This is a genomic window from Pedobacter sp. UBA5917 (genome assembly GCF_002432345.1).
In the GTDB taxonomy this organism is placed as follows: domain Bacteria; phylum Bacteroidota; class Bacteroidia; order Sphingobacteriales; family Sphingobacteriaceae; genus Pedobacter.
This window is the reverse complement of sequence record NZ_DJDT01000149.1, coordinates 1-51,597: the sequence shown is the minus strand read 5'-3', so window position 1 is coordinate 51,597 and position 51,597 is coordinate 1. Positions and strand designations below refer to the sequence as shown.

At 38.6% G+C, this 51,597-nt stretch carries 44 protein-coding genes; 24 read left to right on the top strand and 20 right to left on the bottom strand.

Annotation, left to right across the window (positions count from 1 at the left end):
• Nucleotides 1-52: 52 nt before the first annotated feature.
• Entirely contained in the window at nt 53-1,477 is a 1,425-nt protein-coding gene (locus tag B2V92_RS09250; RefSeq protein WP_293307155.1) for an MATE family efflux transporter, read from the bottom strand.
• Nucleotides 1,478-1,802: 325 nt separating this feature from the next.
• The gene (locus tag B2V92_RS09245) at nt 1,803-2,222 is read right to left on the bottom strand and encodes an acyl-CoA thioesterase (RefSeq protein WP_293307153.1); all 420 of its coding nucleotides are present in this window, start codon (nt 2,220-2,222) and stop codon (nt 1,803-1,805) included.
• 62 nt (nt 2,223-2,284) lie between these two features.
• Here B2V92_RS09245 and B2V92_RS09240 point away from each other — a divergent pair, with 62 nt between their 5' ends.
• The 8 genes from B2V92_RS09240 to B2V92_RS09205 all read left to right on the top strand — a co-directional run bounded on the left by B2V92_RS09240 (nt 2,285) and on the right by B2V92_RS09205 (nt 11,454).
• The gene (locus tag B2V92_RS09240) at nt 2,285-2,488 is read left to right on the top strand and encodes a hypothetical protein (RefSeq protein ID WP_293307151.1); all 204 of its coding nucleotides are present in this window, start codon (nt 2,285-2,287) and stop codon (nt 2,486-2,488) included.
• Between the two features lie 9 nt (nt 2,489-2,497).
• Complete coding sequence (locus B2V92_RS09235; RefSeq protein WP_293307149.1) at nt 2,498-2,980, top strand: hypothetical protein; 483 nt, start codon at nt 2,498-2,500, stop codon at nt 2,978-2,980.
• Nucleotides 2,981-3,077: 97 nt separating this feature from the next.
• The gene (gene rpsO / locus B2V92_RS09230) at nt 3,078-3,362 is read left to right on the top strand and encodes a 30S ribosomal protein S15 (RefSeq protein ID WP_025146265.1); all 285 of its coding nucleotides are present in this window, start codon (nt 3,078-3,080) and stop codon (nt 3,360-3,362) included.
• 174 nt (nt 3,363-3,536) lie between these two features.
• The gene (gene pnp, locus B2V92_RS09225; protein ID WP_293307141.1) at nt 3,537-5,672 is read left to right on the top strand and encodes a polyribonucleotide nucleotidyltransferase; all 2,136 of its coding nucleotides are present in this window, start codon (nt 3,537-3,539) and stop codon (nt 5,670-5,672) included.
• Nucleotides 5,673-5,925: 253 nt separating this feature from the next.
• Nucleotides 5,926-6,597, top strand: coding sequence for a ribulose-phosphate 3-epimerase (gene rpe / locus B2V92_RS09220; RefSeq protein ID WP_293307139.1), 672 nt, complete (start codon nt 5,926-5,928; stop codon nt 6,595-6,597).
• Nucleotides 6,598-6,719: 122 nt separating this feature from the next.
• Nucleotides 6,720-9,146: a TonB-dependent receptor gene (locus B2V92_RS09215; RefSeq protein ID WP_293307137.1), complete on the top strand. Its 2,427-nt coding sequence runs from the start codon at nt 6,720-6,722 to the stop codon at nt 9,144-9,146.
• Nucleotides 9,147-9,356: 210 nt separating this feature from the next.
• Complete coding sequence (gene serC, locus B2V92_RS09210; RefSeq protein ID WP_293307135.1) at nt 9,357-10,430, top strand: 3-phosphoserine/phosphohydroxythreonine transaminase; 1,074 nt, start codon at nt 9,357-9,359, stop codon at nt 10,428-10,430.
• A 73-nt stretch (nt 10,431-10,503) separates the two neighbouring features.
• Complete coding sequence (locus B2V92_RS09205) at nt 10,504-11,454, top strand: D-2-hydroxyacid dehydrogenase (protein WP_293307133.1); 951 nt, start codon at nt 10,504-10,506, stop codon at nt 11,452-11,454.
• Nucleotides 11,455-11,507: 53 nt separating this feature from the next.
• Here B2V92_RS09205 and B2V92_RS09200 read toward each other — a convergent pair whose 3' ends face one another.
• From B2V92_RS09200 to B2V92_RS09190, 3 genes are all read right to left on the bottom strand, one after another.
• Nucleotides 11,508-11,654, bottom strand: a complete 147-nt coding sequence (locus B2V92_RS09200; RefSeq protein ID WP_293307131.1) for a hypothetical protein — start codon at nt 11,652-11,654, stop codon at nt 11,508-11,510.
• A 54-nt stretch (nt 11,655-11,708) separates the two neighbouring features.
• The gene (locus tag B2V92_RS09195; RefSeq protein ID WP_293307129.1) at nt 11,709-12,233 is read right to left on the bottom strand and encodes a hypothetical protein; all 525 of its coding nucleotides are present in this window, start codon (nt 12,231-12,233) and stop codon (nt 11,709-11,711) included.
• Nucleotides 12,234-12,441: 208 nt separating this feature from the next.
• The gene (locus B2V92_RS09190; RefSeq protein WP_113951211.1) at nt 12,442-13,221 is read right to left on the bottom strand and encodes an SAM hydrolase/SAM-dependent halogenase family protein; all 780 of its coding nucleotides are present in this window, start codon (nt 13,219-13,221) and stop codon (nt 12,442-12,444) included.
• A gap of 103 nt (nt 13,222-13,324) precedes the next feature.
• Between B2V92_RS09190 and B2V92_RS09185 the strand changes: the two genes are divergently transcribed.
• The 4 genes from B2V92_RS09185 (at nt 13,325) to B2V92_RS09170 (ending at nt 16,812) form a co-directional block, all read left to right on the top strand.
• On the top strand, nt 13,325-14,284 hold the full coding sequence (locus tag B2V92_RS09185) for a PhoH family protein (protein ID WP_113951210.1): 960 nt from the start codon (nt 13,325-13,327) through the stop codon (nt 14,282-14,284).
• A 183-nt stretch (nt 14,285-14,467) separates the two neighbouring features.
• The gene (locus tag B2V92_RS09180) at nt 14,468-15,412 is read left to right on the top strand and encodes a phosphoribosylaminoimidazolesuccinocarboxamide synthase (RefSeq protein ID WP_293307126.1); all 945 of its coding nucleotides are present in this window, start codon (nt 14,468-14,470) and stop codon (nt 15,410-15,412) included.
• Nucleotides 15,413-15,457: 45 nt separating this feature from the next.
• On the top strand, nt 15,458-15,835 hold the full coding sequence (locus B2V92_RS09175; protein WP_293307124.1) for an STAS domain-containing protein: 378 nt from the start codon (nt 15,458-15,460) through the stop codon (nt 15,833-15,835).
• 71 nt (nt 15,836-15,906) lie between these two features.
• Nucleotides 15,907-16,812: a ribonuclease Z gene (locus B2V92_RS09170; protein WP_293307159.1), complete on the top strand. Its 906-nt coding sequence runs from the start codon at nt 15,907-15,909 to the stop codon at nt 16,810-16,812.
• Nucleotides 16,813-17,260: 448 nt separating this feature from the next.
• Here the strand turns inward: B2V92_RS09170 and B2V92_RS09165 are convergent, their stop codons facing one another.
• From B2V92_RS09165 to B2V92_RS09155, 3 genes are all read right to left on the bottom strand, one after another.
• A complete protein-coding gene (locus B2V92_RS09165) occupies nt 17,261-18,214 on the bottom strand; it encodes an MlaD family protein (protein ID WP_113951206.1) in 954 nt (317 codons plus the stop codon).
• 175 nt (nt 18,215-18,389) lie between these two features.
• A complete protein-coding gene (locus tag B2V92_RS09160) occupies nt 18,390-19,166 on the bottom strand; it encodes an N-acetylmuramoyl-L-alanine amidase family protein (RefSeq protein ID WP_293307121.1) in 777 nt (258 codons plus the stop codon).
• Between the two features lie 10 nt (nt 19,167-19,176).
• Nucleotides 19,177-20,040, bottom strand: coding sequence for an N-acetylmuramoyl-L-alanine amidase family protein (locus tag B2V92_RS09155; RefSeq protein WP_293307157.1), 864 nt, complete (start codon nt 20,038-20,040; stop codon nt 19,177-19,179).
• A gap of 164 nt (nt 20,041-20,204) precedes the next feature.
• Here B2V92_RS09155 and B2V92_RS09150 point away from each other — a divergent pair, with 164 nt between their 5' ends.
• From B2V92_RS09150 to trxA, 5 genes are all read left to right on the top strand, one after another.
• Nucleotides 20,205-22,775 carry a putative LPS assembly protein LptD gene (locus tag B2V92_RS09150; protein ID WP_293307119.1) on the top strand — a complete coding sequence of 857 codons (2,571 nt, stop codon included), beginning with the start codon at nt 20,205-20,207 and terminating at the stop codon, nt 22,773-22,775.
• Nucleotides 22,776-22,779: 4 nt separating this feature from the next.
• Nucleotides 22,780-24,024 (top strand): competence/damage-inducible protein A, encoded by a 1,245-nt coding sequence (locus tag B2V92_RS09145; RefSeq protein WP_293307117.1) that lies wholly within the window; start codon nt 22,780-22,782, stop codon nt 24,022-24,024.
• 56 nt (nt 24,025-24,080) lie between these two features.
• Nucleotides 24,081-25,442: a dihydrolipoamide acetyltransferase family protein gene (locus B2V92_RS09140; RefSeq protein ID WP_293307115.1), complete on the top strand. Its 1,362-nt coding sequence runs from the start codon at nt 24,081-24,083 to the stop codon at nt 25,440-25,442.
• Nucleotides 25,443-25,515: 73 nt separating this feature from the next.
• The gene (locus B2V92_RS09135) at nt 25,516-26,130 is read left to right on the top strand and encodes a hypothetical protein (protein WP_293307113.1); all 615 of its coding nucleotides are present in this window, start codon (nt 25,516-25,518) and stop codon (nt 26,128-26,130) included.
• A gap of 172 nt (nt 26,131-26,302) precedes the next feature.
• On the top strand, nt 26,303-26,599 hold the full coding sequence (gene trxA / locus B2V92_RS09130) for a thioredoxin (RefSeq protein ID WP_293307111.1): 297 nt from the start codon (nt 26,303-26,305) through the stop codon (nt 26,597-26,599).
• Nucleotides 26,600-26,601: 2 nt separating this feature from the next.
• On the opposite strand, the gene pdeM is transcribed toward trxA, so the two are convergent.
• The 4 genes from pdeM to B2V92_RS09110 form a co-directional block, all read right to left on the bottom strand.
• A complete protein-coding gene (gene pdeM / locus B2V92_RS09125) occupies nt 26,602-27,240 on the bottom strand; it encodes a ligase-associated DNA damage response endonuclease PdeM (RefSeq protein ID WP_293307109.1) in 639 nt (212 codons plus the stop codon).
• Nucleotides 27,241-27,311: 71 nt separating this feature from the next.
• On the bottom strand, nt 27,312-29,789 hold the full coding sequence (locus B2V92_RS09120) for a ligase-associated DNA damage response DEXH box helicase (RefSeq protein WP_293307107.1): 2,478 nt from the start codon (nt 29,787-29,789) through the stop codon (nt 27,312-27,314).
• A gap of 90 nt (nt 29,790-29,879) precedes the next feature.
• Nucleotides 29,880-31,469, bottom strand: coding sequence for an ATP-dependent DNA ligase (locus B2V92_RS09115; RefSeq protein ID WP_293307105.1), 1,590 nt, complete (start codon nt 31,467-31,469; stop codon nt 29,880-29,882).
• A gap of 2 nt (nt 31,470-31,471) precedes the next feature.
• Nucleotides 31,472-32,500 carry a ligase-associated DNA damage response exonuclease gene (locus tag B2V92_RS09110; protein WP_293307103.1) on the bottom strand — a complete coding sequence of 343 codons (1,029 nt, stop codon included), beginning with the start codon at nt 32,498-32,500 and terminating at the stop codon, nt 31,472-31,474.
• 155 nt (nt 32,501-32,655) lie between these two features.
• On the opposite strand from B2V92_RS09110, the gene B2V92_RS09105 reads away from it, so the two are divergent.
• Entirely contained in the window at nt 32,656-33,267 is a 612-nt protein-coding gene (locus B2V92_RS09105) for a SatD family protein (protein ID WP_293307101.1), read from the top strand.
• Nucleotides 33,267-33,977, top strand: a complete 711-nt coding sequence (locus tag B2V92_RS09100) for a DUF3307 domain-containing protein (protein WP_293307099.1) — start codon at nt 33,267-33,269, stop codon at nt 33,975-33,977. The genes B2V92_RS09105 and B2V92_RS09100 overlap by 1 nt, the downstream gene beginning before the upstream one ends.
• A gap of 33 nt (nt 33,978-34,010) precedes the next feature.
• On the opposite strand, the gene B2V92_RS09095 is transcribed toward B2V92_RS09100, so the two are convergent.
• From B2V92_RS09095 to B2V92_RS09070, 6 genes are all read right to left on the bottom strand, one after another.
• The gene (locus B2V92_RS09095; protein WP_293307097.1) at nt 34,011-36,179 is read right to left on the bottom strand and encodes a S9 family peptidase; all 2,169 of its coding nucleotides are present in this window, start codon (nt 36,177-36,179) and stop codon (nt 34,011-34,013) included.
• 98 nt (nt 36,180-36,277) lie between these two features.
• Nucleotides 36,278-36,961, bottom strand: a complete 684-nt coding sequence (locus tag B2V92_RS09090) for a hypothetical protein (protein WP_293307095.1) — start codon at nt 36,959-36,961, stop codon at nt 36,278-36,280.
• 22 nt (nt 36,962-36,983) lie between these two features.
• The gene (locus B2V92_RS09085; protein WP_293307093.1) at nt 36,984-37,760 is read right to left on the bottom strand and encodes an enoyl-CoA hydratase/isomerase family protein; all 777 of its coding nucleotides are present in this window, start codon (nt 37,758-37,760) and stop codon (nt 36,984-36,986) included.
• A gap of 1 nt (nt 37,761) precedes the next feature.
• Nucleotides 37,762-39,750, bottom strand: a complete 1,989-nt coding sequence (locus tag B2V92_RS09080) for a ComEC/Rec2 family competence protein (RefSeq protein ID WP_293307091.1) — start codon at nt 39,748-39,750, stop codon at nt 37,762-37,764.
• Between the two features lie 102 nt (nt 39,751-39,852).
• Nucleotides 39,853-41,841 (bottom strand): helix-hairpin-helix domain-containing protein, encoded by a 1,989-nt coding sequence (locus B2V92_RS09075; protein ID WP_293307089.1) that lies wholly within the window; start codon nt 41,839-41,841, stop codon nt 39,853-39,855.
• Between the two features lie 325 nt (nt 41,842-42,166).
• Nucleotides 42,167-42,502, bottom strand: a complete 336-nt coding sequence (locus B2V92_RS09070; protein WP_113951188.1) for a MerR family transcriptional regulator — start codon at nt 42,500-42,502, stop codon at nt 42,167-42,169.
• Nucleotides 42,503-42,618: 116 nt separating this feature from the next.
• Here B2V92_RS09070 and alaS point away from each other — a divergent pair, with 116 nt between their 5' ends.
• Nucleotides 42,619-45,237 carry an alanine--tRNA ligase gene (alaS, locus tag B2V92_RS09065; RefSeq protein WP_293307086.1) on the top strand — a complete coding sequence of 873 codons (2,619 nt, stop codon included), beginning with the start codon at nt 42,619-42,621 and terminating at the stop codon, nt 45,235-45,237.
• Between the two features lie 73 nt (nt 45,238-45,310).
• On the opposite strand, the gene B2V92_RS09060 is transcribed toward alaS, so the two are convergent.
• Nucleotides 45,311-45,808, bottom strand: a complete 498-nt coding sequence (locus B2V92_RS09060) for a hypothetical protein (RefSeq protein WP_293307084.1) — start codon at nt 45,806-45,808, stop codon at nt 45,311-45,313.
• A gap of 125 nt (nt 45,809-45,933) precedes the next feature.
• Nucleotides 45,934-46,521, bottom strand: coding sequence for a hypothetical protein (locus tag B2V92_RS09055; RefSeq protein WP_293307082.1), 588 nt, complete (start codon nt 46,519-46,521; stop codon nt 45,934-45,936).
• Between the two features lie 358 nt (nt 46,522-46,879).
• Here B2V92_RS09055 and B2V92_RS09050 point away from each other — a divergent pair, with 358 nt between their 5' ends.
• The 4 genes from B2V92_RS09050 (at nt 46,880) to B2V92_RS09035 (ending at nt 51,496) form a co-directional block, all read left to right on the top strand.
• Nucleotides 46,880-48,028 (top strand): ATP-binding protein, encoded by a 1,149-nt coding sequence (locus tag B2V92_RS09050; protein ID WP_293307080.1) that lies wholly within the window; start codon nt 46,880-46,882, stop codon nt 48,026-48,028.
• Between the two features lie 99 nt (nt 48,029-48,127).
• Nucleotides 48,128-49,591 carry an Asp-tRNA(Asn)/Glu-tRNA(Gln) amidotransferase subunit GatB gene (gene gatB, locus B2V92_RS09045; protein WP_293307078.1) on the top strand — a complete coding sequence of 488 codons (1,464 nt, stop codon included), beginning with the start codon at nt 48,128-48,130 and terminating at the stop codon, nt 49,589-49,591.
• Nucleotides 49,591-50,703 (top strand): TlpA disulfide reductase family protein, encoded by a 1,113-nt coding sequence (locus tag B2V92_RS09040; RefSeq protein WP_293307076.1) that lies wholly within the window; start codon nt 49,591-49,593, stop codon nt 50,701-50,703. The genes gatB and B2V92_RS09040 overlap by 1 nt, the downstream gene beginning before the upstream one ends.
• A 103-nt stretch (nt 50,704-50,806) precedes the next feature.
• Nucleotides 50,807-51,496 (top strand): response regulator transcription factor, encoded by a 690-nt coding sequence (locus tag B2V92_RS09035; protein WP_113951181.1) that lies wholly within the window; start codon nt 50,807-50,809, stop codon nt 51,494-51,496.
• Nucleotides 51,497-51,597: the final 101 nt, after the last annotated feature.

Genomic DNA, 51,597 nt, shown 5'->3' with positions numbered 1-51,597 from the left:
TTTAATTCAATGTGCTTCCGACTTCACGTCGGAAGCACATTGAATTAAAAAACTAAACCTTAATTTTCTTCCATTTACCTTTTTTAAACAGAATAAATGCGGCTATTGCAATGCCGGCCTCTGCGGTTGGAATAGCAATAAAAACACCTGTTGGTCCCATCTCTAAATATTTGGCCAAAAAATAAGCCAATGGAATCTGGAACAGCCAGAATGCAAAGACATTGATTTTGGTTGGTGTCCAGGTATCTCCTGCACCGTTAAATGCACTGGTAAATACCATGCCAGCACCATAAATAATGAAGCCACCGCTCATAATTTTCAGTGCCCGACTGGCCACTTTGATCACTTCCTGATCTTTGGTGAAAAACGCCGCAAAAAATTGTCCACAGGTTAAAAATAGTACACTTACCACTGCCATAAAAATAACTGTATATTTCATGGTCTGAAATACCGATTTCTCGGCACGTTCGGCACTTCCTGCACCGAGATTCTGCCCAACCAATGTGGCTGCCGCATTACTCAGGCCCCAGGCAGGTAACATGAAAAACATCATCAATCTTAACGAAGTTTGGTAACCCGCCGAACCATGATCTCCGCCTGTTGTAGCGACCAATTGAGCTAAAAATACCCAGCTACAACTTGCAATAACAAATTGTAAAACACCAGGTGCAGCGATTTTAACAATTGCTTTTATCTGCTCCCATTCGGGGATAAGAAAGCTTAACCTGATTTTTAATGTGTTTTTAGCATTAAATAGATGGTAAATCTGATAGCTTACACCAAGTCCGCGGCCAATGGTAGTAGCAATAGCGGCACCGGTTAAACCAAATGCAGGTACAGGGCCAAAACCATTAATAAAAATAGGGCAGAGGATGATGTTTGCAATATTTGCAATCCATAAACTACGCATGGCAATAGCTGCATTACCAGCACCCCTAAAAATCCCGTTAATGAGAAACAGCAATACAATAATAATGCTACCGCCCATCATAATGCGGACGAATGTAACCCCATGATCGGCAGTTTCGTTCGATGCACCCATGATCAACAGAATGTCGCGCGCATAAATTAAACCCGCAATACTGATCATCAGGTTAATAATCACTGCAATAATTACGGTCTGCATACCAGCCTTACCTGCTGCTTCAGGATTTTTTTCACCTACCCTGCGCGCAACAACTGCTGTTGCGGCCATGCTTAAACCAATGGCCAACGAATAAATGATGGTTAAAACCGATTCTGTTAAACCAACGGTCTGTATAGCATGACTGCTATTTTCCAGATGACCAACAAAGTATAAATCGACCAGGGCAAAAACCGATTCCATGGCCATTTCTAACATCATTGGGATAGCCAATAAAACAATTGCACGTTTAATACTGATAGAAGTTAGGTCAACTTCGTGACCTTTTAAAGACTGGGCCAGGATACCGAAAAATGACGATAATTTGCCCTTTGTCTTTGTAGACTGTGACATATATAATAAATAAAATGTAATGTATAAACCAAATGATACGCGATTAAGCGTACATACCTAAAATTAAAGCGGAGGGGAATCCTCGGTTGTTTAGAACCTCAAACGGATTGCAGATACTATCATGGCTCTGGTCTTATTGATGAGGCAAATATAGAGAAAATTTTTAATTGTCAAGTTTTGATGACCGATTTTTATGAAAGTGATTAACTTTTGACAATTGATTTATGGCTACTACTCACATATCAATAGCCTTAATTTTTTAACCAGGGAGACACGGAATACACAAGTTTATGATAATTGTTACCTTATATCTGCGTAATCACAATTATATGTTGTAGGCTTCAATCATTTCTTCAGTAACTTTTGTGCCTCTGCCTGTATTTAAATCAATTAATACATAATCAAAAATACCATCTGAAGCTACTTTCCCTGTTTTTTGGTTGATAATTTCGAACTGAACAGAGCAGCCTTTATCGTTCATGGTCAGGATTCCGGTGCGGATGAGCATTAAATCGTTCATTAACAGCGGACGTTTAAAATTAATATCCACATGGCTTACCACCCAGCCTAAACCCTGCCTGGTGAAATGCTCCCAGGGCATGCCGTAGAATTTTTCCATCTGCTCGTAACGTGCTGCCAGTACATAATCCAAATATTTACTGTTATGCACGTGATTAAACATATCGATATCATCAGGACGTACACGTAGTTCGCTTTCGAAAATGCTGTATTGGTTCTTTTCCAAGGGTAAAATGTTTTGTGCAAAAGTATATTTTTATTGCTCTTTTTTCGTATTTTTGATGTGAAATGGGAAAACTCAAATTATATGATATTAATATTCCACGCGAAACAATTGTTGAGGAGCGTGAAAGTTTTTATCTGAGCCGAACCCCAGGGCAACGCTTCTTTGGTGTGTTACAGCTCAATCAAATATCTGTTATGATGAATGGCGGTCAGCCTTTAAAAACTCCACAGGGCAAAGGCCTTGTAATCCGTAAGCTAGCCCTATAATTTTCTTTTATGTCTTTTGATAAAGAAAATCCTGAAATGCTTTTGTTATTGGAAACATTTGAGCAGTTTAATGTTAATTATCTGATTGTGGGCGGTTTTGCTGTTAACCGGTATGGCTATAACCGTACTACCGGTGATTTGGATATTTATCTCAAGGATACTAAGGATAACAGACAGAATTTAATATACGCACTTGATAAAATGGGCTATGGCAGATATGATATGTTATTGGATGTTCCGATTATTGCTGGTTATTGCGAAGTTTTAATGGATGATGGTATGTATGCCGATTTAATGACAGATATCCCAGGGCTTGATAAACAAAAGTTCGATGAGTATTTCGAAATGGCTACAGTTGATCAAATCAATGGCATTAAGGCAAGATTTCTGCATTATAATCACCTTTTGGACAATAAACGGGCTACCAACAGACCAAAAGATCAGCTTGATGTTTTAGAATTAGAGCGGATTAACAAAAGGAGACAGGTTTGATTTATAAATGTATAAAACACCCCTTGCTTTTAACCAAAAATAACTTTATCTTTGCGCCACAATTAATTAATTTATTTGCTTTAATATTATTCAAGAAATGTATTTAAGTCCAGAAAAAAAAGCCGAAATCTTTAAACAACACGGCGAAGTAGAAACCAACACTGGTTCTGCAGAAGGTCAAGTAGCGTTATTTACATACCGTATTGCGCACTTAACAGAACACTTAAAGAAAAACCGTAAGGATTTTTCTACCCAGTTGTCACTTCAAAAATTGGTAGGTAAACGCCGCGGTATTTTGGCTTACCTATACAAAAAAGATATTGAGCGCTACCGTGCTATCATCAAAGCTTTATCGCTTCGTGATATCATTAAACAAAAATAAGCGAATTTTATCAGCGAAAGCCATTCTTCAGGGAGTGGCTTTTTACTTTCCTGTTATTTTTTTAACGGGATTTGTTATAGATAGGCTTTTTTAATCTATCTTCGTTTGCAAAAACAAAAACATATATAAACAACGGTGTGTAGAAAGAGGAAAACACACCATAATTCTAATTAAATGAATGTAATAAAAAAATCGTTCGATTTGGGCGATGGCAGAATTGTAGAAATTGAAACAGGTAAACTGGCTAAACAGGCCGATGGTTCGGTAGTAGTGAAAATGGGCGATACCATGTTGCTTGCAACTGTAGTGTCAACTGTTGGCGCAAAACCAGGAACCGATTTTTTACCTTTATCGGTTGATTATCAGGAGAAATATGCGGCAACCGGCCGTATCCCAGGTGGCTTTTTACGCCGTGAAGCAAGATTGTCTGATTATGAGGTATTAATCTCACGTTTGGTAGATAGGGCTTTACGTCCACAGTTCCCTTCTGATTATCACTCTGATACCCAGGTGATGATTTCATTAATCTCTGCTGATAAAAATATCATGCCTGATTGTTTGGCAGGTTTAGCGGCATCAGCTGCATTATCTGTTTCTGATATTCCTTTCAACGGTCCTATTTCTGAAGTACGTGTGGCTAAAATCGACGGTAAATTGGTAATCAATCCCTTCGCCAGCGATTTAGAGCGTGCTACACTTGAGTTTATGGTTGCCGGTTCGGCTAACGATATCTGTATGGTAGAAGGTGAGTGCGACGAGATCCAGGAAGATGAAATGGTTGAGGCTTTAAAATTTGCACACGATGCTATTAAAGTTCAATGTGCTGTTCAGGTTGAATTGACCGAAGCTACAGGCAAAACCGTAAAACGCGAATACAGTCACGAAGACCATGATGCTGATTTAAAAGCTAAAGTTTATGCTGATACTTATGATAAAGTTTACGCTGTAGCAAAAGCTGGTGGCAATAAAGATGTTCGTAAAGAAGGTTTTACCGCTATCATCAACGAATTCTTCGAGGCAATGCCAGAAGATACCGCTGATTTAACAAAAGCAATGGCTAAACATTATTACCATGATGTTCAGTACGATGCAATCAGAAATTTATTATTGGATGAAGGCATCCGTTTAGATGGCCGTCAAACTACCCAAATCCGTCCAATCTGGAGTGAAGTTGGTTATTTGCCTGCTGCACACGGTTCGGCTGTATTTACTCGTGGCGAAACCCAATCTTTAACATCGGTTACTTTAGGTAGCAAAGATGATGAGCAGATGATTGATGGTGCTTTCTTTAATGGCTACCAGAAATTCTTATTGCACTATAACTTCCCGGGTTTCTCTACAGGAGAGGTTCGTCCGAACAGGGGTGCTGGCCGTCGCGAAATTGGTCACGGTAACCTGGCTCAACGTTCGTTGAAAAAAGTATTGCCACAGGGTGAGGCAAATCCTTACACCATCCGTGTGGTTTCTGATATCTTAGAATCTAACGGTTCATCATCAATGGCAACTGTTTGTGCTGGTACATTGGCACTTATGGATGCAGGTATTAAAATCAAAGCTCCTGTATCAGGTATTGCGATGGGTTTAATCACCGACGAGAAAACCGGTAAATATGCAATCCTTTCTGATATTTTAGGTGATGAAGATCATTTAGGTGATATGGACTTTAAAGTAACCGGTACCGAAAATGGTATTGTTGCTTGCCAAATGGACTTAAAAATCAATGGTTTATCATACGAAGTATTAACCAAAGCGTTATTGCAGGCTAAAGATGGTCGTTTACACATCTTAAACGAGATGAAGAAAACCATCAGCAGTCCTAACGAAGATTACAAACCACATGCACCACGTATTGTTTCTTTAACTATCGATAAAGAATTTATCGGTGCAATTATCGGCCCTGGAGGTAAAATTATCCAGGAAATGCAACGCGAAACCGGCGCATCAATCTCTATCGAAGAAGTTGATGGCAAAGGAATTGTTGAAGTATTTGCTGATAACAAAGCATCTATTGATGCAGCGGTTACCCGTATCCGTAATATCGTTGCCAAACCAGAAATTGGTGAGGTTTACCAGGGTAAAGTAAAATCAATTATGCCATTTGGTGCATTTGTTGAGATTATGCCAGGTAAAGATGGTTTATTGCACATTTCTGAAATTTCATGGCAACGTTTAGAAACCATGGACGGTGTACTGAAAGAAGGTGATAAAATCGAAGTTAAATTATTAGACATCGATAAACAGGGTAAAATGAAACTTTCGCGCAAAGTTTTATTGCCAAAACCTGAAAAACCGGCAGCGCCACAGGCATAAAAAAAGTCCGGAGTCGGAAGTCCGAAGTCGGCGAATATATATAACCCTTTCAGTTTTACTGGAAGGGTTTTTTGTTGATATAAATATTAACTTCAATATTTCTAACTAAAAACTTTCGCAGTTGTTTTGTAACTTGCATCATACCGTCACCCTGTCCCGAAAAATCGGGACAGGGTGACGATCGCTTTTAGATTTTGCTGCTATAATCATGATAGCCATTTATTTGCCTAATTATAAGGATTAAGAATAAAATATGAAATACATTATTGCCCCATCTATACTTTCTGCCGATTTTGGCAATTTACAACGCGATATTGAAATGATTAACCAAAGTGAGGCCGATTGGTTCCACGTTGATGTAATGGATGGCGTTTTTGTGCCCAATATCTCTTTTGGTTTCCCAATAATGGCTGCTGTAAAAAAACATGCGGTTAAACCATTGGATGTACATTTAATGATCGTTGATCCCGATAAATATATAGAGGATTTTGCTAAAGCAGGAGCAGATAGGATCACCGTACACTACGAGGCCTGCACACATTTACACAGAACCATTCAGTTAATTAAGGCATCAGGCTGTAAGGCTGGGGTGGCTTTAAATCCACATACACCGGTAAGTTTATTGCAGGATGTGATCGAAGATCTTGATCTGGTGCTGATTATGTCAGTAAATCCGGGCTTTGGCGGACAGGCTTTTATCCACAATACCTACAAAAAAATAAAAGATTTAAAAGCATTGATTCAAGGTGTTAATGAAGAACTGGTAATTGAGGTAGATGGCGGTGTTGGTTTACAGAATATTGCTGCATTGGTATCAGCAGGTGCAAACGCTTTCGTGGCTGGAAGTGCAATTTTTGCAACAGAAAATCCGACAGAAACGATTGCTGAAATGAAAAGCTTGACAGCTGGCACTATAAATATTTAATTGTTAAATGTTTTATTGCTAAATTGTTTTTAAGATAAGGCGGATACAGTCTTGATACCTGATGCCTTTGTCTTGACGCTTAATACGCTATCTTATTACCCAATTTGTCTCGATACTAAAAAATGCTCAAATTTCGGCTAATCCTATTTTTGTTAATTGCCGGTTGCAGTTTTGCTGTAGCACAGCCATTGGTTAGGGTTTCCGGAATAGTTTACAGCGATGAGAAATTACCACTATCTCAGGTTACTGTTATTGTTTTGGGTCAGGCGCAAACGGCAGTTACGGATGAATTCGGGGTTTATACCATTTATTCCAAAACAAAAACTTTCAGCATTAAATATTCCCTTTTAGGTTATCTGCCCCAAACCATTAAGTTTAACGAACGGTCGGGTGCAAGGATTGTTAAACAGGTAAATTTAATCGCTAATATCAATGAGTTGGAACAGGTTAACATTACCAATAAACAGAATCAGCTGAGTAATGCCACCACCATAAATATCGCCGATGTTCCATCAATGCCCCTCGTTTCGGGGAATTTTGAAACTATGCTCAAAACCTTGCCGGGGGTATCAACCAATAATGAATTGAGTGCTCAATATAGTGTTAGGGGCGGTAATTTTGATGAAAACCTGATTTATATCAACGATGTAGAAATAAACCGCCCGGTATTGATCCGTAACGGGCAGCAGGAAGGGTTGAGTTTCATCAATTCCGATCTGGTAAGCAAGGCCAAATTCTCTGCAGGCGGTTTCGAAGCTAAATATGGCGATAAACTTTCCTCTATGCTTGATATTAAATATGATAAGCCGGATAGCAACCAGACCATATTTAGCACCAGCCTTTTAAATACTTCGTTAACCACGAAAAAACTGTTTAAAAATAGTTTTTTATTGGCAGGTATAAGGTATAAGAACAATTCGAGTGTATTGATCAAACAGGACGAGAAGGGGAGTTATAATCCTAATTTTGCTGATGCACAGTTATTGTACCAGTACGATTTTTCGGAAAAATTCAATATCAGTTATCTGGGAAGTTTTAATCTTGGTCAGTTTAAGCTCGTTCCAACCAATAGGGAAACACAGTTTGGCACGTTAAGCACTACTTTAAGGTTAAATGTAGACTATACCGGACAGGAAATAGACGATTACCAAAGCTTAGGTAATGCCATCACAGCAACTTATTCGCCAAGGCCAAACCTGGTAATCAAATTTATCAATAGCTATTTTAATACCATAGAAAGAGAACGTTTCGATATTAACGGAAGTTATATTTTTGATGAGGTTGATAATACTTTCCCTGGAGAAAACTTTGGGCCAGTGACTAAAAACAGGGGTATAGGCAGTTATTATAACTATGGTAGAAACAGTCTCAATACACAGATTTTTGCATCTGAAATAAAAGTAGACCAGAACTTTAACAGCCATGTTTTCTCGTGGGGATTAAAATTCGATAAATCAAAATACAACGATCAGCTAAACGAATATAACTATACCGATTCTGCCGGATATATTTTACCCAATAACTCAAAAAATATTGTTTTACAGAATGTAATCAATGTAAAAAATAATATTGATATCAAAAATTACAGTGCTTATATCCAGGACAGTTATTCGCTTTCCAGTTATGCCGAATTACAGTTGGGCGCAAGGGCTACTTATAGTTCGTTAAGCAGACAGTTATTGATCAGTCCAAGGTTATTACTTGCATACCGGCCAAATTCGAACAACAAGATTTTAAGGTTTACTGCCGGTGTTTACAAACAGCCACCATCATATCGTACCATACGCGATTTTTCTGGTACGTTAAATATTAATCAAAAGGCACAAAGTTCTTATAATACTTCGCTTGGTTACGAATACGCCTTTGATGCTTTTGGAACAAGGTTGAAGTTTACTTCCGAAGCTTATTTTAAATATTCTGATCGGTTGATTCCATATAAAATTGATAACCTGCGCATTAAATACCTTGCCGATGAAGTATCGCGTGGGTATGCCTATGGTGCCGATTTTAGTATTGGGGGCGAGTTTGTAAAAGATCTTGTTTCTTATTTCCGCATGTCGGTGATGCATGCCAATGAAGATATTATCGGCGATAGTTATGTGCAGAATGGCACTACCATTTATCCGGGTTATTTAAAAAGACCGACAGATCAACGTTTAAATTTCTCTATATTTTTTCAGGATAGGCTGTTGAACAGTCCAACTTATAAAGTACACTTAAATGCACTTTATGGTTCAAGGTTGCCTATTGGTCCGTCGCAAACACCGAGGTATCTGGATAAGTTTTTTATTCCATCCTACAAACGTGTAGACATTGGTTTCTCGAAAGATTTCCTGGATGATGCTGCCCTCCATAAACCTAAATTTCTGGATAAAAATTTCAGTTCTGTAATCTTATTCGTAGAGGTATTTAATATGCTGAATATCGATAATACAGTTTCTTACCTCTGGCTAAAAGATATAGACAATGTACAATACGCCATTCCAAATTATTTAACCGGCCGGCAGTTTAACTTAAAATTAATTGTGAAGCTGAAGAATAAGCCTTGATAGAAAACAACATTTAAACCTATCAGGTTTTTAAAACCGGATAGGTTTTTTCTGTCTGTTTTTAGTAAAACGTTTTAATTGCAAAAACTGCAATAAATCAATCATTTTCTTGCTTTTTTTTAACAAAATTTAATTTTTTAGGGTACGATTTTATGGGCATAACTGCTTTAAAAATTTTACATTTACGCCCATAAAACATTATATAATAAGATGAAGCATAATTTTGGCGCAGGCCCTTGTATTTTACCTCAAGAAGTGTTTAAACAAGCAGCTCAGGCTGTTTTAGATTTTAACGATGGATTATCGATTTTAGAGATTTCGCACAGAACAACCGAATTTGAGGCAGTTGTTGCTGAAGCTGATAAGTTGGTAAAAGAATTATTAAATGTGCCTTCCGGTTATTCCGTTTTATTTTTACAGGGAGGTGCAAGTTTACAGTTTGCAATGGTGCCAATGAACTTATTGGGCGATGGACAAACTGCAAGTTATTTAGATTCGGGCGTTTGGGCATCAAAAGCATTAAAAGAAGCTAAATTTATCGGTAATGTAAATGTGGTTGCTTCTTCAAAAGATGCAAACTATACCTTTATTCCAAAGGATTTCGAAATCCCTGCCGATAGCGCTTATTTCCACTATACCTCTAACAATACGATTTATGGTACCGAGCTTTTCGAAGTTCCTAAAACTAGCGTTCCTGTAGTTTGCGATATGTCGTCTGATATTATGAGCCGTGTAATCGATGTTTCCCAGTTCGATCTGATTTACGCCGGTGCACAGAAAAATATCGGTCCTGCAGGTTTAACCATCGCCATTGTTAAAGATGAAATTTTAGGTAAAATCGACCGTAAAATTCCATCGATGTTAAACTATCAGTCGCACATCGATAACGGTTCGATGTACAATACACCTCCGGTATTCTCTATTTATGTTGCTTTATTAAACCTTCGTTGGTTAAAATCAAAAGGTGGCGTTGCCGAAATCGAAAAAGAAAACAAACAAAAAGCAGAAGCGCTTTACAGAGAGATAGACCGTAACCCATTATTTAAAGGTACATGTGCTGTTGAAGACCGTTCGAGAATGAATATCTGCTTCGTAATGGAAAATTCAGAATTGGAAAAACCATTCCTGAAATATGCAGAGGAGCAAGGTATTGTGGGTATTAAAGGACATAGAAGTGTTGGTGGTTTCCGCGCCTCGATGTACAATGCCCTTCCAATTACAAGCGTTCATGCCTTGATCGACGCGATGCAGTCATTTGAAGAACAACAGGCAAAAGCAAATTAATTAAAATTATAACCACAAATGATTAATAGATTACTCAATCGGTGTAATCTATTAATCCGTGAAATCATACATTATGATTAAAATATTAGCAAACGACGGAATCGATCCGATCGGAAAAGAATTATTAGAAAAAGCAGGTTTTCAGGTTGATACAGAAACCATTGCACAAGATAAATTAGCCGAAGCGTTAAAAAACTATGATGCCATTACTGTTCGTAGTGCAACAAAAGTTAGAAAAGAACTGATTGATGTTGTTCCAAATATCAAGTTAATTGGCAGAGGTGGTGTAGGTATGGATAATATCGACGTAGAGTATGCACGCAGTCAGGGTGTTGCAGTAGTAAATACGCCGGCAGCATCTTCATTATCAGTAGCCGAACTGGTATTTTCGCACTTATTTACCGGTATCAGGTTTTTACAGGATGCTAACCGTAAAATGCCTGTAGAAGGTGCTACGCAGTTTAACAACCTTAAAAAAGCTTATGCAAAAGGAACTGAATTAAGTGGTAAAACCATTGGTATTATCGGTTTTGGCCGTATTGGTCGTGCAACGGCTAAAGTAGCTTTAGGTTTGGGCATGAATGTTTTAGCTTACGATTTATATCCATCTGAATCAGAAATTACTTTAGAATTCCAGGGTGGAAAGTCAGTAAGTATTCCTATTAAAACCGTTTCATTGGATGAAGTAATTGCAGGAAGTGATTTCTTTAGCTTGCATACCCCATTTGCTGATAAACCGATTTTGGGTGCAGATGAATTTGCAAAAATGAAAAACGGTGTGGGTATTGTAAACTGCTCACGCGGTGGAACAATTGATGAGCCGGCTTTAATTGCAGCGCTAGATTCTGGTAAAGTTGCTTTTGCAGGTTTAGATGTTTTCGATAATGAACCTACACCTTTGGCAGCAATTTTAACCCACCCGAAAATCTCTTTAACACCGCATATCGGTGCATCAACAAATGAAGCCCAGGAACGTATTGGTACTGAATTGGCTACTTTAATTATTGAGCATTTTAAGAAATAATTTTATAAATCCAGACCTTATAGGTTTTTAAAACCTATAAGGTCTTTTATACTCTAATCCAACGCATTCGTTGTAACCCAATAACGATAGCCCAATATCGCTTTCTGGAAGTTGGTGAGCTTATTCGGGTCTTTTTTATACAAACTAGGCAAAACCACTTTGTTGATCTTCGCCAGGATTTTAAACATTCCTTTTTTCATAATTTGTTTATTGATTTTAAAGGTTATGAAGCTGCTAAAATCTTATTATAAAATTTAGGACTTGATTTTAGCGGTTTCATATCGTTGTAGTTTTTTGTTGAAGAAATAAAATCCGCCTGCCATTATTAAAATCAAAAATGCGATGATGTAGGTTGATAAACTGCCTTTATTCTTTTTATTTAGGTCTTCTTTTAATTGTGCATTCTGATCCTGAAGTTTTTTAATGGTACCCATGTATGCTTCGATCCGGCTTTGTGAGTTGTCCGCTACTGCAACTTTTTGCTGGTTCTGCAGATCTTTATAATCCATCAATATTTTTAGCTCTTTAAAAATATTATTATCCGTTAAAACCACCTGACGTAAAATTTCATTCGAATTTTTAATGTCTTTTTTGGTCTGCCAGCCAAAAATACCCGATCGCTGTGTTAAACTTTCATCATATTGACCAAACTTGGTGCTACGTTCCTGAAGCAAAGTGTTTACTTTAACACGTTGGGCAGCATAGGCTGTAGTATCCTGTTGTGCATAGGCTTGAAAAGCCAGCAAAATAAATGGAAGCAGGTAAAAGTATTTCTTCATGGCATATAAACGTGAAAAGGGTAGAAGTTGTTTTACTGGTTCAATGGTTCATTTGTCATTCGTTTATTGGTAATGCAAAATGATCGTCATCTCGACTGAAACGCAGTGGAATGGAGAGATCTGCCTCGATAGATTTCTCGACTTCGTTGCACTCCGCTCGAAATGACGGTTTTTCCTCTTTAGTCTTTTCGCTTTAGTTTTTCACCTTTTACGAATGAAACTCAACCCTTACAATATCGCCAAGATGCAAGCCCAGTAATCCGCTCGCTTTCCCTTTGTTAATCGCAATTTCAAGATGGTTACTGATCCCGAAGAGGCAAAGTTTTTCACCTTCCTGTACTTCGTTATAGTGCCAGCTTAATTGGGTAATGGTTTCGCTTTTCCTAAAGTGTAAGGTAAAGTCGCGGTTCTTTTGGATTCTCGTAAAAAGATCTTTCGTAATGTTTGTAATTACGTTGCAAAAAGTGTCAATATATACTACACTTCCGCGGATTACATTTGGCTCAATTACAGGGTGCAAAAGCATCTTCTGCTCAATCTCTGCTACAGGTAAACCAATGTCTTTTAATTTGCCACCTTTGGCGAGGTGTGTTGCTGCTTTAACAAAAATATCAACCAATGGAAAGTGCAGGTATTTTAAATCCTGCATAATATTCAGTTCTACCACATCCTCCGGGATATCATCGAATAAAAGGGAGAAAATACCATTATCGGCGCCCACAAAATAATGGTCGCGGTGTTTTACAGCAATGTATTTGGTGTTTTCGCTATAAACCGAATCAATACCGATAAGGTGTACCGTATTTTTCGGGAAATAGGGGTAGGCGTTTTTTAAAACGAAGGCCGCATACGAAATATTGAACGATGGAACCTCGTGGGTAATATCAACTAAATTAACATTAGGCATAAGACTCAACAGACTACCTTTAAGAGCACTCTGATAAAAATCTTTTGAACCTAAATCTGTTGTTAAAGTAATTATACCCATTAAAAATTCATTATTATTGCTTATTCTTGTGTACAGGCCTAAGCGTCTGCAAATATTCAAATTTTAATTAATATACCCCGATAACTTTTTAAAATACTACAGTTTGAACGAATTAAAATTAACCCTGGATACCGTAAATCCTGCTCACTTTTGGGGGCCGAACAACGAGAATTACGAAATGATTAAAGGTGCTTTCGCGAAGTTAAAACTGGTAGCGAGAGGAAGTGATGTTAAGGTTCTCGGTGATGAACAGGAACTTAAGGCTTTCGAGGAGAAGTTTAACCAACTGATTGCACACCTCGAAAAATATAGCTCACTTACCAATAATGATGTAGAAACAATACTGGGTGCGAAGGCTGCCGGTGTTGCAAAAAAAGATGCAGAACAGCCTACCGGCGGTGGCGGAGAAGTAATTGTTTTCGGTACAAATGGATTATTGGTGAAGGCAAGAACTGCAAACCAGCGTAAAATGGTAAGCAGTATTGCTAAAAATGATATCCTTTTTGCCATTGGCCCTGCCGGAACAGGTAAAACCTATACTGCTGTGGCTTTAGCCGTAAGGGCATTGAAAAATAAAGAAATTAAACGGATTATTTTAACACGTCCGGCTGTTGAGGCGGGGGAGAACCTTGGCTTCCTTCCGGGAGATTTAAAAGAAAAAATCGATCCGTATTTACGTCCGCTTTATGATGCACTGGATGATATGATTCCTGCCGAGAAATTGAAATTCTATATCGAAAACCGTACGATCGAAATTGCGCCATTGGCATTTATGCGTGGCCGTACTTTAGATAACTGCTTTGTGATCCTCGATGAGGCCCAAAACGCAACCGATATGCAGTTAAAAATGTTTTTGACACGTATGGGTCCAACGGCAAAATTTATCGTTACAGGCGATGTTACACAGGTAGATTTACCTAAAAAACAGATGTCGGGTTTGTTTAACGGTCTAAGGATTTTAGAAGACATTAAAGGCATCGATATTATTTACCTGAGCGGCGAAGATGTGGTGCGACATAAACTGGTAAAAGATATCCTGAAAGCTTACGGCGATATTCAATAAATGGAAAATGTAAGATGGATGATGTAAAATGCAGGACTGAAGATGTAAAACCTTTCAAAAACCATTATCCATCTTACATCATCCATCTGACATTATTATTCTGGGTTCTTTAATAAATTATATCTTCGGACTTCCGACCCCGGTCTTCGGACTTTCCGACTTTTTTCCTATTTTTACTGCCTCATGAAAGCACTAAAAGAAACCCATTTCAATTTCCCGAATCAAAGTAATTTTTATAAAGGTAAAGTACGTGATGTATATACAATTGCCGATCAATCGATGGTAATGGTGGTATCCGACCGTATTTCTGCATTCGATGTGGTATTACCGGAGGCGATCCCATTTAAAGGACAGGTATTAAACCAGATTGCGGCTAAATTTTTAGCAGCTACTAAGGATATCGTTCCTAACTGGGTGTTGGCTGTACCGGATCCAATGGTTACCATTGGCCGCATATGCGAACCATTTAAAGTAGAAATGGTAATCAGGGGTTATCTGGCTGGTCATGCATGGCGCGAGTATAGCGCAGGCAAACGTTCAGTTTGTGGCGTTGCTTTGCCTGAAGGTTTAAAGGAAAATGATAAATTGCCCCAACCCATTATTACCCCAACCACTAAAGCTTCGGTAGGACATGATGAAGATATTTCGAGAGAAGATATTTTGGCAAAAGGCATTGTTTCTTTAACCGATTACGAAAAGTTGGAAGAATACACTTATGCATTATACCAACGCGGAACTGAAATTGCAGCGAAAAGCGGATTGATCTTAGTAGATACAAAATACGAATTCGGCAAAGCCGATGGTATGATTTACCTGATCGATGAGATCCACACACCAGATTCTTCACGTTATTTTTATGCTGAAGGTTATCAGGAACGCCAGGATAATAATGAGCCACAGAAACAGCTTTCGAAAGAGTTTGTGAGAAAATGGCTGATCGAAAATGGTTTCCAGGGGAAAGATGGTCAGGTGGTACCCGAAATGACCCCTGAAATTGTAAACTCAATTTCTGACCGTTATATCGAGCTTTACGAACATATTGTAGGAGAGACTTTTATCAAAGCTGATGCCGACGCGCTATCAAGCCGTATCGAGAGCAATGTTTTAAAGGCTTTAGAAACTTTATAAAATCCGAAAGAAATTTCTACATTAGTGGAATTAAAGATTAGAGAGATGAAATTTTCAGTAGATAAACACGATAAATATGTAAGCTTAAAGTTAGAAGAACCTAAGTTTACAAATGACAATGCCCCCGGCTTAAAATCAGAATTCTATTTACTTAATGCAGAAGGCTTCCAGAATATTATTGTTGATTTAAGCCATGTTACCGAGTGTAATGATGCACAGGATTTAAGCTGTTTATTGGTGGGCGATAGATTATGTAAATCGGCAGGTGGATTGTTTATTGTAACGGGAATTAACGACGAGCTGGCATCAATTATCGAATTATCAAACATATTTCAGTCTGTAACGTTTGTTAATACATTAGACGAAGCAACAGATTTCATCTTTATGGATGAGTTGGAAAAAGAGTTTAGAGGCGCTAAATAACATAATATTTAAATAACATTACGGGCCTCGTAGTTTCTAAAAATCTACGGGGCTTTTTATATCTGATCATGATGAAGTTTGAGGTTACTATTTTGGGAAGCAGTTCTGCAACACCTGTTTTTAACAGGAATCCATCGGCACAGCTTTTAAATTGTAACGAAAAATACTATTTGATCGACTGCGGTGAGGGTACACAACAGCAATTGGCCAAATTTAACCTAAAAGCAGCGCGGATCGATTATATTTTCATCAGCCATTTACACGGCGATCATTATTTTGGTTTAATCGGATTGTTATCAAGCCTGCACTTAAATGGCCGGATTAAACCTATACAGATTTTTGGTCCGAAACCTCTACTTGAAATCCTCGAAATCCAGTTTAAATATTCTGACACGGTTTTAAGGTATCCGATTGAATTTTTTCCGATCGAAGCCGATCAGTCTACCCAGATTTTCGAAAACAGCGATCTGATCGTAAAAACAATTGTTTTAAACCACCGCATTCCAACCACAGGTTTTATTTTCCAGCAAAAGAAACGGCAGCGCAAGCTGATCAAAGAGAAAGCTGATGAAGTACCTATGGCTTATTATACAGCATTGAAAAAAGGTGTTGATGTAGAACTTCCTACCGGTGAAATTTTAAGGAGTGCGGATTATACAATAGAAGCAGACGCGCCTCGGAGTTATGCTTATTGTTCGGATACTTTATTCGATGAAAGATATTTTTCTACTATTCAAGGTTGCGATACGCTTTATCACGAAGCTACTTTTATGCACGATCTTTTGGATAGGGCAAAGGAAACGCATCATACAACAGCATTACAGGCCGGTGAGGTTGCTAAAATTGTGGGAGCAAAGAAATTACTCATCGGACACTTTTCTTCACGTTATAAAACCCTGCAGATGCTTTTGGAAGAAGCACAATCCGTTTTCGAAAATACCGATTTAGCGGTTGAGGGGAGAACTTTTTCGCTTTAAACTATAGGTGTTTTTGTAAATATTGACCATTAAGAAATTAAGGACATTAAGATTTAGCAACATTCATAGAATTTCCTAGTCGTAGCGTCGCGCTACGACATTCTGTATTTAAAACGATAGTATTTGTTTTTTGTTAAGGGTCTTAGCGAGACGCTAAGACCAGAGTAAGATCCTTCGACTACGCTCAGGATGACAATGAGAGGAGAGTATTCCGTGATAATCCATGCATCTGTGGCTAAAAAGATTCTTCGACGTTTTGTATTTAAGCTATAGTATTTGTTTTTTGTTAAGGGGTTTAGCGAGACGCTAAGACCAGAATAAGACGCTAAGACCAGAGTAAGAAATCTATCTCGAGCTAGATCTCTTCGCTAAGGTCGAGATGACGATCGTAAGATACAAAAAAGCCCCGCAATTAAAACTGCAGGGCTTTCGAATTTATAAAAATTGATTACTTATCTTTTTTGTTCCCACCTCCGAATACCGAGAAGTGTACGTAACGTTTAGGATTTGCTTTTAAATCGATCATTAATTCATCGAGGTTTTTAGAAGCATTGTTCAGATTCTGATACATTTTATCGTCATTCAACAATAAACCTAAACTGCCCTTTCCATTTTTAATCCCTGAGATTACACTCTGAAGATCGGCGATGGCATTGTTTGCATTATCCAAAGTTTCTTTAAAGTTGGCCGCTGCAAACTTATCGGTTACCGTATTGATATTCGCTAAAATATCGGTGATTTTTTGGTTGTTGTTGTTCAGGTTTGCGGTAATGCCTTCAACATTTTTCAAAATAGATTGAATTCTTACACTTTCAGATCCTACTAAACCATCAACTTTTTTAGAAGTAGTTTCTAACGAGGCCAATGTACCTGCAATACTGTTAAAGCTTTTATCAACATTTTTTTGGAAGTTAGGGTTCAGGATGGAATTTACACTGCTTAAAATCGAATCCATTTTACCGATAATCAATTCAGCTTTCTTTTGTATGGGCTGAACCTGTTCCATCAATCCCTTTTCCACATTGCCATTTAAGATAAAACCATCTTCAGCCATTTTTTTAGAGTTACCCAACGACATTACAATTGCTTTACTGCCCAAAAGGTCGGTACCCTCTAAACGTGCAATACTGTTTTCCGGAATTTCGTACTTGCTGTTGATATTTAAAGTAGCCAGAATGGTTCCTCCCGGTTCTAACTGTAGTTTTGCTACACGGCCAATCTGGTAACCATTGATCAGTATGGGTTTCGAAACAGTTAAACCGTCAACCCTTGAATATCTCGCAAATAATGTTGTTTCATTCGAAAAAATAGAGTTTCCTTTTAAAAAGTTATATCCAATAATGAGTAAAGCAATGGCAAATGCGGCTAAAATACCTACTTTGGTTTCGTTCTTAATCTTCATAAGTGTTTTTATTTAGTGGCTGCAGGTTTTAACTGTTTATTAAAACTTGCCTGAGCGTAATTTCTTTTTTGTAATGTTAAACTTTATAAATACACAAAGCCTACATCAATTGTTTTGTTTGGTGTATGTTTAATATTTTCTGCAAAGTTAAAATAACTATCATTTATAATGCCACTTATTTGACTTCTATATTTTTTTTATATGTTTTTATTGCTTCCAGAATAGAATTGGCAATCTCGTTCTGGCCTTTTTGTGAATTGATGTATTTTTCTTCCTCCGTATTGGAGATAAAACCCACTTCCGTTAACACTGCAGGCATGCCACAGCGCTGCAATACCAGAACACCCTGTTCCTTAACTCCACGGCTTAACCTTTCATCCCTGCTGATGTAGCTGTTCTGGATCATTTTTGCAAATTTGATGCTTTTATCCCGGAAAGCGTTTTTTAAAAGTGAAAACAGGATAAAACTGCTCGGGTTGCTGGGGTCGTAACCATCGTATTTGCTTTTATAGTTCTTCTCCAGTTTAATATCGGCATTTTCACGGATGGCGGCATCCTGTTCTTTCAAACGGTGCGATCCTGCCACAAGGGTTTCTACACCTTTTATATGTTTATTGCCCGGCGGCATAGAATTACAGTGCACCGAAATAAACAGGTCGGCGTTGGCATCATTAGCTATTTCTGCACGTCGGTAAAGATCAACATCAATATCCGTTTTACGGGTAAAGATCACTTTAATATCGGGCAGTTCATCTTTGATCAGTTCGCCCAGTTTTAATGCAACTTTTAACGCAATGTCCTTTTCCGTAGAGTAATTGCCTGAAGCCCCTGGTTTTCTGCCTCCGTGACCGGGATCGATTACAATGGTTTTAATTTTATAGCCCTGGGCAAATGTTAGGTTTACGGCAAAAATGGAAAAGAGAAATATCGTTATCAGAAGTTTGATCTTCATTTATAAGTTTTTAAAATGATGTTTCGGCTATACGCTTATAATTTTTAATTGCCCTGATAATGCCTGTTACAATCTCATTCTGTCCTTCCTGCGAGTTCATATAATCTTCGTCTTCAGGATTGCTCACAAAACCAATTTCTGTTAAAACCGCAGGCATAGCAGCTCTTGCCAATACCGCAAGGCTTTTTTCCTGCACACCGCGGTTGGTGCGGCCTGCATTAACGTACTCTTGCTGTAACAGGGAGGCAAACTTTAAACTCCTATCCCTATTGGTTTGTTTCATTAAAGATAACATAATGTCGTTTTCGGGCGTATTGGCAATAAAACCCTCGTAATTTTTCTGGTAGTTATCCTCGAGGAACATGGATGCATTTTCCCTTTTGATCACCTCATCTTGTTCGCCCAAACGGCCCGTACCCGAAACAAATGTTTCTGTACCCCTGGTTGAAGTACTTTTTGAAGTTACTGTTCTGTAAACCGGAACTTTCCGGCCCCGCACTTTTTTATAATAATCAACCACACGCGAAACACGTACCGGCATATCGTTTAAGTGGATGGAGATAAATAAATCTGCTTTTGCGTTATTTGCAATGTTAATACGCTCATATAATGGAATAAAAACGTCGGTTTGTCTGGTGTAGATCACTTTAATGTCTTTCAAACTGTCCTGAAGTGCCTTTCCAAGGTTCAAAGCTGTTTTAAGGGCAACATCTTTTTCCTTTGAATAGATCCCGTGTGTTGCGCCGTCCTTGCCGCCGTGACCAGCGTCAATTACAATTGTTTTAATTTTATATTCCTGCGCAAAAGCTTGATTATCAACTGTGTTTGATAATACTAAATAAATAATAAATGTTAAAATGGATTTAAGATACATCAATGGTATATTTTTCACTAATTTTGAACGTTTTTGATTAAACATTTGTGCAAAAATAACATTCAAATACGAATTTGAAACTTCTTAAGAGCTCTATTTTACTAATTTCTGTCATTTTATTAACACTCGTTGTTGGTAAAGCTAACGCATTTTCGCGATTTTCATTGCAACAGATCATCAAACTGGATACAACTAAAAAGGATACGGTAAAAAAGACCGGCAAAAATAACAGTAGTCTCGACCAGAAAGTAGAGTACAAAGCTGAAGACTCCGTGAAAATGAGTGCCGATAAAAGTATCGTTTATCTGTATGGAAATGCCAGGGTTATTTATGGTGATTTTGAATTGGATGCAAGTTATATCGAATACAATAAAAAGCTGAATACCATTTTTGCAAAAGGTTTAAAAGATCCTAAAACCGGAAGATATGCCGGCCGACCGATTTTTAAATCAGGTAATGATGGCACTGCTATAGCCGATTCTATTTTTTACAATTCCGAAACCACTAAAGCGAAGGTTTACGGCGTGTTTTCCGAACAGGAGGGCGGGTTTTTCTCGGGTGGACAGAGTAAAAAACAGATAGATGACGAGCTGCACATTAAAAACGTAATGTACAGTACCTGTAACCTGCCACATCCGCACTTTGGGTTAATGATCTCTAAAGGCGTGGTAACCGAAAAACAGATTATTACAGGTCCTGTTTATATGATTATCGAAGATATCCCTACCTTTTTGGGGCTTCCTTTTGCATTTTTTCCAAAGCAGAATAAACGTACTTCAGGGGTGATTTTACCCACGCCCGGCGAAGATGCTACAAGGGGATTTTTCTTACAGAACGGTGGATATTACCTGGGGTTGAACGATTATTGGGATGCCAAATTAATGGGATCTATTTATACAAATGGTTCTTACGAAACCAGTGTATTGAGTAACTACACCAAAAGATACAAATATAGCGGTAACATCAATGTATCATACGCCAGCTTTAAAGATGGATTGGAAGGTACTGAAGCATTTGCCAATCCGACCAAAAACTTTAGTATCAACTGGAGCCATAGCCAAAATGCGAATGCCAATCCCGGAACCACATTTAGCGCGAGTGTACGATTGGTTTCTACAGGAAGAAAAGGTTATTATAAAAATACAGCAGCCGGAGCCTCTTACGATATTAATACCATTGCAACCAACTCAACCAGTAGTAGTGTGAGTTATGCTAAAGCTTATTCGAACGGGATGAACTTCTCTTTGGCTGCATCAAGTGATCAGACCTTGAGTACAAGGGCAATATCGTTAAGATTACCAGAGCTGACTTTCAACGTGCCAACATTTAACCCATTTAGTTCTAAAACCGCAGTTGGAGAGCAGAAATGGTATCAGAAAATTACAGTAGGATATAGTTTACAGGGAACAAACCGGATTGATACTTTTGATAGTTTACTTTTTCAAAACGATGGTTTAAAACGTTTAAGAAGTGGTTTTTCGCATAGTATCCCGGTAAATATGTCTTTCACCGCTTTAAAATATCTAAACTTTAGTTTGGGCGGTACTTATAACGAGGTTTGGAATTTCCAGAGTGTTAACAGGAGATATACCAGTTATGCCGATAATACTTATAGTTTTAGGGAAGATACGGTAAGTGGTTTTAAAAGGGCTGGGAGTTATAGTCTATCAACCAGTTTATCGACCAAAATATATGGAAGAAAGGATTTTAACCCACAGGGAAAAATACAGGCTTTAAGGCATGTAATGACCCCAAATGTGTCGTTTTCTTATTCTCCTGATTTTACAAAGGCTGGAGCAGGGCCCTACAGACCAGCAATAGACCAAAATGGACGACCTATTGTAATTACGGGTGTGCCGTTAAAGTATTCTATTTTTGATGGGATGGCCCAACCGGGATCTTTTGGTGGGCCCAACGCCTCCATTGGCTTTGGTTTGGATAATACGGTCGAGTTAAAGGTGAGAAACAAGAATGATACTACCGGAACCGGCTCGAAGAAAATCCCGATTATCCAGGGGTTAAGTTTCAGCGGTTCATATAATTTCCTTGCTACCAGGTATAAACTATCTACTATCGGTTTTAGTGGCCGTTCACAGTTTACAGATAAATTGGGGATCAACTATAACGGAACATTGGATCCCTATGCGCTTACGGCCGATACAATACCCGGGTCTTCATTACGGATCAGGCAGGACCGTTATTTCTGGCAGGCCGGTAAATTTTTACCGCGCTTAACCAATTTTGGTTTCTCATTCGATTATAGCTTAAATCCTGAAGCGTTAAAACGCAAAAACGAAGCGAACGATAAACTCGGTGATGCCGCTAATAAAAAAGGTTTAACAGATATTCAATCAGAACAACTGGCAGCCATTAGCCGTGATCCGAATGCATTTGTTGATTTTAATATTCCCTGGAACTTTTCATTTGCCTATAGTTTCCAATATACAAATGATGGAAACAACACCAATGTTTCGAACACATTAACATTTAATGGCGATGTTAATTTAACACCAAAATGGAAAGTTACTTTTCAATCGGGTTACGATTTTAAGAACAATGGTTTAACACCGATGAACCTTGGTATTTACCGCGACCTGCATTGTTGGGATATGAATGTAACCTGGGTTCCTTTTGGCCTTTACAAAAGTTATACCCTAACCATTAAAGTTAAGGCTTCAATATTGCAGGATTTGAAACTGAGCAAAAGACAGGGTTTTTACAGCACATACCGATAAATTTATGCTAGCCGAAATTATTACCATTGGCGATGAGATTCTCATTGGCCAGATCGTTGATACTAACTCTGCATGGATGGCCAAACAGCTAAATCTGATAGGCGTTTCCGTTAAGCAGATTACCTCTGTTTCTGACGATGAACAACATATTCTGGAAGCTTTGGCACAGGCCGAAAAACGTGCCGATATTATTTTGATTACCGGTGGCTTAGGCCCAACCAAAGATGATATCACTAAAAAAACGCTGGCGAAATATTTTAATATGGGTTTCCGTAATGATGCCGGTGCGTTGGAAATGGTCCGTCAGATATTCGAGAAATTCAAACGTCCTTTGTTGGATGTCAATATTCAACAGGCTGATGTTCCTGATGGCTGCGAGGTGATTGTAAACAGAAACGGCACAGCACCATGTATGTGGTTTGAACAGCATAATAGGATTTTTGTTTCCATGCCGGGTGTACCTTATGAAATGATGTACCTGATGGATGATGAAATTTTACCGAGGATTACCAAAAGGTTTAAACTTCCATCCATTGTGCATAAAACCATCCTTACTGCAAACATCGGCGAATCATTCCTGGCTAAAGAAATCGAAGATATTGAAGATAGCCTGCCTCCTCATATCAAATTGGCCTATCTGCCAAAACTGGGTCAGGTGCGTTTACGCTTATCGGCCAAAGGTGATAATGAAGCAGATTTAAAGGCAGAAGTTGAGATTTATGCCAGACAGATTATTGCAAAAGTGAACAAGTTTGTGGTAATTGACGAAGATATTCCCTTGGAAAAGGCTATCCTGAATATCATGAAAGAGAAAGGTTTAACCTTATCAACCGCTGAAAGTTGTACCGGCGGATATATTGCACATTTAATTACGCAACATCCCGGTTGTTCTTCGGTATATTGGGGTGGGGCAGTAGCTTATGCTTACGAATTAAAAGAATCAATCCTTGGCGTAAAAGAAAGCACATTAACTACTTTTGGTGCAGTAAGCGAGCAAACTGTTACAGAAATGGCGGAAGGGGCAATAAAACAATTCAAAACCGATTATTCTATTGCTGTTAGCGGCATCGCCGGTCCTGATGGCGGAACCGAAGATAAACCGGTAGGTACGGTATGGATTGCAATTTCTTCGAAACATAAAACCGTAGCTAAGGTGTTTAATTTCAGTAACAAACGTATCCAAAACATCGAACGTTCGGCAGCATCGGCACTAACCATGCTATTAAATCTCCTTAAAGAAACAGTTTAGAAAGAATAAAAACTGTATTTTTGTGGCGTTACCAATATAAAATACTGTAATTTAATATGGCTCAATACGAACTATTGTTACCAAAAATGGGTGAAAGTGTTGCGGAAGCAACGGTGATTAAATGGGTAAAACAACCGGGAGATAAGATCGATTTAGATGATACCATCCTGGAAATCGCTACTGATAAGGTAGATTCTGAAGTTCCTTCCCCTGTAGCAGGTAAATTGGTAAAGCAGTTATTTAAGGAAGATGAAGTTGCACAGGTTGGCGATGTAATTGCCATTATAGAAACTGAAGGTGGAGATAGCCCGGTTATCGAAACGCCTGTTACCGAAATCCAGGCAGTAGAAGAAAAAGTTGAAACCATTCCTGGCATTGAACAGCTTCCGGTAGAAAATACAACTGCAGCACCTGATTTTACAGCGTCCGAACGCTTCTATTCTCCTCTGGTAAAAAGCATTGCCGCACAGGAAAATATTTCGCTGACAGAATTAGATTCGATTAAAGGATCTGGTGCTGATGGACGTTTAAATAAAGATGATTTACTGGAATATATCTCCAATAAAAACGGTGGAAGTAAAGTATTAACTGCAACAGTTACGCTAAGTCCTCCGTCACCTCCGGTGATCAACGAAACGGTGGCTGCCAAAAGCGCTCCGCTTACTGAGGTTGCATCTTCAAATAAACCTTCTACGACAAGCGTAAGTAGTGCCGACGAGATTATTGAGATGGACAGGATGCGTAAACTGATTGCCGACCACATGGTAATGAGCAAAAGCACCTCGCCACATGTAACTTCGTTTGTTGAGGCTGATGTAACCAACATGGTTTTATGGCGCAATAAAGTAAAAAACAGTTTCGAAAAACGCGAAAATGAAAAAATAACCTTTACCCCAATATTTGTAGAGGCTGTTGCAAAAGCAATAAAAGATTTCCCGATGATCAATGTTTCGGTTAATGGAACACAGATCATCAAAAAAGGTAATATCAATATCGGGATGGCCGCCGCATTGCCAAGCGGAAACCTAATCGTTCCGGTAATCAGGAATGCTGATCAGTTAAACCTTGTTGGCTTAACAAAGGCCGTTAACGATTTAGCTACGAGGGCAAGAAACTCTAAATTAAAACCTGATGAAACCCAGGGCGGAACTTTTACATTAACCAATGTAGGTAGCTTCGGGAACGTAATGGGTACACCGATCATCAATCAGCCACAGGTAGCTATTTTAGCGGTTGGTGCCATTAAAAAGAAACCTGCTGTTTTAGAAACCGAACATGGTGATGTAATTGCCATCAGGCACATGATGTTCCTTTCTCTATCTTACGATCATAGGGTAGTAGATGGCTCATTAGGCGGTATGTTTGTTCGCAGGGTAGCCGATTATTTAGAGAGCTGGGACCTGAATAGAGAGATTTAGTCAGTTCGCGGTTTTCAATTAGCAGTTTTTAGTTGGCGTAATGCCAACAATTAAACAATTTACCAATTTAAAAATGTTAGCTTCAAATTTAAAATCGATAGTTTCTGATAACGTGTTGCATGCCAAATGGTTAAATACGTTATCTTATATGGAAAATGCAGGTGCAAAGAAGATTTCAGCTTCCGAACATAAAGAAAATGTAAACCTGATTATCCTTAAACATGCGGCAGAAGAACACCGTCATGCCTATTATCTAAAAAAACAGATTTCGAAGGTTGATGAGTCGCTCTGCAGAACCTATACCAATGCCGAGTTACTTTCGCCAAACCATACCAAATACTATTTGCATGCTTTGGATATTGCAGTTTGCCGTTATTTAAAAGAGGTATTTAATCTTTCAGGCTACGACTTAAAATTTGCTGCATATTTATTTGTTACCTACGCTATTGAAGTACGTGCCGATGAGCTTTACCCGATTTATCAGGCTGTTTTGGATGAAGCCAAAAGCAAGGTAAATGTAAAATCGATTATCCTCGAAGAAGAAGGCCACTTGGAGGAAATGATTAATCAACTGGTTGGTTTTTCTGATGATTGGGAAAGTCATGCTGCAGAAGTAATTAGCATTGAAAAAGCTTTATTTAATAACTGGGTTACTGCCTTGGCAGCCGAATTGCCGGTGAGCGCTTAATTTCACATACTCGTCATTGCGAGAAGGCTTTTTCTGCCGACGAAGCAATCTTTGATTGATAATTTTTAAGAACTGCTCTATTGAGATTGCTTCGTCGTTCCTCCTCGCAATGACGAATTTTTCGTTAAAAACCAATCCCGTTTACCTTTGTTTCTAAATAAAGACAAATATCATGGCCAAGTTTTCAGATTTAATTAATGGCGATAAGCCCGTATTGGTTGATTTTTTTGCAGAGTGGTGTGGCCCGTGTAAAATGATGAAGCCGATTTTGGAGCAGTTAAAATCGCAGGTAGGTGATTCTGTTTCAATTATCAAGGTAGATATCGATAAGAATCAGCCGGCCGCTGCTTCATTTAATGTACAAAGCGTACCTACTTTGGTTCTTTTCAAAAAAGGAGTACAGGTATGGAGACAAAGTGGTGTTTTACAGGCATCGCAGCTGAAACAGGTGATTGATGCCCACGCTTAATCCTAAACCTCTACTACGCTTTTTGGTGTAACCGCAAATATACGTTCGCTTGTTTTAGGATAAATGTTATAAAGTCCGGTAAATAAACTGAAAGCAGGTAATACCGCATAATCTTTACCAAAATAAAAGCAGGGGAATTTTAGCCGCTGTTTGGCTTTTCCTACAATGGTAACCCCCGGGTGGATATGTCCGCTAATGGGATACAAATCTTCTTCGGTACAATTGGGAGCATCATGGATAAAACAAAAAGGACCCAAACAAAAACTTGGTTCGTGTATGTCTATATTCATTGCTGCATAATCAGCATGTGCAAGCCTGTCGTGATTGCCCTTTACCAATAAAAAATCAAGTTGCTGGTATTGTTTCCGCCACTCAGAAAATTCTTCAATATCTTTATTCAGGCCATGGTGGAACATGTCGCCATTAATCAGCAAGGTTTTTGGGTTGTACTGTTTGATCAACAGGCTTAAACGCTGCAAATCGGTTTGTGCAATGGTAGCAGGCACCTGTAATCCAGCCTGACGGAAATGTGCCGATTTGCCCAGATGCAGATCGCTTATGGCTAAAAGTTGATGTTTGGGTAAATATAAAGCCCTTTCCTTATCTAAAATCAGTTCTTCTCCCTGGCTTGTAATGGTCATTTATTTCTCGTTATTGTCATCCTGAGCCTGTCGAAGGATCCCTTTGCCCAGGCAGTTCCAAAAATGTGTATCTACTTAATTTTCTCTGATTCGGCCTTCATCCGGGCAATCCTTTGTTCCAGCTCTTCCGAACTCATGTTCTCACGCAAACTATCAACCTTAATCGGAAAAGATAGCGGCGTAAAACTTTTCGGATTAGTTATTATAATGGCTCCATGCTGAATACGGTCTAACGCTGCTGCCAACCGCGGTTCTTCCAATTGCTGATAAAACACTTCATCGTAAGCTTGCCTCAAAAGTAAATTATGTTTGTCGTAATCACTAAAAACATTAAAAAATAAACCAGCAGATGACTGGAGATGTTTATTTGCTACGTATTTGCCCGGATAGCCCTGAAAAACCAGTCCAGAAATGCAGGCAATATCCCTGAATTTCCGTCTGGCCATTTCAGTTGAGTTTATACTAAGCGTAATATCTTCTGTTAAATTTTTAGGGGAAAAAACCTCGTAAGCAATCGATTCATCCATTGGGATTTCCGTTTCGCTCAAAAGTTCGAAACCATAATCGTTCATGGCAATAGAAAAACTGATCGGTAATAATTTGCTTAAACGATAAGCAACCAAAGCCGCCAGAACCTCATGCACCAAACGGCCTTCGAAAGGGTAGGCAAATAGATGGAAACCTTCTTTGTTGTTGATCAGCTCAATCAGTAATTCGTCGTTTTGGGGTACGTGAGAACGTTTTTCCTGTAATAAGAACAAAGGATAAACACAGTCCAGTTCCTCATCCTGATGGGTTTTATCTAAAGCCTCATTATATTTTTTGCGCAATACGGAACCTAAGTTGGATGATAAAGGCAGACGGCCACCATTCCAACTGGGCGAAATGGCATTTTTCTGTTTGCTTACCCTCACCACAACCGTCATATCCTTTACCTGGATAAATTCCAAAACCCTTCCGGCCAGACGGAAATTATCGCCGGCTTTTAAACGGGTAACAAAATATTCTTCTACCATGCCGATATATCCGCCAGAAATAAATTTTACTTTCAGCATGGCATCGCTAACAATCGTTCCGATGTGTAAGCGGTGCCGCATAGCAAGCTGACGGCTTTTTACTTTCCAAAGTCCATCTTCATCTTTCACTACCTTTTTAAATTCGGTATAAGCACTTAAACTATCGCCCCCTGAAGTGATAAACTGCATTACCCAATTCCATTCTTCAGGAAGGATAAGTTTGAAAGCATGGGTGTTTTTGATTTCTTCGTAAATAATTTTATCATCAAATCCGTCGCCTATGGCCAAAGTAACCAGGTACTGTACCAAAGTGTCGAAAACCATAATAAAAGGCTCCCGGCTTTCTATGTTGTTGGTTTTAGCGGCCTCTTTAATGGCAGCAGCTTCTACCAGTTCGAGTGCATGGGTAGGCAGGAAATATATTTTTGAGGTTTCGTGAGGGGAGTGTCCTGAACGGCCTGCACGCTGTAAAAACCGGGCAACACCTTTCGGCGAACCTACCTGCACCACGGTATCAACGGGCTTAAAATCAACGCCCAAATCTAATGATGAAGTGGCGATTACGGCTTTAAGCTGTCCGGTATGCAAAGCATCTTCAATCCAGTTGCGCAGTTCAAAATCTATCGACCCATGATGTATGGCAATACGTCCGGCCAGTTCAGGTTCGATATTCAGCAAATGTTGGTACCACATTTCCGATTGGCCGCGGGTATTGATGAAAATTAAAGTGGTTTTGCTTTTCGCAATGATAGGCAAAAGTTTATAGGCCAGTTTTAAGCCCAAATGGCCTGCCCAGGGCAAAGTTTCAATATCATCGGGTAAAATGGATTTGATGAGGATTTTCTTTTCCAGATCGGCTTTAACAATGATGCGCTTAGCTTCTACGTTTGGTGCCAATACATCTAAAGCTTCTTCGATATTGCCTATGGTAGCAGATATTCCCCAGATCCTTAAGAATTGATTTTTTTCCAGTTTTTGCAAACCTTTGATTCGCGAAACGGCCAACTCAACCAGCACACCCCGTTTACTGCCCAAAAGTTCGTGCCATTCGTCGGCCACTATACATTTAAGGTTCCTGAACAAAGTTGAAGAACCTTTCTGGGCCAGTAATAGATGCAGACTTTCGGGGGTAATGAGCAGAATTTCGGGCATCGATTTTTTCTGCTGTACTTTTTCCGCCTGTGAGGTATCGCCATTACGCACGCTAACATGCCAATCCAGTTCCAGTTCCAACAAGGTTTCGCGCATGGCCCTGGCAATGTCTTTGGCGAGGGAGCGGAGTGGGGTAATCCAGATCAATTGTAAACGGTCTTTTGCTTTTTTATTGCTCGCTTCGGATGCATTTAAAGCTTCGATCACCACTGCCAAAAATAGAGAAAAGGTTTTTCCGAAGCCTGTAGGTGCATTTACCAAACCGCTATAACCGTTAAGATAATATTGCCAGGCATCTTCCTGAAACTGAAAAGGCCTGCGTTTATTTGCCTTTAACCAGGCTTTTATTTTCTTATAACCTTTGGTTTTGGTTTGGTCCATTGTTTAATTTTTTATACAAACCTCGCATGTTTTAAAAACCTGCGAGGTTTAATTATAATGGTCTTTGGAGACACAGACCATGGTGTAGCATTATAAAGTAGATTGCAACAACTGTCTTAAATCTTCCAAAGTATTAATTTCATCTGCTTTTTTATCTTTTCGCCATCGTAATATACGGGGAAAACGCAAGGCTAAACCTGCTTTATGCCTTTTACTTTCAGCAATTCCTTCAAAAGCGATTTCGAATACGAGTTCGGGCTTTACCGTACGTACCGGACCGAATTTCTCAATTGCATTGCGGGTTACAAAGCTGTTTACTTCTTTAATTTCTTTATCGGTTAAGCCCGAGTAGGCTTTTGCAATGGTTACCAGGTTTTCTCCATCCCGAACAGCAAAAGTATAGTCGGTAAAGAAATTGGCCCTTCTACCGCTTCCTTTTTGGGCATAAATCATTACCGCATCAACGGTATATGGATTGATTTTCCATTTCCACCAATCGCCACGTTTTCTGCCGCTATGGTAATGTGAACTTAATTTTTTGAGCATGATGCCTTCGCTGTTGATTGAACGCGAAGTTTGCCTTAATGCAGCCAGTTCTTCCCATGTGCTGCAATTGATCACAGGGGATATCATCACCGCACTTTCGTCTAAACCTCCGATCAACTGCTCCAATATTTTTCTTCTTACACTTAATGGTTCTTCCCTGAAATCTTTTGCTTCATATTCTAAAATATCATAAACAAAGAAGCCGATAGGGGCATCTTCCAGTTGTTTTTTACTGATCGTTTTACGGTTTAAACGCTGTTGCAGGGTACTGAATGATAATACCTGTTTATCCTGCACAGCTAAAATTTCGCCATCCAGCACTACACCATCGGGCAGTACATCAATCATAAAATGCAGTTCGGGGAACTGCTCTGTAACCAGTTCTTCGCCACGGCTCCAGATAAAAAGTTCCCCATTCCGTTTTACAATCTGTCCGCGGATACCGTCCCATTTCCATTCTGCCTGCCATTCGGAAATATCGCCAAGCTTTTCGGGTTCCTGTTCTAAGGCGTATGCAAGGCAAAAGGGGTAAGGCCAGGAGTTGTCTGTATTTACATGGATGCCATTAACCAGTTCGTGAAAGGTGATTTCGTAAGGGTTCCATTTGCCCATAATGCTATGCATAATCTGGGCACTATCCAGGCTGCTTTGTTTGGCCAATGCATTTACCAGCATTTTATTGGAAACACCGATCCTGAAATTTCCGGAAATCAGTTTGTTAAAAATAAAACGTTCCTGGGTTTCGAGTTTGTTCCAGGCACTTAAAATAAAATCCTTTTTGGTTTCATCATCTTTACCTTCCAGATCGTGCAATTCCTCGATCCAGGTATGCAATTGAAAATCTGATGTGTTTTCAGCAGGAGGCAATAACAGGGCAATGGTTTCGCTTAAATCGCCTACATTGGCATAACTTTCGGCAAATAACCATTCAGGGGTATCGGTAATTTCAATCGCCCAGTATTTTAGCAAGGCCGATTTAATAGGCCTTTTAGGTTTTTTACCGGTAAATAAGGCAATCACCCATACCTTGTCTTTATCATCAGCATAGTTAAAATAATCAACCAACGCCACGATCTTATCGTTGGTTTTATTGCTCAGTTCGAGCTGCTGGATCAGTTTGGCAAAACGTTTCATGGCTATTTATTTTCGTTTTGCTCAGCTAAATCCACCTTGTTTTCTTCATCGTCTTCCTGCCCGAATTTGGTGAGCACTTCACTTGCTTCTATACCTTCATCATTTAAAAAACGGCTAAAAGCAGCTGTAAAACCATGGGTAACATAAACTTTTTCGGCACCGGTTGCGGTAATGGCTTCCATTAAACCCGGCCAATCGGCATGGTCGCTTAGTGCAAAACCGGCATCGGCACTTTGCCAACGGCGGTGTGCCCGTACCTGCATCCAGCCAGAACATATACCGGTAACAGGATGGGATAAATTCTTGATCCAGCGGCTATCGCGCATCGCAGGGGGTACAATTACAATGCCTTTCTGTAATTCATCTTTGGTGGTTTCGGGGCTAATCCTAATGGTTTCCGGAAGCTTTACACCGGCTGCTATAATCACCTCGTTCAGGTTGGCAATACTGTTATGTACGTAAATAGGAATATCGCCAGCCAGGTTTTTAATCAAACGCTGTGCCTTACCCAAACTATAGGCAATCAGTACACTGGTTTTCTGCTGATTGATATTGTCGTTTACCCAGCTCCTGATCCCGTTAAAAACAACTTCCTGTTTTTGCCATTTGTAAACAGGCAGGCCAAAAGTACTTTCTGAAACAAAAGAATGGCATTTTACTGGTTCAAAAGGCGTGGTAATGCCATCATCTTCTATTTTATAATCGCCTGATATGACGCAAACCTCGCCTTTATATTCTAAACGTACCTGCGCCGATCCGATAATATGCCCGGCAGGGAAAAACGAAATGTTTACGCCATTCCGGGTAATGCTTTCCCCATATTCGAGTGTTTCTACATTTAAATCTTCACTGATCCTTCTTTTGATGATGGGTTTGGTTAAGGTATGACAGAGGTAATACTTATTTCCAAATCGTACATGGTCGCTGTGCCCGTGCGTGGTTACGGCATAATCAACAGGCCACCAGGGATCTATATAAAAATCGCCCTGCTTACAGTAAATGCCTCTTTTGGTAAATTCGATCAATGCCATAGCTACTAAACAATAAATTTATGGATTAGTTTTAAATCAATATCGGGTAAATACCCGATAATTTAAAATATCGGCTAATTACCCGATAAAACGAAATATCGGCTAATTAGCCGATATTAGTTTTGTAATATGGATAATAAGTTCGATATTGTAATATGATTTGTATTATAACAGGCGATATTGTCGGCTCGAGAAAGATTAAGGACAGTTGGCTGTTAAGCTTAAAAACTGCTTTAAAAGTGGTTTCAGGGCAATATGGCAAGTGGGAGATCTTTCGTGGGGATAGTTTTCAGGTGGAAATTGAACCCAAAAATGCAATAAAGGTTGCAGCATATTTAAAGGCATGTATCAGGGTAAACAAGCCTGCAGATGTAAGGATGGGGATTGGTGTAGGAGGTATTAAAAACAGAAGAAAAAAGCTTTCAGAATCCAGCGGGGATGCTTTTATCAACTCCGGGGCAGCCTTTGATAGTTTAAAGCAGGCTAAAAGCAATTTGGCCATTAAAACCGATTTTCCGGATTTTGACGAGGAAATCAATGTGGTAATTAAGCTGTCGTTAATTGCCATGGATAGCTGGGGAGTGGTAGCGGCAGAAATGGTAAAACTTGCACTCGAAAATGAAAATCTGCTACAGAGCGAGTTAGCGGCTATTTCTGGTAGAACACAATCTTCTGTTAGCGAAGCGTTAAAACGTGCACATTATACCGAGATAATCGAAATGGATAAGTTATACCGTAAAAAATTGAACCAAACGATCTTAAAATAATGGATATCTATTTAATCAAGCTTATTATTGCCCATTTAATTGGAGATTTTTTTTTACAGCCAAATGCCTGGGTAAAAGATAAGGAACGGAAAAAGTTGAAATCAGCCAAACTTTATCTACATGTTGTGGTGCATGTGGTTTTGATATTTCTTGTTTTTTTAAGTTTTGATGTTTGGAAAACTGCTTTATTAATAGGTATAATCCATTTATTGATTGATGCATTAAAATCGATTTTTCAGACCAATAAAAATGCACGTATACTGTTCTTTGCCGATCAGGTTTTACATTTTACCTCGATTGTGGCCGTTTGGCATATTTTCTATAAAGGAAGTTTAGATATAGGCTTTTTAAATGATCCACATACCTGGATATTGATTTCGGGAGCTTTGTTTTTAAGTATGCCAACATCTATTATCATGAAGGTGATTATTGCCAAATGGATCCCCGATAACCAGCCCGACAGCCCAAAATCGCTTGAAAATGCGGGTAAATATATTGGGATATTGGAACGTATATTGATTTTCCTGTTTATTCTTACCAATCATTTCGAGGCTGTAGGATTTTTACTCGCGGCAAAATCGATATTCAGGTTTGGTGATCTGAAAGAAAAGCACGACCTCAAATTAACCGAATATGTATTAATAGGAACTTTGTTAAGCTTTGGTATTGCCATTGTAACTGCTATGCTTATCCAAAAGTTTATCTCATAAAAAAAGCAGCCCGAAGGCTGCTTTTAAAATTTTCTATCTTGCTCCCGGAGGGCAGTTTTCCTTTAAAAATTTGGTATAGGTTAACGATAAGTGCTCGCTTGTACCTTCGCCTTCATTGATGCTGTGTGTACGGTTAGGATAACTCATCAATTGAAAAACCTTTCTGTTTTTAATCAGTTCGTTGATCAGCATTTCGGCATTTTGATAATGAACGTTATCATCGCCGGTACCATGGATGTACAGTAAATTACCTTTTAAATTTTTGGCATAAGTAATAGGAGAGCCCTTTACGTAAGCTTCTTTGCTTGGAAATGGCGTGCCCATATAACGTTCCTGATAAACATTATCGTAGGTTAACTGGTTGCCAACCGCTGCAATAGCAATACCTGTTTTATAAATTTCTGGATATTGGAACATCAGGTTTAAGGTTGATGAACCACCGCCGCTCCAGCCCCAAACAGCTACGCGGTCTTTATCCATAAAAGCATTGGTAGCCAATAATTTTTTTGCGGCCATAGCCTGATCGCGGATATTGATCACACCAATATTTTTGTAAATACTTTTACGCCAGGTACTACCTTTCGGAACCGGTGCGCCCCTGTTATCCATAGATACATAGATATAGCCATCTTTGGCCATATCGCCGGCATATAAGAAGTTTCTTCCGGCACCATAAGTATCTGATGCCGTTGGCGAAGCAGGTTCGCCATAAACATAAAATACAACAGGATATTTTTTAGCCGGATTAAAATTATCAGGCTTTTTCATCCAACCGTCCATTTCAATGCCATCTTCGGTTGTTACCTTGAAAAACTCCACCTTGTTTTTAGTGGCTTCCTGTTTTGATAACTGTGTGGTAACACTTCCGTCCATGGTTAACGGATTGCCCGTGGTGAAATTCATCCACTCGGTAATCGGCCTAACGATTGAGCTGTTGTAAGTATGACGGGCAAAGGTTGCGCTAGGAGAAATGTCGTAATTATGCGTTCCGGGTAGGATAGAAGGGGTAACCTGTTCCGGTTTTCCTTTTCCATCCAGTTTGGTTTTAAATAGGTATTTCTGTGTAGCATTTGTTGGCGATGCAAGAAAATAAACCGTATTGTTTTTTACATCGATCAATTTCACATCAATCACATCATAATTACCTTTTGTAACCAAAGTTTCTTTTTTTCCATCAATACTGATCCTGTATAGATGGTTCCAGCCATCTTTGTCTGATACGATGGTAAACTCTTTATTATCGTTCAGCCATTTCCATTCGTCCTGTGCATCGATCCAGGCTTTTGCCTTTTCAGTATAAACCGCTTTTGCATCACCTGTAGCGGCATTGCAGATAAATACATTACTTTCGTTCTGCTCGCGGTTAAGCTGCTGCAAAATAATGTTATTGCTATTCGGTACCCACTGCATACGTGGAATGTAATGCTGGATATTATCGCCCGGAACGTTTAACCAGTTTGTTTTTGCGGTAGCGATATCAACCACGCCAACTTTGCAAACAGAAGGGTTTTCGCCAACTTTTGGATATTCTACAGGGATGGTATAAGGATAAATGGAGTCGGTATTGTTGATCATCAAAAAGTTTTTGATCTTGTTCGCATCAATTTGCCAGTAAGCAATTGACTTTCCATCAGGACTCCATCTGAAACCATCACGGCAATCGAACTCTTCTTCATAAACCCAATCGAAAGTACCGTTGATGAGGCGATCGGTACCATCAGTGGTTAAAGCTTTTGAATCCGAACCATCAATATTTTCTACATATAGGTTATGTTTGCTTACATAGGCTACTTTACTTCCATCGGGTGATAATTTGGCAAACATTAAAGATGAAGCTGGTTTATCCTTTCCGATCTGGGTAATCTTATTAGCTGTTAAATCTGCCAGCCAATAATCACCGCGGGTATCATAACGCCAAACTTTTTTACTGTTGGTATAAATCAATGCCTTAGTGCCATCATCAGATAACTGAAAGCTTCTTACAGCAATGGCATTGTCTTTTCCGGCAGGTGTTAATAATGTTCTCGAAATAACCGTTTTACGGTCGTTTTTAGGAAGGGTTACCGAAACGATTTCGCCACTTGCAATCTGATAGTAGGAGTTGCCGTCTTTTGTCCAATTGATACTTTGGGCTTTTGCATCAATTAGCGTGCATAATGCCATGCAGGCAACTGATAATCTGAATAATAAGTTTTTAATCATATGTAATTATTGGGCATAAAAAAAGCTTTTTAACTTTTGGGCTAATTTAAGTAAAAAGCCGGCAGTTAAAAAGCCATTAATTAGCAGGAATTGGTTAATTATTCACCACCGCCCTGCATTTTTGCTAAATCTTCCATGGTTACCACTTCGTAACCTGTTGGAACTTCTTTTGAGATTGCACCAACTTTACCTTCGGCAACAGATTTTAATGTAGTAGTAGTTTCTACACCTCTCTGAACCAATGTATATTTTACAGGGAAAGCAGCTAAACCAGGAAAATAGTTTTGAGAACCTACGTTAGGTAATTCAATATCTTTTGTAGCCCAAAGCTCCAATGTAGTACCTTTTTCATCTTTATAAGTATATTTTTCTGCACTGAAACCACCGATAGTCTGTTTTTCGCCTGTGGCTTTGAAATCAGAATATTTAGGGATAGCGCCCATTGCTTTTTCGATATCTGCTTTAGATTGTTTTACCGCAAATTGTTTCTGGGCAACCGGCACATCGATCAAAAGCAAGCCTGTTCTTTCATTGTTATCAGAAACAATACCGATTAAAGCAGGTCCCTGTTCCATCTCAATTTTGGTTAAACCGTTGTTGAATTTAACTTTCAGCTCTGCAGGTGGTTCCTGTCCGCCCATTGCAGCTTTTTGCTCATCGGTTAATTTATAAGCCAGGCCATAGGTTATGGTACCTTCGGCTATTTTCTTCTGTGCATGGGCGATAATGGCGCTGCTTACCAGGATTAAAGCGACTACGCTTGTTTTGATTGATTTGAACATGTTTTTTATTCAGTTTAGTTTTTTACCAATTAATTTTTTCTTTGTTTAGAAATGAAGAAATCCCTTTTTTAAAATCTTCACTTTCCCGTACACGGGCATTGATCTGTACCGCAGTTTCAAGGCATTTTTCGAGCAATGGGTTATTCGTCTGTGTAATCAGTTGTTTTGTAACCATTAACGAATTGCCCGAACTGCCGTTGCACAAACTTAATGCAAATTCTCTTACTATTTGATGAATTTCAGATGAATTCGTTACAAAATTTATCAAATTATATTTCAATGCCTGCTCTGCTGAAAAAGTTTTTCCTGTTAGCAGGATTTCTTTTGCAACGGATTCACTTACCTTCTGTTTTAGAAAACACGAAACAATGGCTGGTACAAAACCTATTTTAACTTCAGTATAGCCAAAATTGCTTTCGGGCGTTGCAAACACAATATCGCAGATGGTAGCCAAACCACAGCCACCGGCAATGGCATGACCTTCTACCTGGGCGATAACCACCTTAGGCAGGTAATAAATGGTAGTGAACAGTTTTTTTAGATTGTTGGAATCTGCAACGTTTTCTTCAAAGGTGTTATGCTGTAACTGTTGGAGGTATCCTAAATCGGCTCCAGCGCTGAATGATTCGCCATTTGCGTTTAATACCACTATCTTTACCAGGTCATCTTCTGAGGCGCGGATAAATGCGGCTGTTAATGCCGATATAAGCTGGGGGTTTAGGGCATTTCTTTTTTCAGGCCGGTTAATGGTTATGGTTGCAATCCGTTCTGCAACCTGATATAAAACCAGATTTTCCATGTTATTGGGTTAGTTGCACCAAATATGCTTTATTTTTCTTTAAAATATGAACTTCCGGATGATTATTCTGAAGAACTTTTTTAAAGAAGGCTATCTTATAATCCCTATTGGTAGCATCAATGAGCACGGTTTTATAGTTTATAGCCGGATCCAATGCTGTTAATTTAAATTTTGTATTGCCGCTGATCCAGAGGTCTGAAAACTGACCATTTCCCTGTAAAGATCTATAATTTAAGCGTTCATCGATCAGTAATATTTTATAACGGTGAAATACAATCTGATTATTCTTTAAAATGAAATCCTTTAATATGGTATCTTGTTTTAGGTTAAGTAAAGAGATCTTTTCTACCTGTAATTGTGACAATGCGGGCTTAACAAAAAAGTCGTAATTTTTATCGGTAACATTTAAATCGGTAACAAGGATACTTTCTCTTCCATTGATAAAAGCGGTTGCATAATTTTTTCTTAAGGAAAAGAAAATGATCTTTTGCTGGTGGATGGTACTTAGATCGTCACAAATAATTAATACTTGGTAAGCAACAAAAACAACCAGTGAAGAGAAAACAAAACGTTTGTTAAAGTTTACCAATCCGTAAATAAATAAACCCAGTGCCAAACTCAATAATATAAATTCGGGCAGGTTAATCCAGATTGAAGAAAAGGTAGCATAGGGTAGATCGGCAATCCATTTTAATACCGAATTGGTAAAATTGATGATCCATTCGAAAACCGGAGCTAAAAAACTAAGCCACGGTATCAAAATTGCTATTCCCAGATACATCATAAGCACCAATGGAAGGGTGATAAACAGATTGCCAAATAGAAAATAAAGCGGGAATTGGTGAAAGTAATAAATACTTAGCGGAAAGGTAACGATTTGTGCTGCCAGCGACATAGAAATAAAACTCCATAATTTATCAGGCCATTTATGCTTAATGTAGATCAGGTCATAAATTTTTGGCTGGAGATAAACCAATCCGAAAACAGCAAGATAGGAGAGTTGGAACCCCACATCCCAGATTAAAAAAGGATTGTAAATCAACTGGCAAAATGCAGAAAATGCCAAAATGTTATAACTGTTGGTGTTTTTAGATAATACTTTAGCTGTAATTAAAATACTGATCATGATCGCTGAACGTACAACAGACGGAGATAATCCGGTGAGTAATGCATATCCCCAGATTAATGTACAGATCAGCACCAGTTTTAAAATTTTCAGACCACGTTTCCTGTTCATAAAAGCCAGCAAAAAATCCAGCACCACATAAATAATTGCAACATGAGCGCCCGAGACGGATAATGCATGTATAGTACCTGTTTTACTATAAGCAGAAAGGGTTTCTTTACTTAAGTCTGCCCGATAACCCAATATCAGTGTAGAAGCCACTGCAAAAGCTTCGTCACTTTTAATCAGTTTACGGTATTTTTCTATCTGTTTCTCTCTTAAATCTAAAGCATGTTTGATAATGGTATTTCCGACATTGTTATTTGTCTTAATCAAATGGTTTTGGTCGGTAAAAGCCTGATGGTAAATATTCTGGTGCGCTAACCAGGCTTTGAAATCAAATTCGGCGGGATTGTAAGGCGGTTCAATTGCTGTACATTTAGCTGGAATAATAATTTCGTCTCCATATTTTAGTTTAAGCGGTTTTAAACTGTCTAATTTCAATGCGAGAAGTAATTGCCCGAATAATCTGATCTGCTTATCCTTTTGATAGCCGGAAATTACCTTCACTTTAAAACGTAGTATGCTTCCGGTTTTTTGTGGCTCGTCATTTACCCAAACTTTTAAAGAGATACAGTTGCTGTTTGCGAAGTAACTATTTTTTAATGTTTCATTATTTAGTAAACAAAGTAAGCCACCAAGATTGAAGAAAAATATAAACAATAAAATACCTATTAGTCCTTTAAAACGATATGCATTCAGCCTTTTATAATTAATATTGAATACCAGAATGCTTAAAAGGTTTAACAAAAGTATTATCTGCATAAACTGGAGAGATATTTTTGATGGAAAGAAATAAAAAATACCTATTCCTCCTAAAAAAGGAAGCAAAATCCTCGCAAAAACATATTCAGCCTTAAACATCGCCTAAAACTGATAACGTAGCTGAAGCTTTACTTCAGATTTTTTGTTGCCCTTAATTTCATCCAGATACGTCCCCACAGTTTCTACATCTTTGTAAATAAATAAACCATAGCGCATCCATATATTTAGCTTTTTAGCCAGATTGTATTTCAGGTTTAAATAGGTTCTGTAACCTTTCCCGCTGTACATTCCAAAGCTAAAGCTATACAATACGTCATCTTCGTAAGCATAAATCCTGCTGTTGTAGCTTGGTGTGTTAAAATAGGCAAACCTTATGTTACCGGTAATCCGCGAGAACATTGGCGAATAATCTATGTCCTGATAAATGAGATAGCCAAACTCTTTATTTGCTGCTCCTTTTTTATACTGGGAAACCTCTGCGCGGTTCTGCAAACTCCAGTTTTTATTTAATAGCCAGTTTACTTCAAGTCTGTAACCTGCTCTTTTTACCTGATCCAAAAATTTTACAGGTACATCCAAATCAGTATTCTGTTGTTTCTGTTCTGCTTTAAACCTGGCTAAAACTTTAAAGGTTTTGCTGGGCGTATAAACCGCTTGTGCTAAAAGCTCGTAACCTTTTGATGGTTCGTCAACACGGTATTTCAGCCATGGGAAACGGAAGTAATCGCCATAAAACGAAAAAGCCCATCGTTTACTCGGGTTCACATTTAAACCCAGGTACAATCCTTTTTCATTTACTGCTTCGGTTGATTCTGCTACCGCCTGATTGAAAAAGCTGTGATAATCTTTAGCATAATCGCGATAGGTTAGGGCTGCAGAAACTGCTTTGGATAAACTAACAAGTACGCCATTAATATATGCAAAACCACCTCCTAAGCCTTTTGCCCCTTCGCCATAGAGGTACATGTTTTTATAGGTGTAATTATAAAACAAACCGAAGTTGGTTAGCGATTTACCTGTGAAACTGTACCGATCGTAAGCTGCTGTTTGTACAACAAAACTGTTTCCGTAATTGCTTTGATAGGCAATTGCGCCTATGCTGAGTTCATTTTGAGCATATTGAATGGCTGTGCCATATAATTGCTGCGATAGAACACTCTTATTCTTAATTTCAGAAGGCGTTCGATGTAATCCGGTTTGATTAATGGTAGATTGCACCAAATTGCCATCTTTATCGGTTTTTTGACTCGCATCAAGATTTCTGAAAGAAATAAATGGCGTAATGTCGACATTTTTGAGAAGCGTAATTGTTGCAGAAGCCCCCCTGAAAAACGAATATTCGTTGGTAGAGTTATATGGTCTTAAACCCAGGTCTTTTTTAGCCACACTGGTTACATCGGGGCCCTTGCCAAAAGAAAAACCCGACCATAAGGTTAAGCCCTGCCCGAATTGTAAGGTGTAATCCCCAACAACCAGTTTTTTGATCCTGCCCAATTTAAATAAGGCTACATTACCCGAGTAAAAATCGAATGGTTTATTGAAAAACTTTTCACCGGCATCTTTATCCAGTGTAACACCTACAGAAAGTATCGTACTGTAATTATACCTGTACCGTGTCTGAAATTTCTCGGGCGTACCTAAATACCTGTTACCTGGCAAATCCGTAAAGCCCTTCTGTTTTTCTAAACTTTCAGCAAAACGCATCATCAGGTCGTTTTCGCCAAGCTTAAAAATATTCCTGAAATTTAGCTGCTGATATTCCGGCTGAACATTTACCGCGACAAAAGGCAATAAATTTTCGATGGTTCTAACATCAAAACCATCAATGCCCTGCAATTCTAAAGGATCTAAAAGCTGCCCGTTTTCTTTAACATAAGAGAAAAAATTACTGATCTGTAGTGGCGATAGGAAAACAAGACTCTTTAATTCCTCTGGCGTAACATGGTTCAGGTCGATAGGATGTTTGCGGTATCTCATCAGCACATCAACCAATTCGGTCATGTCGTAATCATCAGGCAAATTTTCCGTAACACTTTCGAGTATATCACGGATATCAATTTCCGTTTCGTTGCTCTCTTGTGCATTTGCCATGAAACCTATCATTACAAACGCAATAATCATCCTAATACGCATATGCACTAGGATTAAATGCTAACAAAAAAACGTTAGTAATGGCTATGCAGCCATTGCGGGCCAGTGTAAAACTGGTCAACAGGTTATTTTGGAGAGAAAAATAGTTGAAGGAAAAACCGATCAACATCAGATACCATATTTTCATAAGCGGAGATTAAGCCAATTAAAGAAAATAGGGTAATAGTTGATTTAGTACTAATATAGAAATATATTTTAAAAACTACACAAATAATATTTTTAAAAATACGTATTTGTATTATTTTACTGTAGTATAGTACCGCTTTTATAGTTCTTCGGCTAGGTTTACCAAAAAGCCTTTTAGTTTTTCCAGAGAATCTATAATTTTTTGGTTCTCTTTTACATCCGATTTATTGTTTTTTAGGTATTCTTTAGCACCTTTTAAAGTAAAGCCTTTTTCATCAACAAGGTTGAAGATGATTTTTAGGTTTTCTATGTCTTCGGGGGTAAATAAACGGTTGCCTTTCTTGTTTTTCTTAGGCTGTAGGATATCGAATTCTTTTTCGTAAAAACGGATCTGGGATGCGTTTACATTAAACATTTCAGTCACCTCGCCCATGGTATAATACATTTTATTAATGTCTCTTTCTTTATACGGCATAACTTGTGCTTGATTATGAGTGTTTTATATCGATTAATTAAAGTATTCAAATGTAGCTCGATTTTTCCTTAATAACGCAATAAAATTTTAATTTTGTTGCCTCCAATAATATTGAAATGACAGCAAAAGAGATTAGACAGGCATTCCTTAGTTTTTTTGAATCGAAACAACACCATGTTGTTCCTTCCGCACCGATCGTGGTTAAAAACGACCCTACATTGATGTTTACCAATGCAGGTATGAACCAATTTAAAGATCTGTTCTTAGGAGAGGCCGCCATTAAATATTCTCGTGTTGCCGATACCCAGCGTTGTTTACGCGTTTCAGGTAAGCACAACGATCTGGAAGAAGTGGGTATCGATACCTATCACCACACCATGTTCGAAATGCTGGGTAACTGGAGCTTTGGCGATTACTTTAAAAAAGAAGCCATTGCCTGGAGCTGGGAATTATTGACCGAAGTTTATAAAATCCCGAAAGATAAATTATACGTTACCTATTTCGAAGGTGATGAAAAAGAAGGTTTGGAAAAAGACCAGGAAGCTTTTGATCTCTGGAAACAATATGTAGATGAAAGCCATATTTTACCAGGGAACAAAAAAGATAATTTCTGGGAAATGGGCGATATGGGGCCATGTGGACCATGTTCTGAAATCCATGTAGATTGCCGTACCGATGAAGAAAAAGCTCTAGTTGATGGTGCTACACTGGTAAACGCCGATCATCCACAGGTTATCGAGATCTGGAATAACGTATTTATGCAATTTAACCGTTTAAAAGATGGTTCGTTGCAAAGTTTACCGGCCAAACATGTTGATACCGGAATGGGTTTTGAACGTTTAGTACGTGTTTTACAGGAAAAAACTTCAAACTACGATACCGATGTTTTTCAACCGATGATCCAGTTTATTGCAGAGAAATCTGGAATTAAATATGGTGCCGATGAGAAAACTGATATCGCTATGCGCGTTATGGCCGATCATATCCGTGCCATTTCATTTGTAATTGCCGATGGACAATTGCCTTCGAACAATAAAGCAGGTTATGTAATCCGCAGGATTTTACGCCGTGCAGTACGCTATGCCTATACTTTCTTAAACTTTAAAGAACCGTTTTTAAATCAATTGGTTCCATTATTGGCCGAACAGTTTAGAGGAGTTTTTGACGAACTGATCTCTCAACAGGATTTCGTGCAAAAAGTGGTTTTAGAGGAAGAAGTTTCGTTTTTAAGGACGTTATCTACAGGCATCCAGCGCTTTGAAAAATATCAGGCTTCAAATAATGTCGTAGAGGGTGCTTTTGCTTTCGAATTATCGGATACTTTTGGCTTTCCGATCGATTTAACAGAATTAATGGCGAGGGAAAAAGGCTGGACGGTTGACCTTGTAGGTTACGAGCAGGCTTTGAAAAAACAAAAGGACGATAGTCGTGCTGCAACTGCAATTGATACAGGCGATTGGATTGTGGTAAATACAGAAGATCAAAGCGAATTTGTTGGTTATGACGATCTTGAAATTGAAACCGAGATTTTAAAATACCGTAAAGTTAAAGCTAAAGGAAAAGAGCAATATCAGATTGTACTGCGTCAAACGCCTTTTTATGCCGAAAGTGGTGGTCAGGTAGGAGATACCGGTCGTTTAGAGGACCATAGCCGTCAGTTTTGGGTTGATATTACTGATACCAAAAAGGAAAACGGGTTAACTGTTCACTTTGCAGATATATTGCCCGATAATCTGGAAGGTAAATTCTGGGCTGTTGTTGATGAAGATAAACGTGTTTTAACTGAAGATAATCACTCGGCAACACACTTATTGCACGCTGCACTTAAACAGGTTTTAGGAAAACATGTTAACCAAAAAGGTTCGTTGGTAAATGCAGATTACCTGCGTTTCGATTTTTCGCACTTTGCTAAGGTAACCGACGAGGAACTGGCTCAGATTGAAGTAATTGTAAACCAGAAAATCCGCCAGAACATTAAATTAAAAGAGCAAAGAAATGTTCCATATCAGGATGCAATTGAAAGTGGTGTAACTGCTTTATTTGGTGAAAAATATGGCGATTTTGTACGTATGATCACTTTTGACGATCATTTTTCTAAAGAACTTTGTGGTGGCACGCATGTTAAAGCAACCGGACAGATCGGTTCTTTCAAAATTGTTTCAGAAAGTGCAGTAGCTGCAGGTGTACGCCGTATCGAAGCCATTACTGCTGATAAAGCAGAGCAGTTTTTCCTGGATCAAAGAAAAGAACTCGGATACTTAAAAGCATTATTAAACGGAAGCAAAGATTTATCAGCATCTGTTCAGGCTTTACTGGATGAAAATGCAAAACTGAAAAAGGAGATCGAAAAATCGACTATAGAGCGTGTAAATACCTTAAAACATGAAATTGTACACCATGTAAGGGGGATCCATGGTATAAACCTGATTGCAAAACATATCGATCTGCAAAGTGCGGATGCGGTTAAAAACCTTGCTTTCTCTTTAAAAGACATGATCGATAACCTTTTCCTTGTTTTTACAACCGAAATCGACGGCAAGCCAGGTATTACTGTAATGCTTTCTGATCATTTGGTTAAAAAAGGATTAAATGCTTCCAACATCGTTCGCGAGCTGGGTAAAGAAATCCAGGGGGGAGGCGGCGGACAGCCTTTTTATGCTACAGCAGGAGGTAAAAACCCGGCTGGGTTAAAAGCAGTTCTGGAAAAAGCGGAAAGCTTTATTCCGCATCATTAATTAAAAAAGGGACATTGAAATAAATCCAACGTAACAGACATAAAAAAGAGGCCTTAAAAGCCTCTTTTTTATGTTAATGTCTGCCGTGTCCTCCACCATGCCCTCTCGGTCCAAAATGCCCTCTACCTTCATGATGTCCGTTATTTCCACGGTAAGGCCTGAAATTATTTCTTGGTGAATTATACCTGATCCTGCTTCCACCTCCATAAGATGAACGGTAATAATTATTGTGGCTAACATAAGTTACCCTATGTGTATTGTAATTGCGGTATGGGCTATTGCCATAAACTACAATTTTTCTTCCGTGGTGTAAATCATAGCCCCTGTACCTTGCAGGTAAATAACGAGATCTTGTCCATCGGTTCCCACTCAGATAAACAAACTGCCTTTGTGGAACATAATAATACGATTGTACTTCGGGGAGGTAATAATAATTTACGCTTTGATAACCCGCCGGAACCCATGCAGGTTGTGCGCCAATGTTTACGTTAATACTTACCTGAGCGTTAGATTGATTAGATGTTAAAGCCACGATACCTAAAATCGCGGAAATGATAAATAACTTTTTCATAATAATCTATTTTATTTGTGTGTACCTCGGTAATTCAAACGCTGTGCCAAAACTTCTATTGTAACAGATATATGAAAAAAGGGAGCGCCGTTCAGCGTTCCCTCCATCAAAACTAAATATTGCCTTTAGTGGCGATCGTTACCACGACCTTCTCCACGGTTTCTTTCGGGGCGGTTATTCCTGTTTTCGTTACGTTGTGGACGACTGTTTTGTTCCGGCCTTGTAACTCTTCTTTCTGTTATACGTGCAGGCCGATTGTTATTTCGTACAACAACTGTGGTTCTTTGGTTGTAATTTGGATGTCCCTTTACTACAAAATATTTTGCATCCCGGCTATCTCTTATAATGGTTTGATGACCGCCATAGTTTTTGTATCTGCTATACCGGGTTACATAAACATTATTCCTTAAATATGGTCTAGGTTCATTGATTACCACTTTATATGCACGGTATAGATCAAAGTTCCCGTATTGGGCAGGTAAAGTATTTACCCAAACCCAACGGCCACCGTTTAGATATATGTATTGACCAGAAGGCACATAATAGTAAGCATCAATATCAGGGAAGTAATAATAATCTACATGATCATAACCTGTTGGTCCCCAAACCGGTTGAGAACCGATATTGATATTTAAGCTAACCTGTGCTTTTGCATTGTTTGTACCGAATAATGAAACCATCATCACAGCGGCAATTAAAACTAACTTTTTCATACGTTTTTAATTAAAGGTTTTCTGTGTGTTTAATTGTAGAAATAGAGCCAATATTTAGGAGTTGGTTTAATTTTAAATTTGGCATTTAACATTCTTTAACTATTAAATAGATCATTGAGTAATTTTACTCATTTTATTGAGTAAAATGTAAAAATGTTTGTAATTATTTGATTTACAGTATTTTGACTGTTAATTTTTTAAGTCAAAAAATCAACAATTATCTATTTTAAATATTTATATGAACTAATAATTGGCTGTAATTTGTAATTACTTACTTTATTGAGTAAATTTACTCATGTTATTGAGTAAATTGTAAAATATGTATCAACGTTCTTATTTACAGAAACTTATAAAGGTAATGAATGAGCCAAAGCGGTTTGTTCAGGTGCTTGTAGGGCCAAGGCAGATTGGTAAAACTACATTAATCAGTCAATTGATTAGGGAAATAAATCTGCCCTGTATTTTCGAGTCGGCGGATGCTGTAGCTGCTTCTGACCGCACATGGATCGAAGTGATATGGTATAACACAAGGGAACAGCTTAAAGAGCCTGGAGTTGATGGATTTGTTCTGATCATTGATGAAATCCAAAAAATAGATAATTGGAGTGAAATTGTAAAGCGTCTTTGGGATGAGGATATGCGAAATGGGGTAAATATTAAGGTTATTTTACTTGGCTCGTCGAGGTTATTGATTCAGCAGGGCTTAACAGAATCATTGGCGGGAAGATTTGAGTTAACCTATTTAGGACATTGGAGTTTTCCGGAAATGGAAGCGGCTTTCGGTTTTACCGCAGAGCAATATGTTTGGTTCGGAGGGTATCCCGGATCGGCAGGTTTAATCGATGATGAGGAGCGTTGGAAAAGTTATGTTTCAAATGCATTAATTGAGACCAGTATTTCGAAGGATATTTTAATGCTCACCCGTGTAGATAAACCTGCATTGATGAAACGTTTGTTTGAGTTGGGCTGTTTGTACACGGGTCAGATTTTATCATTCACCAAAGTGTTGGGGCAACTATCTGATGCAGGAAATACCACAACACTGTCACATTATTTACAATTGATGGATACCGCCGGTTTATTGGGAGGGATTGAAAAATTTGCTGCCGATGTAATCCGGAAACGATCATCCAGTCCGAAGTTTCAAGTGCATAATAACGCTTTGGTAAGTGCGCAAAGAAATGAGTTCTTTGGAGAAATCAGAAAAAATCCTGCAGAATGGGGTAGGATGGTCGAATCTTCTATTGGTGCACATTTATTAAACCATTCTTTTGTAGAAGGTTATAAGGTTTTTTATTGGCGGCATAGAAATGATGAAGTAGATTTTATTCTGGAAAAAAGAGGTAAAATAATCGGCTTAGAAGTTAAAAGTACTGGATTGGTTAGTAAAACATCGGGCATGGATGCATTTAACAAAATGTACAGGCCAGATAAAATGCTAATGGTTGGGGCAGGTGGTTTGCCATGGGAGGAATTTTTAAGGATTTCTCCTTCAAGCCTTTTTTAACGAAAGACTAAATAATAACTATATTTGAATCATTAATATTTAACCACAGATAAAGCAAATCTGTGGTTAATAAATTTATAACAATACACGAAGCTTTAAATGTCTTTACAAGAAACAAGCCCCCAAACTGCTTTCGAACTCGTTTCAGGATTGGAAATCCACGTTCAGTTAAATACAAATACAAAAATATTTTCTGCTGATAGTGCATCTTTCGGAGCTTTACCTAATCAAAATATATCAACTGTTTCGCTGGCCTTGCCAGGCGCACTGCCAAAGCTGAATAAAGAAGTGGTTGCAAAAGCCATCCGCATTGGTCTGGCTTTAAACTGCACTATCAATCAGGTTAACCATTTTGACCGGAAAAATTATTTTTATGCCGATCTGCCTAAAGGGTACCAGATCACACAGGATAACCAACCGATATGCGTAAATGGTTTTCTGGAGCTTCAGTTAGCTGATGGTTCTACCAAAAAGATCGGTATTAACCGTATTCATTTAGAAGAAGATGCGGGTAAAAGCATCCACGATCAGGATGAAAATTATTCGTTGGTTGATTTAAACCGTGCCGGAGTGCCTCTGATCGAGATTGTTACCGAGCCTGATATCCGTAGTTCGGAAGAAGCTTCTGTGCTGTTAAGCGAAATCAGGAAACTGGTAAGGCACTTAAACGTCAGCGATGGCAATATGGAAGAGGGAAGTTTACGCTGTGATGCCAATATTTCGATCCGTGAGCAGGGCAGTGCCGAATTTGGGACGCGCTGTGAAGTAAAAAACCTTAACTCGATGCGCAACGTACGTAGGGCTATGGATTTCGAATTTGGCCGTCAGGTAGAAGTGATCAGTAATGGAGGAAGGATTATCCAGAGTACCTTAAATTTTGATGCCGATAAAGGCACAACTTCACCAATGCGTACCAAAGAAGAGGCAAATGATTATCGTTATTTTTCAGATCCCGATCTGCAGCCCATCTATATTTCTGACGATTGGGTGGCAGAGATTAAATCTTTGATGCCATTATTGCCCAATGAGATTTCGCAACAGATGATTGCTGAATTTGGCATCAGTAAAGCAGATGCAGCACTTTTTGCAGAAGATTTAGACCTGTTGAATTATTTTAATGCAGCCCAGCCGGTTGTTAAAAACAAAAAAAACCTTATCAATTGGCTAATCGGTCCAATTAGAGCAGTTCTGAATGAAAAAGGAATTACAATATCCGATTTTAAGGTAAATCCTTCACAATTGGCCGAAGCAATTAACCTGGTTGATGATAAAAAAATCACCCAACAGATTGCGATCCAGCAGTTATTACCGGCACTGGAACAGCAGGATAATACAGATGTTACCGGTCTGGCTCAATCGTTAAACTTGCTTATTTCCGAAAATGGAGATGAATTAAGTGGTTTTATTGATGAAGTGTTAAATAAATATCCACAGCAGGTAGATGCGTACAAGAAAGGTAAAAAAGGCGTTTTAGGTTTGTTTGTTGGCGATGTAATGAAACTGGCCAAAGGTAAAGCCGACGCTAAAAAATTAAATGAATTAATACTTGAAAAACTGAAATAATGAGACTAAAACAATTGAGCCTGATCATGCTGATCGCGATTGCCTTCACTGCATGTAAACCAAAAGATAGCTTTACCATTGATGGGACTTTCCAGAATCCGGGAACGGAAAAGAAAGTATTTTTATACGGTATGCAGAACAGCAGTATGGTTGCGATCGATTCGACCAACTTATCGGAAAAAGGCGAATTTAAATTTATCCGTAAAACACCATCAGTTGATTTTTTCAGGGTATCAGTAGGTAACCATGAGTTTATGCTGATTGCAAAAAACGGCGATGGGATTAAATTAGAGGCCGATTTGGCGGATAAAACCATGGCTTACAAAATTTCGGGAGCCAATGAAGTTGATAAATTATCGGAGTTAAACAGCATCAGAAACAATTTTGCTAAGCAGGTTGAAAAATTACAGGCCGATTTTGAAGCAAAAGTAGCTGAACAACCGCAAAATAGGGCTGCTGTTTTAGAATCGATGAAACCACAGTACGAATCTTATATCAATCAGTTAAATACGCAGATCCTAAAATTTGCAAAAGATAATAAAGGAACGCTGGCCAGTTTTTACGCAATGAGCACTTTAAGTCCACAGGATTTTGAAGCCGAACTGGTAAAGTTTGCCGATGAGGTTAAAGAAGAGATTAAAGGTAATCCTACGGTTGATGCTTTTGTAAAGCAGATGGCACTTTTAAAAACTGTTCAGGTAGGTCAGGTTGCTCCGGCATTTACAATCAATACTGCAGATAATAAGCCTGTAAGCTTATCAGATTATAAAGGCAAATATGTTCTGATAGATTTCTGGGCTTCATGGTGCCAGCCCTGCCGTCAGGAAAACCCGAATGTGGTTAAAGTTTACAATAAATTTAAAAGCAAGAACTTCGATATCATCGGTATTTCTTTAGATACGGACAAAGCAGCGTGGTTAGGAGCGGTAAAAGCAGACGGATTAACCTGGATGCATGTTTCGGAATTGAAGGATTTTAATGGTGAAACGGTAAAAAAATACCAGGTTCAGGCCATCCCGACCTCTTATCTGGTTGATCCTGCTGGAAAAATTGTGGCTAAAAACCTGCGTGGTGATGAACTGGATGCATTTTTGGGTAAAACGTTACGTTAAAACAAATTCCATGTTAAACTAATTTAAGTAATTAACAATTTCTTAACTTAGACTTAACTAAATATTGCATCATAGACACTACTTTCGTAACAAATATTTAACTATGAACAACGCAGGTCAGAAAATATTAATTGTTGATGATGAACCAGATATTCTGGAGCTTATTGAATATAACCTAAAGAAAGAAGGTTATCAGGTTTTCACAGCGACCAATGGCCAGGAGGGAATTACTGTAGCGAAAAAGGTTCATCCGGATTTGATTATCCTGGATATTATGATGCCTAAAATGGATGGGATAGAGGCTTGCCGTTTAATGAGGGCAATTCCTGAATTTAAAAATACCTTTATGGTTTTTTTAACCGCCAGAAGTGAAGAGTATTCTGAAATTGCAGGTTTTAACGTTGGTGCTGATGATTATATCGCAAAACCGATCAAACCACGTGCCCTGGTAAGCCGAATTAATGCAATTTTAAGACGAAACGCAGGAACTGAAGAAGTTTCTGAAAATAAACTTGAAATTGGCGATCTGGTAATCGACCGCGAAGCTTACCTGGTTTTTCAGGGTGGTAACAAGGTTGTGTTGGCCAAAAAAGAATTTGAGCTTTTATACTTATTGGCTTCAAAACCTGGGAAAGTTTATACCCGCGAATCGATTCTTAAAAATATCTGGGAAGATTCGGTAGTGGTAACCAACAGAACAATTGATGTCCATATCCGTAAATTAAGGGAAAAATTGGGCGAAACTTATGTTTCAACTGTAAAAGGGGTAGGCTATAAGTTCGAGCTTTCTTAAGTTAATTAAAATAAAAAATATTAGCCGTCCAGATGTAAAATTGGACGGCTTTTTTTATACTTGTCATCTCGACCGAAACGCAACTTGTACCGATTTTACAT

Coding starts and splice junctions, on each gene's coding strand:
- B2V92_RS09250 (WP_293307155.1), bottom strand. CDS start 1,477: ATGTCACAGTCTACAAAGACAAAGGGCAAATTATCGTCATTTTTCGGT.
- B2V92_RS09240 (WP_293307151.1), top strand. CDS start 2,285: ATGGGAAAACTCAAATTATATGATATTAATATTCCACGCGAAACAATT.
- B2V92_RS09235 (WP_293307149.1), top strand. CDS start 2,498: ATGTCTTTTGATAAAGAAAATCCTGAAATGCTTTTGTTATTGGAAACA.
- rpsO (WP_025146265.1), top strand. CDS start 3,078: ATGTATTTAAGTCCAGAAAAAAAAGCCGAAATCTTTAAACAACACGGC.
- pnp (WP_293307141.1), top strand. CDS start 3,537: ATGAATGTAATAAAAAAATCGTTCGATTTGGGCGATGGCAGAATTGTA.
- rpe (WP_293307139.1), top strand. CDS start 5,926: ATGAAATACATTATTGCCCCATCTATACTTTCTGCCGATTTTGGCAAT.
- B2V92_RS09215 (WP_293307137.1), top strand. CDS start 6,720: ATGCTCAAATTTCGGCTAATCCTATTTTTGTTAATTGCCGGTTGCAGT.
- serC (WP_293307135.1), top strand. CDS start 9,357: ATGAAGCATAATTTTGGCGCAGGCCCTTGTATTTTACCTCAAGAAGTG.
- B2V92_RS09205 (WP_293307133.1), top strand. CDS start 10,504: ATGATTAAAATATTAGCAAACGACGGAATCGATCCGATCGGAAAAGAA.
- B2V92_RS09200 (WP_293307131.1), bottom strand. CDS start 11,654: ATGAAAAAAGGAATGTTTAAAATCCTGGCGAAGATCAACAAAGTGGTT.
- B2V92_RS09195 (WP_293307129.1), bottom strand. CDS start 12,233: ATGAAGAAATACTTTTACCTGCTTCCATTTATTTTGCTGGCTTTTCAA.
- B2V92_RS09190 (WP_113951211.1), bottom strand. CDS start 13,221: ATGGGTATAATTACTTTAACAACAGATTTAGGTTCAAAAGATTTTTAT.
- B2V92_RS09180 (WP_293307126.1), top strand. CDS start 14,468: ATGAAAGCACTAAAAGAAACCCATTTCAATTTCCCGAATCAAAGTAAT.
- B2V92_RS09175 (WP_293307124.1), top strand. CDS start 15,458: ATGAAATTTTCAGTAGATAAACACGATAAATATGTAAGCTTAAAGTTA.
- B2V92_RS09170 (WP_293307159.1), top strand. CDS start 15,907: ATGAAGTTTGAGGTTACTATTTTGGGAAGCAGTTCTGCAACACCTGTT.
- B2V92_RS09165 (WP_113951206.1), bottom strand. CDS start 18,214: ATGAAGATTAAGAACGAAACCAAAGTAGGTATTTTAGCCGCATTTGCC.
- B2V92_RS09160 (WP_293307121.1), bottom strand. CDS start 19,166: ATGAAGATCAAACTTCTGATAACGATATTTCTCTTTTCCATTTTTGCC.
- B2V92_RS09155 (WP_293307157.1), bottom strand. CDS start 20,040: ATGTATCTTAAATCCATTTTAACATTTATTATTTATTTAGTATTATCA.
- B2V92_RS09145 (WP_293307117.1), top strand. CDS start 22,780: ATGCTAGCCGAAATTATTACCATTGGCGATGAGATTCTCATTGGCCAG.
- B2V92_RS09140 (WP_293307115.1), top strand. CDS start 24,081: ATGGCTCAATACGAACTATTGTTACCAAAAATGGGTGAAAGTGTTGCG.
- B2V92_RS09135 (WP_293307113.1), top strand. CDS start 25,516: ATGTTAGCTTCAAATTTAAAATCGATAGTTTCTGATAACGTGTTGCAT.
- trxA (WP_293307111.1), top strand. CDS start 26,303: ATGGCCAAGTTTTCAGATTTAATTAATGGCGATAAGCCCGTATTGGTT.
- pdeM (WP_293307109.1), bottom strand. CDS start 27,240: ATGACCATTACAAGCCAGGGAGAAGAACTGATTTTAGATAAGGAAAGG.
- B2V92_RS09120 (WP_293307107.1), bottom strand. CDS start 29,789: ATGGACCAAACCAAAACCAAAGGTTATAAGAAAATAAAAGCCTGGTTA.
- B2V92_RS09115 (WP_293307105.1), bottom strand. CDS start 31,469: ATGAAACGTTTTGCCAAACTGATCCAGCAGCTCGAACTGAGCAATAAA.
- B2V92_RS09110 (WP_293307103.1), bottom strand. CDS start 32,500: ATGGCATTGATCGAATTTACCAAAAGAGGCATTTACTGTAAGCAGGGC.
- B2V92_RS09105 (WP_293307101.1), top strand. CDS start 32,656: ATGATTTGTATTATAACAGGCGATATTGTCGGCTCGAGAAAGATTAAG.
- B2V92_RS09100 (WP_293307099.1), top strand. CDS start 33,267: ATGGATATCTATTTAATCAAGCTTATTATTGCCCATTTAATTGGAGAT.
- B2V92_RS09095 (WP_293307097.1), bottom strand. CDS start 36,179: ATGATTAAAAACTTATTATTCAGATTATCAGTTGCCTGCATGGCATTA.
- B2V92_RS09090 (WP_293307095.1), bottom strand. CDS start 36,961: ATGTTCAAATCAATCAAAACAAGCGTAGTCGCTTTAATCCTGGTAAGC.
- B2V92_RS09085 (WP_293307093.1), bottom strand. CDS start 37,760: ATGGAAAATCTGGTTTTATATCAGGTTGCAGAACGGATTGCAACCATA.
- B2V92_RS09080 (WP_293307091.1), bottom strand. CDS start 39,750: ATGCAGATAATACTTTTGTTAAACCTTTTAAGCATTCTGGTATTCAAT.
- B2V92_RS09075 (WP_293307089.1), bottom strand. CDS start 41,841: ATGGCAAATGCACAAGAGAGCAACGAAACGGAAATTGATATCCGTGAT.
- B2V92_RS09070 (WP_113951188.1), bottom strand. CDS start 42,502: ATGCCGTATAAAGAAAGAGACATTAATAAAATGTATTATACCATGGGC.
- alaS (WP_293307086.1), top strand. CDS start 42,619: ATGACAGCAAAAGAGATTAGACAGGCATTCCTTAGTTTTTTTGAATCG.
- B2V92_RS09060 (WP_293307084.1), bottom strand. CDS start 45,808: ATGAAAAAGTTATTTATCATTTCCGCGATTTTAGGTATCGTGGCTTTA.
- B2V92_RS09055 (WP_293307082.1), bottom strand. CDS start 46,521: ATGAAAAAGTTAGTTTTAATTGCCGCTGTGATGATGGTTTCATTATTC.
- B2V92_RS09050 (WP_293307080.1), top strand. CDS start 46,880: ATGAATGAGCCAAAGCGGTTTGTTCAGGTGCTTGTAGGGCCAAGGCAG.
- gatB (WP_293307078.1), top strand. CDS start 48,128: ATGTCTTTACAAGAAACAAGCCCCCAAACTGCTTTCGAACTCGTTTCA.
- B2V92_RS09040 (WP_293307076.1), top strand. CDS start 49,591: ATGAGACTAAAACAATTGAGCCTGATCATGCTGATCGCGATTGCCTTC.
- B2V92_RS09035 (WP_113951181.1), top strand. CDS start 50,807: ATGAACAACGCAGGTCAGAAAATATTAATTGTTGATGATGAACCAGAT.